Origin of the sequence: Burkholderia anthinoferrum, assembly GCF_002925705.1 — a bacterium.
GTDB classification, from domain to species: domain Bacteria; phylum Pseudomonadota; class Gammaproteobacteria; order Burkholderiales; family Burkholderiaceae; genus Burkholderia; species Burkholderia semiarida.
In genome coordinates this window covers 109,839-165,676 of record NZ_LFZP01000041.1, presented here as the reverse complement: position 1 = coordinate 165,676, position 55,838 = coordinate 109,839, and the positions used below count along the sequence as shown (strand labels likewise).

53 protein-coding genes and 1 other RNA gene (1 of these 54 only partly in view) are annotated in these 55,838 nt (G+C 66.6%); 36 read left to right on the top strand and 18 right to left on the bottom strand.

Translation table 11 applies throughout. From position 1 onward, the window contains the following. The first annotated feature begins 114 nt into the window (after window positions 1-114). Window positions 115-801, top strand: coding sequence for a DUF2968 domain-containing protein (locus C5F75_RS14025; RefSeq protein ID WP_059574084.1), 687 nt, complete (start codon window positions 115-117; stop codon window positions 799-801). Between the two features lie 78 nt (window positions 802-879). Here the strand turns inward: C5F75_RS14025 and C5F75_RS14020 are convergent, their stop codons facing one another. Beyond that, window positions 880-1,896 (bottom strand): hypothetical protein, encoded by a 1,017-nt coding sequence (locus C5F75_RS14020; RefSeq protein ID WP_316252115.1) that lies wholly within the window; start codon window positions 1,894-1,896, stop codon window positions 880-882. A 291-nt stretch (window positions 1,897-2,187) separates the two neighbouring features. Between C5F75_RS14020 and tcuC the strand changes: the two genes are divergently transcribed. Further along, on the top strand, window positions 2,188-3,483 hold the full coding sequence (gene tcuC / locus C5F75_RS14010) for an MFS transporter (protein ID WP_059574081.1): 1,296 nt from the start codon (window positions 2,188-2,190) through the stop codon (window positions 3,481-3,483). Between the two features lie 82 nt (window positions 3,484-3,565). On the opposite strand, the gene C5F75_RS14005 is transcribed toward tcuC, so the two are convergent. Then, window positions 3,566-5,401, bottom strand: a complete 1,836-nt coding sequence (locus C5F75_RS14005) for a tetratricopeptide repeat protein (RefSeq protein WP_407641349.1) — start codon at window positions 5,399-5,401, stop codon at window positions 3,566-3,568. Between the two features lie 130 nt (window positions 5,402-5,531). Here C5F75_RS14005 and C5F75_RS14000 point away from each other — a divergent pair, with 130 nt between their 5' ends. After that, window positions 5,532-7,178 (top strand): FAD-dependent monooxygenase, encoded by a 1,647-nt coding sequence (locus C5F75_RS14000; protein ID WP_059574079.1) that lies wholly within the window; start codon window positions 5,532-5,534, stop codon window positions 7,176-7,178. Window positions 7,179-7,186: 8 nt separating this feature from the next. Here the strand turns inward: C5F75_RS14000 and C5F75_RS13995 are convergent, their stop codons facing one another. The 4 genes from C5F75_RS13995 to C5F75_RS13980 are packed head-to-tail and all read right to left on the bottom strand — an operon-like array spanning window position 7,187 to window position 12,489. Further along, window positions 7,187-7,438: a formate dehydrogenase subunit delta gene (locus tag C5F75_RS13995; RefSeq protein WP_059574078.1), complete on the bottom strand. Its 252-nt coding sequence runs from the start codon at window positions 7,436-7,438 to the stop codon at window positions 7,187-7,189. A 7-nt stretch (window positions 7,439-7,445) separates the two neighbouring features. Then, a complete protein-coding gene (gene fdhF, locus C5F75_RS13990; RefSeq protein ID WP_059574077.1) occupies window positions 7,446-10,397 on the bottom strand; it encodes a formate dehydrogenase subunit alpha in 2,952 nt (983 codons plus the stop codon). Window positions 10,398-10,414: 17 nt separating this feature from the next. Continuing rightward, window positions 10,415-11,992, bottom strand: coding sequence for a formate dehydrogenase beta subunit (locus C5F75_RS13985; protein WP_059574076.1), 1,578 nt, complete (start codon window positions 11,990-11,992; stop codon window positions 10,415-10,417). Then, entirely contained in the window at window positions 11,989-12,489 is a 501-nt protein-coding gene (locus C5F75_RS13980) for an NAD(P)H-dependent oxidoreductase subunit E (protein WP_059574075.1), read from the bottom strand. Before C5F75_RS13980 ends, C5F75_RS13985 begins: the two co-directional genes overlap by 4 nt. A 131-nt stretch (window positions 12,490-12,620) precedes the next feature. Between C5F75_RS13980 and C5F75_RS13975 the strand changes: the two genes are divergently transcribed. The 3 genes from C5F75_RS13975 to C5F75_RS13965 all read left to right on the top strand — a co-directional run bounded on the left by C5F75_RS13975 (window position 12,621) and on the right by C5F75_RS13965 (window position 14,805). After that, window positions 12,621-13,727 (top strand): substrate-binding domain-containing protein, encoded by a 1,107-nt coding sequence (locus tag C5F75_RS13975; protein ID WP_059574074.1) that lies wholly within the window; start codon window positions 12,621-12,623, stop codon window positions 13,725-13,727. Window positions 13,728-13,828: 101 nt separating this feature from the next. Beyond that, on the top strand, window positions 13,829-14,098 hold the full coding sequence (locus C5F75_RS13970; protein ID WP_059574073.1) for a hypothetical protein: 270 nt from the start codon (window positions 13,829-13,831) through the stop codon (window positions 14,096-14,098). 353 nt (window positions 14,099-14,451) lie between these two features. Further along, a complete protein-coding gene (locus C5F75_RS13965) occupies window positions 14,452-14,805 on the top strand; it encodes a DUF4148 domain-containing protein (protein WP_059574072.1) in 354 nt (117 codons plus the stop codon). A 259-nt stretch (window positions 14,806-15,064) separates the two neighbouring features. Here C5F75_RS13965 and ssrA read toward each other — a convergent pair. The 4 genes from ssrA to ompA all read right to left on the bottom strand — a co-directional run bounded on the left by ssrA (window position 15,065) and on the right by ompA (window position 17,698). After that, window positions 15,065-15,434: a transfer-messenger RNA gene (gene ssrA, locus C5F75_RS13960) on the bottom strand. Between the two features lie 17 nt (window positions 15,435-15,451). Then, window positions 15,452-16,165, bottom strand: coding sequence for a phosphoglycolate phosphatase (gene gph / locus C5F75_RS13955; protein WP_059574071.1), 714 nt, complete (start codon window positions 16,163-16,165; stop codon window positions 15,452-15,454). A gap of 13 nt (window positions 16,166-16,178) precedes the next feature. Next, complete coding sequence (gene ubiG / locus C5F75_RS13950) at window positions 16,179-16,877, bottom strand: bifunctional 2-polyprenyl-6-hydroxyphenol methylase/3-demethylubiquinol 3-O-methyltransferase UbiG (protein WP_023475819.1); 699 nt, start codon at window positions 16,875-16,877, stop codon at window positions 16,179-16,181. A 152-nt stretch (window positions 16,878-17,029) separates the two neighbouring features. Next, window positions 17,030-17,698, bottom strand: a complete 669-nt coding sequence (gene ompA, locus C5F75_RS13945; protein ID WP_059574070.1) for an outer membrane protein OmpA — start codon at window positions 17,696-17,698, stop codon at window positions 17,030-17,032. Between the two features lie 534 nt (window positions 17,699-18,232). Here ompA and gyrA point away from each other — a divergent pair. The 16 genes from gyrA (at window position 18,233) to cysM (ending at window position 35,977) form a co-directional block, all read left to right on the top strand. Then, window positions 18,233-20,836, top strand: a complete 2,604-nt coding sequence (gene gyrA, locus C5F75_RS13940; RefSeq protein ID WP_059574069.1) for a DNA gyrase subunit A — start codon at window positions 18,233-18,235, stop codon at window positions 20,834-20,836. Between the two features lie 83 nt (window positions 20,837-20,919). Beyond that, on the top strand, window positions 20,920-21,519 hold the full coding sequence (locus C5F75_RS13935) for a DUF2059 domain-containing protein (protein WP_006486966.1): 600 nt from the start codon (window positions 20,920-20,922) through the stop codon (window positions 21,517-21,519). 155 nt (window positions 21,520-21,674) lie between these two features. Beyond that, window positions 21,675-22,757, top strand: a complete 1,083-nt coding sequence (gene serC / locus C5F75_RS13930) for a 3-phosphoserine/phosphohydroxythreonine transaminase (protein WP_059574068.1) — start codon at window positions 21,675-21,677, stop codon at window positions 22,755-22,757. Between the two features lie 33 nt (window positions 22,758-22,790). Continuing rightward, complete coding sequence (pheA, locus tag C5F75_RS13925; protein ID WP_034206715.1) at window positions 22,791-23,873, top strand: prephenate dehydratase; 1,083 nt, start codon at window positions 22,791-22,793, stop codon at window positions 23,871-23,873. Between the two features lie 186 nt (window positions 23,874-24,059). Further along, window positions 24,060-24,986, top strand: a complete 927-nt coding sequence (locus C5F75_RS13920; protein WP_059574067.1) for a prephenate dehydrogenase — start codon at window positions 24,060-24,062, stop codon at window positions 24,984-24,986. Between the two features lie 13 nt (window positions 24,987-24,999). Continuing rightward, window positions 25,000-26,304 carry a 3-phosphoshikimate 1-carboxyvinyltransferase gene (gene aroA / locus C5F75_RS13915; protein WP_059574066.1) on the top strand — a complete coding sequence of 435 codons (1,305 nt, stop codon included), beginning with the start codon at window positions 25,000-25,002 and terminating at the stop codon, window positions 26,302-26,304. Window positions 26,305-26,317: 13 nt separating this feature from the next. Further along, window positions 26,318-27,004, top strand: coding sequence for a (d)CMP kinase (gene cmk / locus C5F75_RS13910; protein WP_059574065.1), 687 nt, complete (start codon window positions 26,318-26,320; stop codon window positions 27,002-27,004). Between the two features lie 142 nt (window positions 27,005-27,146). Continuing rightward, window positions 27,147-28,859 (top strand): 30S ribosomal protein S1, encoded by a 1,713-nt coding sequence (gene rpsA / locus C5F75_RS13905; protein WP_059574327.1) that lies wholly within the window; start codon window positions 27,147-27,149, stop codon window positions 28,857-28,859. 22 nt (window positions 28,860-28,881) lie between these two features. Further along, window positions 28,882-29,205: an integration host factor subunit beta gene (locus tag C5F75_RS13900; protein WP_006486894.1), complete on the top strand. Its 324-nt coding sequence runs from the start codon at window positions 28,882-28,884 to the stop codon at window positions 29,203-29,205. Window positions 29,206-29,415: 210 nt separating this feature from the next. Then, window positions 29,416-29,709, top strand: coding sequence for a lipopolysaccharide assembly protein LapA domain-containing protein (locus C5F75_RS13895; RefSeq protein ID WP_034183038.1), 294 nt, complete (start codon window positions 29,416-29,418; stop codon window positions 29,707-29,709). A gap of 54 nt (window positions 29,710-29,763) precedes the next feature. Beyond that, window positions 29,764-30,936: a lipopolysaccharide assembly protein LapB gene (lapB, locus tag C5F75_RS13890; RefSeq protein WP_059574064.1), complete on the top strand. Its 1,173-nt coding sequence runs from the start codon at window positions 29,764-29,766 to the stop codon at window positions 30,934-30,936. Between the two features lie 90 nt (window positions 30,937-31,026). Next, entirely contained in the window at window positions 31,027-32,427 is a 1,401-nt protein-coding gene (locus tag C5F75_RS13885) for a UDP-glucose dehydrogenase family protein (protein ID WP_059574063.1), read from the top strand. 7 nt (window positions 32,428-32,434) lie between these two features. Then, complete coding sequence (rfaE1, locus tag C5F75_RS13880) at window positions 32,435-33,385, top strand: D-glycero-beta-D-manno-heptose-7-phosphate kinase (protein ID WP_059574062.1); 951 nt, start codon at window positions 32,435-32,437, stop codon at window positions 33,383-33,385. Window positions 33,386-33,448: 63 nt separating this feature from the next. Beyond that, window positions 33,449-34,441 (top strand): ADP-glyceromanno-heptose 6-epimerase, encoded by a 993-nt coding sequence (rfaD, locus tag C5F75_RS13875; RefSeq protein WP_006496538.1) that lies wholly within the window; start codon window positions 33,449-33,451, stop codon window positions 34,439-34,441. A 74-nt stretch (window positions 34,442-34,515) separates the two neighbouring features. Beyond that, on the top strand, window positions 34,516-34,860 hold the full coding sequence (locus tag C5F75_RS13870) for a ComEA family DNA-binding protein (RefSeq protein WP_059574061.1): 345 nt from the start codon (window positions 34,516-34,518) through the stop codon (window positions 34,858-34,860). Between the two features lie 214 nt (window positions 34,861-35,074). After that, a complete protein-coding gene (gene cysM / locus C5F75_RS13865; protein WP_059574060.1) occupies window positions 35,075-35,977 on the top strand; it encodes a cysteine synthase CysM in 903 nt (300 codons plus the stop codon). Window positions 35,978-36,062: 85 nt separating this feature from the next. Here the strand turns inward: cysM and mltB are convergent, their stop codons facing one another. Continuing rightward, on the bottom strand, window positions 36,063-37,406 hold the full coding sequence (mltB, locus tag C5F75_RS13860; RefSeq protein WP_081066588.1) for a lytic murein transglycosylase B: 1,344 nt from the start codon (window positions 37,404-37,406) through the stop codon (window positions 36,063-36,065). A gap of 43 nt (window positions 37,407-37,449) precedes the next feature. Between mltB and C5F75_RS13855 the strand changes: the two genes are divergently transcribed. Continuing rightward, a complete protein-coding gene (locus C5F75_RS13855) occupies window positions 37,450-38,373 on the top strand; it encodes a histone deacetylase family protein (protein WP_059574058.1) in 924 nt (307 codons plus the stop codon). Between the two features lie 33 nt (window positions 38,374-38,406). Here C5F75_RS13855 and C5F75_RS13850 read toward each other — a convergent pair whose 3' ends face one another. Next, complete coding sequence (locus tag C5F75_RS13850) at window positions 38,407-39,315, bottom strand: alpha/beta hydrolase (RefSeq protein ID WP_104012366.1); 909 nt, start codon at window positions 39,313-39,315, stop codon at window positions 38,407-38,409. A gap of 216 nt (window positions 39,316-39,531) precedes the next feature. On the opposite strand from C5F75_RS13850, the gene C5F75_RS13845 reads away from it, so the two are divergent. The 5 genes from C5F75_RS13845 to C5F75_RS13825 all read left to right on the top strand — a co-directional run bounded on the left by C5F75_RS13845 (window position 39,532) and on the right by C5F75_RS13825 (window position 43,962). Further along, entirely contained in the window at window positions 39,532-40,566 is a 1,035-nt protein-coding gene (locus C5F75_RS13845; RefSeq protein WP_059574056.1) for a methionine ABC transporter ATP-binding protein, read from the top strand. Next, complete coding sequence (locus C5F75_RS13840) at window positions 40,556-41,209, top strand: methionine ABC transporter permease (RefSeq protein ID WP_059574055.1); 654 nt, start codon at window positions 40,556-40,558, stop codon at window positions 41,207-41,209. The genes C5F75_RS13845 and C5F75_RS13840 overlap by 11 nt, the downstream gene beginning before the upstream one ends. 29 nt (window positions 41,210-41,238) lie before the next feature. Next, a complete protein-coding gene (locus C5F75_RS13835; RefSeq protein WP_059574054.1) occupies window positions 41,239-42,033 on the top strand; it encodes a MetQ/NlpA family ABC transporter substrate-binding protein in 795 nt (264 codons plus the stop codon). Window positions 42,034-42,260: 227 nt separating this feature from the next. Beyond that, window positions 42,261-43,010: an electron transfer flavoprotein subunit beta/FixA family protein gene (locus C5F75_RS13830; RefSeq protein ID WP_021157446.1), complete on the top strand. Its 750-nt coding sequence runs from the start codon at window positions 42,261-42,263 to the stop codon at window positions 43,008-43,010. Window positions 43,011-43,026: 16 nt separating this feature from the next. Beyond that, window positions 43,027-43,962 (top strand): electron transfer flavoprotein subunit alpha/FixB family protein, encoded by a 936-nt coding sequence (locus tag C5F75_RS13825; protein WP_059574053.1) that lies wholly within the window; start codon window positions 43,027-43,029, stop codon window positions 43,960-43,962. Between the two features lie 326 nt (window positions 43,963-44,288). Here C5F75_RS13825 and C5F75_RS13820 read toward each other — a convergent pair whose 3' ends face one another. After that, window positions 44,289-45,575 (bottom strand): D-amino acid dehydrogenase, encoded by a 1,287-nt coding sequence (locus C5F75_RS13820; protein WP_059574052.1) that lies wholly within the window; start codon window positions 45,573-45,575, stop codon window positions 44,289-44,291. A 145-nt stretch (window positions 45,576-45,720) separates the two neighbouring features. On the opposite strand from C5F75_RS13820, the gene C5F75_RS13815 reads away from it, so the two are divergent. Continuing rightward, window positions 45,721-46,209 (top strand): Lrp/AsnC ligand binding domain-containing protein, encoded by a 489-nt coding sequence (locus C5F75_RS13815; protein ID WP_012492860.1) that lies wholly within the window; start codon window positions 45,721-45,723, stop codon window positions 46,207-46,209. A 90-nt stretch (window positions 46,210-46,299) separates the two neighbouring features. Continuing rightward, a complete protein-coding gene (locus tag C5F75_RS13810; protein WP_059574051.1) occupies window positions 46,300-47,478 on the top strand; it encodes a PA0069 family radical SAM protein in 1,179 nt (392 codons plus the stop codon). A gap of 52 nt (window positions 47,479-47,530) precedes the next feature. Here C5F75_RS13810 and C5F75_RS13805 read toward each other — a convergent pair whose 3' ends face one another. Then, complete coding sequence (locus tag C5F75_RS13805) at window positions 47,531-47,998, bottom strand: NINE protein (RefSeq protein ID WP_059574326.1); 468 nt, start codon at window positions 47,996-47,998, stop codon at window positions 47,531-47,533. A 108-nt stretch (window positions 47,999-48,106) separates the two neighbouring features. Beyond that, window positions 48,107-49,246 carry a PQQ-dependent sugar dehydrogenase gene (locus C5F75_RS13800; protein WP_059574050.1) on the bottom strand — a complete coding sequence of 380 codons (1,140 nt, stop codon included), beginning with the start codon at window positions 49,244-49,246 and terminating at the stop codon, window positions 48,107-48,109. 152 nt (window positions 49,247-49,398) lie between these two features. On the opposite strand from C5F75_RS13800, the gene rpsP reads away from it, so the two are divergent. The 6 genes from rpsP to C5F75_RS13770 all read left to right on the top strand — a co-directional run bounded on the left by rpsP (window position 49,399) and on the right by C5F75_RS13770 (window position 53,528). Further along, window positions 49,399-49,653 (top strand): 30S ribosomal protein S16, encoded by a 255-nt coding sequence (gene rpsP / locus C5F75_RS13795; RefSeq protein ID WP_006476550.1) that lies wholly within the window; start codon window positions 49,399-49,401, stop codon window positions 49,651-49,653. Between the two features lie 42 nt (window positions 49,654-49,695). Continuing rightward, on the top strand, window positions 49,696-50,373 hold the full coding sequence (gene rimM / locus C5F75_RS13790; RefSeq protein WP_059638229.1) for a ribosome maturation factor RimM: 678 nt from the start codon (window positions 49,696-49,698) through the stop codon (window positions 50,371-50,373). A 1-nt stretch (window position 50,374) separates the two neighbouring features. Continuing rightward, window positions 50,375-51,169, top strand: a complete 795-nt coding sequence (gene trmD / locus C5F75_RS13785; protein ID WP_059574048.1) for a tRNA (guanosine(37)-N1)-methyltransferase TrmD — start codon at window positions 50,375-50,377, stop codon at window positions 51,167-51,169. A gap of 133 nt (window positions 51,170-51,302) precedes the next feature. Beyond that, window positions 51,303-51,695, top strand: a complete 393-nt coding sequence (gene rplS / locus C5F75_RS13780; protein ID WP_059574047.1) for a 50S ribosomal protein L19 — start codon at window positions 51,303-51,305, stop codon at window positions 51,693-51,695. Between the two features lie 87 nt (window positions 51,696-51,782). Beyond that, window positions 51,783-52,469, top strand: coding sequence for a CoA pyrophosphatase (locus tag C5F75_RS13775; protein ID WP_059574046.1), 687 nt, complete (start codon window positions 51,783-51,785; stop codon window positions 52,467-52,469). A gap of 120 nt (window positions 52,470-52,589) precedes the next feature. Further along, window positions 52,590-53,528, top strand: a complete 939-nt coding sequence (locus C5F75_RS13770; protein WP_059574045.1) for a CobD/CbiB family protein — start codon at window positions 52,590-52,592, stop codon at window positions 53,526-53,528. A 77-nt stretch (window positions 53,529-53,605) separates the two neighbouring features. Here the strand turns inward: C5F75_RS13770 and C5F75_RS13765 are convergent, their stop codons facing one another. The 3 genes in view from C5F75_RS13765 to C5F75_RS13755 are tightly spaced (at most 60 nt apart) and all read right to left on the bottom strand, a layout consistent with a single transcriptional unit that may run on beyond the window. Continuing rightward, entirely contained in the window at window positions 53,606-53,923 is a 318-nt protein-coding gene (locus tag C5F75_RS13765) for a putative signal transducing protein (protein ID WP_011351362.1), read from the bottom strand. A gap of 60 nt (window positions 53,924-53,983) precedes the next feature. Next, entirely contained in the window at window positions 53,984-54,925 is a 942-nt protein-coding gene (gene rsgA / locus C5F75_RS13760; protein ID WP_059574044.1) for a ribosome small subunit-dependent GTPase A, read from the bottom strand. Beyond that, window positions 54,922-55,838: the 3' portion of a M48 family metallopeptidase gene (locus C5F75_RS13755; RefSeq protein WP_059574043.1), read on the bottom strand. Its footprint extends 343 nt past the window's final position; the window shows 917 of its 1,260 coding nt (coding positions 344-1,260); its start codon lies beyond the right edge, outside the window; the stop codon is at window positions 54,922-54,924. The genes rsgA and C5F75_RS13755 overlap by 4 nt, the downstream gene beginning before the upstream one ends.

Below are 55,838 nucleotides of genomic sequence, written 5' to 3'. Positions count from 1 at the left end.
CCGCCGTATTTTTCGTGTTGAACTCAGGCCGGCCGCATCCCGATAAATTCGAGATGCGGCCGTTTCGTTTTGAACGATAATCGCGAGTTCCGATTCGTTCGCCGGAGTCTGACGTTGGCTTTCCGAAACTTTTCCCCTGCACGATGCGCAACGTGGATCGTTGCACTGGCTGCCTGCGCGCAAGCGGGCGCGGCCTGGTCCGCCGACGCGACCGCCCCCGCTGCCGGTACGCGTCCGGCGGTCACGAGCCTGAGCGGCGGCGCGTCGCCCGCGGCCGCGACGGACGTCGCCGCGCAAGGCAACGTTGCCGAGCTGACGCAGATGCTGCACGACGGCCGGATCGTCGAGATGCGTACGACGTACAACGGCAGCTACGGCGCGAGCCTGATGTTCGATCCGCGCGAGATGACGTATTACGTCGCGCTGTTCCAGGACAAGAATCTGTGGCGCGTGATCCGTTCGCAGGACAAGAATCGCGCGGAGATGGTGTATGCGAACTTCGTCCAGCAGACGGCGCAACTCGCCGATATCGAGATCCGCCGGACCGAGCTGCAGGCGCAGAAGGCATTTCTTGAACGCGTGATTGCGCTGCAGGCGAATCGTGCGCAGCAACTGCAGGCCGACCTGAGCGTCGCGCGCAGCCAGCAGGCCGAAGTCGCGCAACGGCAGAAGTCGGCGCAGGAGCAGGCGCAGGCGCTGCAGGTCGAGAAGCGGGCGGCGCAGTTGCAGTTGCGCGATCTGCAGGAGCAGGTGCGGCAACTCGAGAAGCAGACCGAGATGGGGTTGCCCGTGCACAAATAACGATCCGTCGAGCGGACGGAGCGAGACGAGCGAAAACCCGGCGAAGCGATCTTCGCCGGGTTTTTTATTGCGCGGGCATCAATGCGCGAACGCGTCCGGCACGTCGGTCACGCGGCGGTGCGACAGTTGCGACGTCCAGTCGAAACCGGCCGCGCGCGGGTGCGTGGGGCCGGCCGGCTGCGTGGCGCGCAGCGCGTTCGCCATGGCGATCAACGTGGCAGGATCGTCGAGCGCGTCGCGCGTGACACGCGTGTCTGCCTCGTGCGGCGGTGGGGCGCGCCGAACGCGCGTGCCGGTGTTGGTGGCGTCGTGCTGAATCGGCCGATGCGCAGCCAGCCGTGGCACGGCCGGTGTGCGGGGCGGCGCTTCCGTCGTGCGCTGGCCGGCTGCCGGACGTGGCGAGGCAGGAGCGGCATGCCGCACGTCGGGCGTTGCTTGCGGGTGAAGCGATGCGGGGCCGCGCGCGACGCGGTGCGTGGCTGGCGGCGAGACCATCGTATGCGCGCCAGCCGTCGCTACCTTGGGTTGAGGCATGGCGTTCGTCGACGTGACCGGTGCAGCCGCGGCGACATGTGTGGTGTCGGTCGATGTCGCGATGTGAGCGGGTGCGCCGCCGGCGGCTTGAATCGCGTATGCGGGAACGGAATCCGCAGGTGGCTCGTGCGCGCCGATCAGCCAGGCGATGATGCCGAGCGCGCCGATGCTCCAGCAGACGGCGTATCGCGCGCGCCGATCGCGAGGCGGGCGCACGGAACGGCGCAAGTACCGACCGGCGCCAGCCGCCGGCGTGACGGGCAATCCGGCCGAAGCGGGCAGTGCCGCCGCCACCGGCAGCGGCTGCCATCGGCACGCGCTGTGCGGCCGGTCGATATCGATGCAGGATGTCGTCAGTGTCGCGAGGCAGTGGCTGCCGGGCCGTGCGCCGGACGCACCGAGGAACCGCCATTCGCGGCCGAACGGCGGGACGTGATCGAGCGGAGTGGCGCGAGGGCGGGCGAGCGCGCCTTCGACCGGGACGAGGGGCGATGGGGTCATGAGAGCGGTACGCCGTGCGACACAGGCCCGTGCCGACGCGGCGCGGAAACGTCGTCGCAAATCTTGCCATTGTGGTCAGCCGGCGCGGGTCGGTCGATCAGATCGATCTGATTCTTGTGCCCGTTTCGGGGCGACTTGTACGAGGCGGACGCCGTGACGGCCGTGATGGGGCACCACAAGGCAAATGTCGGCTTGACGTGGCATGATGCGCGAATCTTGCTGGCGGCGCGCCGTTACGCGCCGCGCCGCCGGCGGGCAGCGATGCCCGTGTGCGCGTGCCAACGCTACGCGCCGCGCATCGTCGGTTTCATGCGGCGCGGAATTCGCGCCATCCGAGCTTAGCGAGAAAACATGTCCACAGCATCGCCTGCCATTGCGCAGGAATCGAAAGTCCGCACCGTCTTCCGCGTCGTCAGCGGCAACTTCCTCGAAATGTACGACTTCATGGTCTACGGGTATTACGCGTCGGCCATCGCGAAAACGTACTTTCCGAGCGGCAACGCGTTCGCGTCGCTGATGCTGTCGCTGTCGGTATTCGGCGCTGGCTTCCTGATGCGGCCGGTCGGCGCGATCGTGCTCGGCGCATACATCGACCATCACGGCCGCCGCAAGGGGTTGATCCTGACGCTCGGGCTGATGGCGATCGGCACGCTCACGGTGGCCGCGATACCCGGCTATGCGACGATCGGCGTGCTCGCGCCGGTGCTCGTGCTGCTCGGCCGGCTGTTGCAGGGCTTCTCGGCGGGCGTCGAGCTGGGCGGCGTGTCGGTGTATCTGTCGGAGATCGCGACGAAGGGCCACAAGGGGTTCTATACGTCGTGGCAGTCGGGTAGCCAGCAGGTGGCCGTCGTGTTCGCCGCGTTCGTCGGCGTCGTGCTGAACCGCGCGCTGCCGGTCGAGGAAATGACCGCGTGGGGCTGGCGCATTCCGTTCCTGATCGGCTGCCTGATCGTGCCGTTCCTGTTCCTGATCCGCCGCTCGCTGAAGGAAACCGACGAATTCCTGGCGAAGCGTCACCGCCCGACGATGGGCGAGATCATGCGCTCGATGCTCGACAACTGGGGTATCGTGGTAGCCGGCATGGGGATGGTGATCATGACGACGGTGTCGTTCTACATGATCACCGCCTACACGCCGACCTTCGGCAAGGAAGTGCTGCACCTGTCGTCGCTCGATGCGCTCGTCGTGACAGTCTGCATCGGTATCTCGAACCTCGTGTGGCTGCCATTGTCCGGCGCGCTGTCCGACCGCGTCGGCCGCCGTCCGGTATTGATCGCGTTCACCGTGCTGACGCTGCTGACGGCTTATCCGGCGGTGCTGTGGCTCGTCGGCGATCCGTCGTTCCTGCGGCTGCTCGCGGTCGAGCTGTGGCTGTCGTTCCTGTATGCGTCGTACAACGGGGCGATGGTTGTCGCGTTGACCGAAGTGATGCCGGCCGACGTGCGCACGGCCGGCTTCTCGCTCGCGTACAGCCTCGCCACGACGATCGGCGGCTTCACGCCGGCGATCTCGACGCTGCTGATCCACGAGACGGGCAACAAGGCGGCGCCGGGGCTGTGGTTGAGCGTGGCCGCGATCTGCGGCTTGATCGCGACGCTCGTGCTGTACCGCACACCCGACGCGCGCGATCAGTACAAGTCGGCCTGACGGCCACCCGCATGTCGCGCGGCGTCGGGCCGCGCATCTCATCGAAACAGGGAGCGCGATGCGCTCCCTGTTTCGTTTGCGATCATGCCTCGCGCAGCATGTCGGCCACCGTGGCCGCCACGTCGAGCCATGCGCCCGGCGCAGGCTGGCGGGCGATCCGGGCCTGCGGATACCACGGGCAATCGTCGCCGGTGAACCAGCGCCAGTCGGCCGCGAACGGCAGCATGATCCAGAGCGGCTTGCCGAGCGCGCCCGCGAGGTGCGCGACCGCCGTGTCGATCGTGACGACGCCGTCGAGGCGCTCGATCAGCGCGGCCGTATCGCCGAAGTCGTTCAGCCGGCCGTCGAGACGATGCATGCGCGGATGCGCGTCGATGCGCGTCCGCTCGTCGTCGTCGAGCGCGGGCTGCAGCACGATCCAGTCGATGTCCGGCAGTGCGAGCAGCGGCGCGAGCGCGTCGAACGGCATCGAGCGGTTTTCCTGTGCCTGTCGGCGCCCCGACCATGCCAGCCCGAACTTGCGCTTCGACTGCCCGCCGAGCGAGCCGCGAAAGCGCCGGCGGGCGCCGTCGGGCGCGTGCAGATAGCGCGAGCCGACGATGTCCTCGGGCTGAAGCCCGAGCACGAACGGCAGGCTCATCAGCGTGCACGCGACATCCGCGGCAGGCGGCTTCGCGGCGCCCTGGGCGACGAGCGTCACGCGCCAGCGCGACGCGGCCGGTGTCAGCAGCGCGACGAGTTCCGGCTGGACTTCGAGTACGACGCGCGCGCAGCGTGCGCGGGCGAGCGGCACGAAGCGGACGAACTGCAGCGTGTCGCCGAACCCCTGTTCCGCGCGGATCAGCAGCGTGCGCGACGCAATCGGCTCGCCCTGCCAGCGCGGCAGCGCGCCGAGCGGCGTCGCGCCGGGCGTCTCGTGGCGCGCTTCGTAGGCGGGCAGGCCGCGCGTGAAGTCGCGCAGCGTCAGCAGCGTGACCGCGCGATGCAGCCGCGCGAGCGTGAGATCGGGCGCGACACGCAGCGCCTGGTCGAATGCGCGCAGCGCCATCTCGTGCGCGCCGAGCGCGTGATGCGCGTTGCCGAGATTCAGCCACGCGAGCCCGAACGACGGATCGAGCCCGACGGCGCGCTCGTAGTAGGGCAGTGCGTCGCGGTGGCGCGCCTGCGCGCAGAGCGCGTTCGCGAGCCCGAACAGCGCGAGCGGAAACGGCGGGTGCAGTGCGAGCGCGGCTTCGAACGCGGCCGCCGCCTCGGCATGCCGGCCGAGTGCATCGAACGTGTTGCCGAGATTGAAATGCGCGGCGACGAAACGCGGCTGCACGGCGATCGCGGCCTGGAAGTGCGCGATCGCATCGTCGGCGCGCCCCATCGCGTTCAGCGCCATCCCGAGATTGTTGTGCGCGCCCGCATGCCCGGGCCGGAGCTCGAGCGCACGACCGAACGCGGCGAGCGCGTCGTCGTGGCGGCCGAGCGCGTTCAGCGCGTTGCCGAGATTGTTGTGGATCGACGCGTCGTCCGGCGTGAGCCGCAGCGCGCGGCCGAAGGCGTCGATCGCATCGTCGTGACGCTGCAGCGCCGCATACGCGTTGCCGAGGTTGTAGTGTGCGAGCGGAAATTCGGGCGCGAGCGTCAGCGCATTGCGAAAGCGGTCGATCGCTTCGTCGAGCCGGCCGAGCGCTTTCAGCGCGTTGCCGAGATTGAGCTGCAGTGCGGCATCGTTGGGGCGCAGCGCGACGGCCCGGCCGACGAGATCGGCGGCCTCGGCGTGCTGGCCCTGCTGGTGCCGCAGCACGCCGAACAGGTGCAGCGCGTCGGCGTCGGCGGGGTTGGAGGCGAGCGCGTGGCGATAGCCGTGCTCGGCCTCGGCGAGGCGGCCCGCGCGGTGTGCGGCGTACGCCCGGTCGAATGCGGAATCCATGACGCGAAAACTGGCGGAAAGCGCGTATTTTCCCACACCGCGGGGTAGGGCCGCGTATCGGCCGGTCGGCATATGGCCCCGTCACGCGGAGCGGCGTAGACTTGCAGAGTCGCGTGTCATCGAGGTTTCCATGGCTGACACACTGTCCGATATCCCACCCGTGCTGATCGTCGGCGCGGGGCCGACCGGCCTTGCCGCGGCGATGAGCCTGGCGCGGGCCCGCGTGCCGGTGCGCATCATCGATCGCCTGGCCGCGCCCGCGCCGTTTTCGCGCGCGATCGGCATCCAGGCGCGCACGCTCGAGCTGCTGGAGCAGCATCGCGCGGTCGAGCCGTTTCTCGCGCTCGGCCATCGCGCGCATGCGGCCGAGCTGCATGCCGACGGCCGCTTGATCGCGCGGCTCGATTTCGATCCGCTGCAAACGCGCTATCCGTATCTGATGTTTCTCGACCAGAGCATCACCGAGCGGCTGCTCGCCGAGCATCTGGCCGGGATGGGCGTGACCGTCGAACGCGGTACCGCGCTGACCGCGTGCGACGCGGGCGGCACGTCGCTCGACGTGACGCTGCGCCGCGCAGATGGCCGCGACGAGTCGTTCGCGCCGTCGTACCTGATCGCGGCCGACGGCGCGCACAGCACGGTCAGGCATCTGCTCGGCCTGGGCTTTGCCGGGCATGCATTCGAACAGACTTTCCTGCTGGCCGATTTCGCGGCGATACCCGAGTGGCCGGACGAAGAGATCCGCCTGTTCACGACGCCCGAAGGTATTGCGGGCCTGTTTCCGATGGGGAGCGGCCGTTACCGGCTCGTCGCGGACCGGCCGCTCGGCAGCGACGCGTCGCCCGGCGCGCCGGCGCCGTCGCTCGAGGAATGCGACGCGATCATCCGCGCGCGCGTCGGCGCCTCGATCTCGCCGAGCGATCTCGCGTGGTCGTCCTATTTCCACCTGCACAGCCGGATGGTCGACCGGCTGCGTCATGGCCGCGTGTTCTTCGCGGGCGACGCCGCGCACGTCCACAGCCCGGCCGGCGCGCAGGGCATGAACACCGGCATCCAGGAGGCGTTCAACCTGGGCTGGAAGCTCGCGCGCGTCCTTGGCGCAGGCGCACCCGAGCGGTTGCTCGACACGTATCACGCGGAGCGCTATCCGATCGAGCGCGACGTGCTGCGGCAGACCGGTTTCGTCACGCAGGTCGTCGAAGCCGAGCGCGGCGCGATGAAGCTGCTGCGCGATCACGTCGTGCCGCTGCTGGCGTCGTTCGGGCCGATGCGCGACGCGCTGCGGCGCACGGTGAGCGAGCTCGGCGTGCAGTACCGGAAGAGTCCGCTCACGCTCGAGCGCGTGCTCGACGGCGGCCCGCGCGCGGGCGAGCGCGCGCCCGATGCGCTCGTGCACGTGCTCGACGGGCCGCTCGGTCGTGCGCCCGGCACGGCGCGGCTATACGATCTTCACGATCCGGCGAGCTTCACGCTGTTGCTGCTGGAGGAGCCGGTGGACACCGACGCCGGCGAGGTGCCGCCGATCCCGGCCGATGCGCGGGGGCTCGTGCAGGGGCTCGAGCGCATCATGCCGGAAGCGGTGCGCGTGTGGCGTGTCGCCGATGCCGAAGGCGACGGGGCGGCGGGGCTCGCGCAGGAATACGGCCGCTCGCGGCCGTCGTTCTATCTGCTGCGGCCGGACGGCTATGTTGCCGCGCGCGGGCGCACGGCGACCGACGCCAATGCGCTGCTGCGCCATTGCGAAAACTGGTTCGCGGGCATGTCGGTGTCCGCGTAGCCGCGCGGTCAGGCGGGCGCCGCGGCAGGGACGAGCGACGCGCGGTGCGCGGCGATCGCGTCGCGCACGATCGGCGTCGCGCGTTGCCCGGCGGCGTTCGACGGATCGTCGAGCGCGGCGAGCAGCGCTCGGCGCATGCGCGGCTCCCAGAAGCGCCGGATATGCTCGGCGATGCCGGCCAGCGCTTCGTCGCGATCGGGCATCGATTCGAAGAATGCGCCGATCTGGTTGGCCATGTCGATCAGGTGGTCGTTGTCCATTGCTGCCTCACTTGCCTGTCGTCACGGCGGCCGGCGCGGCCGCGCGGCGCTCGAGCAGGTCGAGCTGCTCCGAGTTGAAGCGCGCATAGGCACGCTGCCAGTCGGACGGTTGCGCAACCGGCAACACCTGCACGGCCGTCACCTTGTATTCGGGGCAGTTCGTCGCCCAGTCGGAGCTGTCCGTCGTGATCACGTTCGCGCCCGATTCGGGGAAGTGGAACGTGGTGTACACGACGCCCGGCTGCATGCGCTCCGTCACGAGCGCGCGCAGCACCGTCTGCCCCGCGCGCGACTCGATGCCGACCCAGTCGCCGGTGCGGATCCCGCGATCCTGCGCATCGTGCGGATGGATCTCGAGGCGATCCTCTTCATGCCACCGGACGTTTTCGGTACGGCGCGTCTGCGCGCCCACGTTGTATTGCGACAGGATGCGGCCCGTCGTCAGGATCAGCGGATAGCGCTGCGTGACCTTCTCCGGCGTCGGAATGAACTTGGTGATCACGAACCGGCCCTTGCCGCGCACGAACGTGTCGATGTGCATCGTCGGCGTGCCTTCCGGCGCGTGTTCGTTGCACGGCCACTGGATGCTGCCGAGTGCGTCGAGCTTCTCGTACGATACCCCCGAGAAAGTCGGCGTGAGCCGCGCGATCTCGTCCATGATTTCCGACGGATGCGCGTAGTGCATGTCGTAGCCGAGCGCCTGCGACAGCAGCAGCGTGACTTCCCAGTCCGCGTAGCCCGCGAGCGGCGGCATCACCTTGCGCACGCGCGAGATCCGGCGCTCCGCGTTCGTGAACGTGCCGTCCTTCTCGAGGAACGTCGAGCCCGGCAGCAGCACGTGCGCGTATTTCGCGGTTTCGTTCAGGAAGATGTCCTGCACGACGATGCATTCCATCGCCGACAGCGCGGCCGCCACGTGCTGCGTGTTCGGATCCGACTGGACGATGTCCTCGCCCTGGCAGTAGAGCCCCTTGAAGCTGCCGTCGAGCGCCGCGTCGAACATGTTCGGGATGCGCAGCCCAGGCTCCGGCTGCAGCGTGGCCGACCACGCCTGTTCGAACTGCGTGCGCACGACCTCGTCGCTGATGTGCCGGTAGCCGGGCAGCTCGTGCGGGAACGAGCCCATGTCGCATGAACCCTGCACGTTGTTCTGGCCGCGCAGCGGATTGACGCCGACGCCTTCGCGGCCGACGTTGCCGGTCGCCATCGCGAGGTTCGCGATGCCCATCACCGTCGTCGAGCCCTGCGCGTGTTCGGTCACGCCCAGGCCGTAATAGATCGCAGCGTTGCCGCCCGTCGCGTAGAGGCGTGCGGCCTCGCGCACCCGCTCGGCCGGCACGCCCGTCACGTCCGCGGTCGCCTCGGGCGAATTGTCGGGCTGCGCGACGAAGTCGCGCCATTGCTCGAACGCGCGCGTGTCGCAGCGCTCGGCGACGAAGGCCTCGGCCACCAGCCCTTCGGTGACGATCACGTGCGCCAGCGCATTGACGATCGCGACGTTGGTGCCGGGGCGCAACTGCAGGTGGTGCGTGGCCTTCACGTGCGGGCCGTCGACGACGTCGATGCGGCGCGGATCGATCACGATCAGCTTCGCGCCTTCGCGCACGCGCCGCTTCAGCCGCGAGCCGAACACCGGATGGCCGTCGGTCGGGTTCGCGCCCATCACGACGATCACGTCGGCCTGGCCGACCGAGGCGAACGTCTGCGTGCCGGCCGATTCGCCGAGCGTCGTCTTGAGGCCATAGCCGGTCGGCGAGTGGCACACGCGTGCGCAGGTATCGACGTTGTTGTTGCCGAACGCGGCGCGCACGAGTTTCTGCACGAGATAGGTTTCCTCGTTCGTGCAGCGCGACGACGTGATGCCGCCGATCGAATCGCGGCCGTACTTCTGCTGCAGCTTGCGGAATTGCGTCGCCGCGTACGTGAGCGCCTCTTCCCAACTCACTTCGCGCCACGGGTCGGTGATCTTCTCGCGGATCATCGGCTTCGTGATGCGGTCCTTGTGCGTCGCATAGCCCCACGCGAAGCGTCCCTTCACGCACGCGTGGCCTTCGTTCGCGAGACCGTTCTTGTGCGGCGTCATGCGCACGACCTGCGTGCCCTTCATCTCGGCCTTGAACGAGCAGCCGACGCCGCAATACGCACAGGTCGTGACGACCGAGTGTTCGGCCTGCCCCAGCTGCACGACGGATTTTTCCTGCAGCGTGGCCGTCGGGCAGGCGGCGACGCACGCGCCGCACGACACGCATTCCGACGCCATGAACGATTCGCTTTCGCCCGCGGCGACGCGCGACTCGAAGCCGCGCGCGGCGATCGTCAGTGCGAACGTGCCCTGCGTTTCCTCGCACGCGCGCACGCAGCGGTTGCAGACGATGCACTTCGACGGGTCGTACGTGAAGTACGGATTCGACTCGTCCTTCGTGTCCTTCAGGTGATTCGCGCCGTCGAAGCCGTAGCGCACCTCGCGCAGGCCGACCACGCCCGCCATGTCCTGCAGCTCGCAGTCGCCGTTGGCCGGGCACGTGAGGCAGTCGAGCGGGTGGTCGGAGATGTACAGCTCCATCACGTTGCGGCGCAGCGACTGCAGCCGGTCCGACTGCGTGCGCACCTTCATGCCGGCTTCGGCGGGCGTCGTGCACGACGCCGGATAGCCGCGCCGGCCCTCGATCTCGACGAGGCACAGCCGGCACGAGCCGAACGGTTCGAGCGAATCGGTCGCGCAGAGCTTCGGGACGTTGACGCCGGCTTCGATCGCCGCGCGCATCACCGACGTGCCGGCCGGCACCGTGACCGGCTGGCCGTCGATTTCGAGCGTGACGTCGGTGTCGGCATGCCGTTGCGGCGTGCCGTAATCGGTATCGTCGAACGGGTCGCGGGCGCGCGCCTGTGCCGCGCTCTTGCACGCGCATTGGCCCGAGCCGCAGCCGCCTTGGCGGACGTTGTTCGTGTCGAGTGACATGCAGGGCTCCTTCTGGGTCAGGCCGCGGCCTTGACCGGGCCCGACGCGGCATCCTTGCCGGCAGCGAGCCCGAAATCTTCGGGGAAATGGTCGAGTGCGGACAGCACCGGGTACGGCGTCATGCCGCCCATCGCGCATAGCGAACCGGCCAGCATCGTGTCGCACAGGTCGCGCAACAGCGTGACCTGCCGCTCCGACGTATCGCCGTGGCGGATCCGCGCGATCGTCTCGACACCGCGCGTCGAGCCGATCCGGCACGGCGTGCACTTGCCGCACGATTCGATCGCGCAGAACTTCATCGCATACTCGGCCAGCTCGGCGAGATTCGACGTGTCGTCGTGCAGCACGATGCCGCCGTGGCCGACGACCGCGCCGATCGCCGCGTACGCCTCGTAGTCGAGCGGCACGTCCCACTGGTGGTCGGGCAGGTAGGTGCCGAGCGGGCCGCCGACCTGCGCGGCGCGTGCCGGCCGGCCGCTGGCCGTGCCGCCGCCGAAGTCGAACAGCAGTTCGCGCAGCGTGACGCCGAACGCGAGCTCGACGAGACCGCCGTGACGGATGTTGCCTGCGAGCTGGAACGGCAGCGTGCCGCGCGAGCGGCCCATCCCGTAGTCGCGATAGAACGCGGCGCCGCGCGCGAAGATCACGGGCGCCGTCGCGAGCGTGATCACGTTGTTGATGACCGTCGGCTGGCCGAACAGGCCGGCGAGCGCGGGCAGCGGCGGCTTCGCGCGCACGACGCCGCGCTTGCCCTCGAGCGATTCGAGCAGCGCCGTTTCCTCGCCGCATACGTACGAGCCCGCGCCTTTCGCGACGTGCAGCTCGAACGCGTGCGCGGAGCCGAGCACGTGCTCGCCGAGCCAGCCGGCTTCACGCGCGCGGACGATTGCCGCTTCGAGCGTGGCGATCGCGTGCGGGTATTCGCTGCGCACGTAGATGTAGCCGACCGTCGCGCCGGTGGCGACGCCCGCGATGATCATCCCTTCGATCAGGCAGTACGGGTCGCATTCCATCAGCAGGCGGTCGGAGAACGTGCCCGAATCGCCTTCGTCCGCGTTGCAGACGATGTATTTCTGCGCGGCGCGCGCCTGCCGCACGGTACGCCACTTGATGCCGGCCGGGAACGCCGCGCCGCCGCGGCCGCGCAGCCCCGACTCGATCAGCGTTTCGCATGCGGTGTCGCCGTCGAGCGCCAGCGCGTTCTTCAGGCCGGCAAGCCCCTCGTGTTGCAGATAGTCGTCGATCGACAGCGGATCGGTCAGGCCGATCCGTGCGAACGTGAGCCGCTGCTGGCGGGCGAGGTAGGGCAGCGCGTCGACGAGGCCGACGCCGCTCGGGTGCGCGCCGCCGTCGAGCCAGCCGGCGTCGAACAGGGCGGGCACGTCGGCGGCCGACAGGTTGGCATAGCCGACGCGACCTGCGGCCGTCCCGACCTCGACGAGCGGTTCGAGCCACAGCAGCCCGCGTGACCCGTTGCGGACCACCTCGATGGCGACCCCGCGCCGTTCGGCCTCGGCCGAGATCGCGGCGGCGAGCGCGTCGGCGCCGAGCGCCAGCGCGGACGAATCGCGCGGAACGTAGATGCGGGTCGTCATGCCGCCTCCTGCGCGTGGGCCACCGCGTCGGCCAGCAGCGCGTCGAACTTCTCCGGCGTGACCTTGGCGTGGAGCACCCCGTTGACCGTCATCGACGGCGATTGCGCGCACAGTCCGAGGCAGTAGACCGACTCGAGCGCGACGTCGTCCGGCGTACGGGCCGCGGCGGCATCGCCGTGCTTGGCGTCGAACCGGCAGCCCGTGCGGGCTTGCGCGTGGGCGGCGAGCGCCTCGCAGCCCATGCTGCGGCACGCTTCGGCGCGGCACATCTGGATCGTCACGCGGGCGGGCGGCGCGGTGCGGAAATGGTGGTAGTAGGTCAGGACGCCATGCACTTCCGCGCGCGACAGGTTCAGCACCTTGGCCAGCGGCGCGACGCAGCCCGCCGGCACGTAGCCCGCGTCGTCCTGGATCGCATGCAGGATCGCGACGAGCGAGCGGCCGGCGCGCGCATGGCGCTCGACGAGCACGTCGGGCGCAGGGGAATTCGGGGACATCGGTTTTGCTCCTCCAAAGCCTCATATGCGCTCGAAATTCATATAGTGCGCATCGCGACTTCGTTCTGATTGATTTTCACCCACGATAAGCGGAAGATTTCGCGGTCGCAATAGGAAATCGGAGTGCATAATTGATTCGGGTCGAATGCGACGCGTATCTGACCGTACGCGACACGGAAGGCCGGTCGGCCAGTCTGTCGGACGTCGCTCCGCTGCTGGAACTCGTGGCCGATACGGGCAGCATCGCGCAGGCCGCGCAAGCCAAGGGACTGTCGTACCGGCACGCGTGGGGCATGCTGCGCGCGCTGGAATCGTGCATCGGCGGGGAATTGATCGAAACCGCGCGCGGCAAGGGTTCGACGTTGTCGGCGCTCGGCCGGGCGGTCGTCGATGCGCAGCGTCTGGCGCATAGTCGCCTCGACGGGAACCTGCGCACGCTGGCGGCCGAGGTGGCCAGCGACCTGAACCGGCGGCTCGCGCAGCGCGACGGCGCCGTGCGCATCCATGCGTCGCACGGTTATGCGGTCGCGACGCTCGTTTCCGCACTCGTCGATGCGCAGGCGGCCGTCGACATCAAGTATCGCGAGAGCGTCGAGGCCGTGCAGGCGCTCGCCCGCGGCGAATGCGACCTCGCCGGTTTCCATTTGCCGCGCGGCGCGTTTCGCGCGCAGTGCGCGCAGATCTACCGGCCGTGGCTCGACGACACGCGCCACGTGTTGATCCACCTGACACGCCGCCAGCAGGGGCTGTTCGTGCCGCGCGGCAACCCGAAGCAGGTGCGCGGGCTGGTGGATCTCGCGCGTGACGACATCCGCTTCGTCAACCGCCAGCCGGGGTCGGGCACGCGCATGCTGCTGGATCTCGCGCTGCGCGCGATCGGCATCGATCCGGAGCGCATCGACGGCTATGCGTCGGCCGAACTCACGCATTCGGCGATCGCGGCGTTCGTCGCGAGCGGCATGGCCGATCTCGGCTTCGGCGTCGAGCCGGCCGCCCGTCACTTCGGGCTCGACTTCATCCCGATCGTCGACGAAGACTATTACTTCGCATGCGAACGCGCGCGGCTCGATGTGCGGCCGCTCGCCGATGTGCTGGCGCTGCTGCGCGACGCACGCTTCGTCGAACGCGTCGCGCATCTCGACGGCTACGATCCGGCTGCGTGCGGCGCGCTGGAGCGCATCGCGACCGGGCTGGCCGGCGGCGACGGCACGAGCGTGCCGGACGGCAATTCCCGGTAACGAGGACGCGATCGAACCGCGCTGCAGCAGCGGGGGATTTGCGCTACGCTTGCCGCTTGATCAACGTTCCAACAAGCACGCCGTTCAGGCGTCATCCCGCCATGAAATTTCCCGTTCCCCTTGCCGCGGCAGCGTTGACCGCGGGGTTGCTGGTCGTCGCTTCGCCGTTTGCGTTCGCGCAGAATTCCCCGGGCGTGCCCGGCGGCATCCTGAGCGAACAGTTCCGACTGAACGAACATCCGCAGATGCCGTTCGCGGCATCTGCGCCGTCGGACAAATACCAGACCGGCAAGAAGTCGGCGTTGCGCCGCAAGGGCGACCTGGGCGACCCGAACGGCTGCAACCTGAAGTGCCCGATGGATGCCCGGTAGCGCGCAGGCAGTTGGCCTGTGCCCAAGTGGGGTGCTGTCTTCTGCGTCACGGATCGATCAACCGACAGACCTGCTACCCGCGCTCCACCCAATCTTGCTTTGTTCGAGCCCCGCAAAGCCTGCGCTTTTCGGGGCTCGTGCTTTTCCGCGGCCCTTCATGCAACGCGGGAGACGAAACGGCGATTTGCCCGCATCACCTTTCGGACAGGAGCCTAGGGTTAACCCGTAAATCAGGAAGGATGTCTTCCTGAAACCTGCCTTATTCTTAAGCATCCACCTACATAAACTTCGGTTTGTCGGCGCTGATCAAGGGTGTTCACCGCCGAATCAGACAAATCTGGAGGTAGGTCATCATGAAGTCGTTCGTTCAAGCCGTTGTCGTTGCTGCCGCTCTCGTTGCCCCGGTTGCGTCGTTCGCCCAGTCGGGCTCGACGATCACCCGTGCGCAGGTCCGTGCCGAACTGGTTCAACTGCAGCAGGCCGGTTACAACTCCGCCCGCGGCGAAGATCCGCATTATCCGGAAGCGATCCAGGCCGCAACCGCGCGTGTCGCGGAGCAGCAGCGCAGCGCCCTGGCTCAAGCTCAAGGCGCCGACGCCAGCGGCTACGGTGCGCAGGCACAGGGCGCATCGGCGTCGGGTTCGCGCGCAATGGGCGTGCGCCCGGCCAGCGCGGACGAAATGAAGTCGCTGTATCGCGGCAGTTGAGCCCCGCGTCGCCGGTCACGGTCGGGGCCCGAGTCGTGCCCAAACCCTGACCAGCGGGCCGGCCGCTGCGCGGCGCAATCGCTGATGGGGCGACCGCGCCAGAACATCCGTCGCCTCCTGCCGCCGGAGCACCGGTGGCATTCCGCGCGGCCCGTCCGGGGCTGGGCGCTTTTTCGGAAGGAGTCGGCGTGCGTGTCGCCGGCAACAAAAAACCCCGCAGACTGGCGTCATGCGGGGTTCGTGCGACGAGCGCGGAATTTGGTGGAGGCGGCGGGAATCGAACCCGCGTCCAGAAGCGCTCCACGACTAGTTCTACATGTTTAGTTCGGTCTTTTGATTTAACCGCAGCGACGCGGACGAACACGCTGCACTACGGCGATTCGCTAAGTTTTCGACCCTGGCGTCGCGACGCCGACAGGGCTTAACTGACGTAAATGACCTCTGGCGGTATTGCTACCGGTCTTGCGACACTAGCCCGTCAGTGAACTAGGCAGAGGACGGCGGCCCTTAGGCTGCCAGTGCGAACGTATCGTCGTTTGCAGTTACGATTTTCCCATTGATTAACGAGGTGACGGGTCCTCGACATGCCCTAGCCGCTTCACAACCCCTGTCGAAACCAGGTCGCCCCCGCGGATAAGATCGATCATTATAGCCCAACATCGCGCAGCAGGTGCCGCAGTTCCTGCGTCGAACCGACGAGATGCTGCGCTTGCCAGTCAGCCGGCGCCGCGCCGTCGCCGCAGTAGCCGTACGCGGCGGCGACCGTCGCCATGCCGGCGGCGCTTCCGGCCTGAATGTCGCGAAGATCGTCGCCGACATAGACGATGCGCTCGGGCGCGAGCGCCATCTGCGCTGCCGCATGCAGCAGCGGAGCCGGGTGCGGCTTCGAGTGCGGCGTTGTGTCGCCCCCGACGATGCAGGCCGCGCGCGACGACAGGCCGAGCAGGTCGGCGAGCGGCGCCGTGAGGCGCATCGCCTTGTTCGTGACGATGCCCCAGCGCACGCCGCGCGCATCGAGTTCGTCGAGCACGTCGCCGATGCCGGGAAACAGCGTGGTATGTACGCAGATATCCGTTGCGTAATTGATCAGGAACTCGTCGCGCATCGCTTCGTAGCCGGGCGTGTGCGGATCGATGCCGAACGCGCCGCCCAACAGGCCCCGCGCGCCGGCGGACGCCAGCGGCCGCAACACGTCGAGCGGCGTTTCGGGCAGGCCGCGCGCGCGCTGCATCATGTTGACGGCTGCCGCGAGATCGGGCGCCGTGTCGGCGAGCGTGCCGTCCAGGTCGAACAGGACCGCATCGCAGTGCAGCAGGCGCGGTTCGTCTGCGATCCGCGCGGTCGAAAGGGGAGTCGTCATGCCGTTCGGAGGGTCACGCGCCGCGGCGGCACGCGACGAGGTAGTTGATGTCGGTGTCGTTCGACAGCGCGAAGCGCTTGCCGATCGGGTGATAGGTGATGCCCTTGATCTCGACGATGTGCAGATCCGTCGCGCGCACGAAGCCGGCCAGTTCCGACGGGCGGATGAAGCGCGCATAGTCGTGCGTGCCCTTCGGCAGCATTTGCGCGATGTACTCCGCGCCGATCACGGCGAACAGGTAGGACTTCAGGTTGCGGTTGAGCGTCGAGAAGAACACCCAGCCGCCCGGCTTCACGAGCGTCGCGCACGCGGCCACGATGTCGCCGGGCGACGGCACGTGCTCGAGCATCTCCATGCACGTGACGACGTCGTAGGTGCCGGGTTCGCGCGCGGCGATCGCTTCGGCGGCGATCGCCTCGTATTCGACCGAAATGCCGCTTTCGAGGCTGTGCAGGTCGGCCACGCCCAGCGCTTCGGTCGACAGATCGATGCCTTTCACCTGGGCGCCGAGCCCGGCCATCGATTCGGACAGGATGCCGCCGCCGCAGCCGATGTCGAGCGCGCGCTTGCCGGCCAGATGCGCATGGGCATCGATCCAGCCGAGCCGGACCGGGTTCAGGTCGTGCAGCGGTTTGAATTCGGCATTCGGATCCCACCACCGATGGGCGAGGTCGCTGAATTTCTGGAGTTCGTGCGGATCGGCGTTGGTCATGTCGGCAAACGGGCTACGAGAGGAGGGCGGTGCTTCGGTGCGTCAGCCCCGAGTATATAAGCGGGCGAACGACGAGGCCAGCGAGCGCCTGGACGGGCGTCAATGAAAAAGCCCCGCCGGAGCGGGGCTTTGAAGCAGTCGAGAGCCGCGGCTTAGTTTGCCGGAACGGTCGTCTTTTCCACTTGCTGCGTACCAACCACTTCGACTTCCACGCGGCGGTCCGGTGCGAGGCAGGCGATGAGTTGCTTGCGGTTCTTCTGGTTGCAGCCAGTCGTAACCGGGTTGCGCTTGCCCTTGCCTTCCGTGTAGATCTTGTTGGCCGGCACACCCTTGCTGACCAGGTACGACTTCACGGCTTGAGCACGGCGCAGCGACAGGCGGTCGTTGTACTTGTCCGAACCGATGCGGTCCGTGTAGCCCGTTGCAACGACCACTTCCGTGTTCATGCCTTGGATCTTCGAAGCCAGTTCGTCCAGCTTCTGCTTGCCCAGCGGCTTCAGCGTTGCCTTGTCGAAGTCGAACAGTGCGTCGGCTTGATACGTGATCTTCTGGCTCGAGATGACCGGAGCGACCGGAGCGACCGGCGGCTGCGGTGCCTGGGCGACCAGTGCGCCATCGCACTTGGCGTTGGCGGTGGCCGGCGTCCAGAACGCATCGCGCCAGCAGAGCTCGTTCGTGCCGTTCATCCACACCCATTCGCCCGTGCCGTTCACCCAGTTGTCATTGACGGCCTGACGCGACGCCGGCACCGATTGTGCCGAAGCGGATGCAGCCATAACTGCGGTAGCTGCAATGAACGCGAGCTTTGAAAGTTTATTCATATTTCTCCTCTCGAAATTGAGATTACCGCAGGTTTACTGCGAGCCTGTTGACGGTGACAAGTCATACATTGCTCGAAGTATAACATTGGTGCGGCACAAAAATGCGGCGCCGCTCCTTGTAGGTAGACTTCGAGCAGCGTCTAACTTTCAGTGCGTTGGCATTTTGCCATATCGTTCCCTTCCTACGAAAAAAAATCCTCCCCACCCCAAGATCGCTTCAACTTTGTGGTGCATGCGCAACACCGGCCTGCCGCAACTTTTAGAAATTGTCAAGAGCGCGTGAGGTTGCGCGCCGGCGTGCGGTTGTTTACGCGTGCGCATGAAACGCGCGCCGCGCAGTCGTCCGCGATGTCGGGTCCGAGCCGGGCGCGCGGTTGCGTCCGGCTTGCCGCCGCCGCGATTTTCGCTATCTATATATAGAGGGGGAGGCGAATTGGCGGCTGATGGGCGCATGTTAGAATCTCGCGTTGCGTTGCGCATGCAGCGCCCACGCGAAAGGCGTTCGCCGTCTTCGCTCCGAAACGATACGGATACATGGATCAATTCGCCAAAGAGACCCTGCCCACCTCCCTAGAGGAGGAAATGCGCCGTTCGTATCTCGATTACGCGATGAGCGTGATCGTCGGACGTGCCCTCCCGGATGTCCGCGATGGCCTGAAGCCCGTGCATCGGCGCGTGCTGTTCGCGATGCACGAACTGAACAACGACTGGAACCGCGCGTACAAGAAGTCGGCGCGTATCGTCGGTGACGTGATCGGTAAATACCACCCTCACGGCGATACCGCGGTCTACGACACGATCGTGCGGATGGCGCAGGATTTCTCGCTGCGCTACATGCTGATCGACGGGCAGGGCAACTTCGGCTCGATCGACGGCGACAATGCCGCGGCGATGCGCTACACCGAAATTCGCATGGCGAAGATCGGTCACGAGCTGCTCGCCGACATCGACAAGGAAACGGTCGATTTCGAGCCGAACTACGACGGCAACGAAATGCAGCCGTCGGTCCTGCCGTCGCGCATCCCGAACCTGCTGATCAACGGCTCGTCGGGCATCGCGGTCGGCATGGCGACCAACATCCCGCCGCACAACCTGAACGAAGTCGTCGACGCGTGCCAGCACCTGCTGGGCAACCCGGACGCGACGATCGACGAGCTGATCGAGATCATCCCGGCGCCGGACTTCCCGACGGCCGGCATCATCTACGGCGTCGCCGGCGTGCGCGACGGCTACCGCACCGGGCGCGGCCGCGTCGTGATGCGCGCGGCCACGCACTTCGAGGAGATCGACCGCGGCCAGCGGATGGCGATCATCGTCGACGAGCTGCCGTACCAGGTGAACAAGCGCTCGCTGCTTGAGCGGATCGCCGAGCTCGTCAACGAGAAGAAGCTCGAGGGCATCTCCGACATCCGCGACGAGTCCGACAAGAGCGGCATGCGCGTCGTGATCGAGCTCAAGCGCGGCGAAGTGCCCGAAGTGGTGCTGAACAACCTGTACAAGGCGACGCAGCTGCAGGACACGTTCGGCATGAACATGGTCGCGCTCGTCGACGGCCAGCCGAAGCTGCTGAACCTGAAGGAAATCCTGCAGTGCTTCCTGTCGCACCGGCGCGAAGTGCTGACGCGCCGCACGATCTACGAACTGCGCAAGGCCCGCGAACGCGGCCACGTGCTCGAAGGTCTCGCGGTCGCGCTCGCGAACATCGACGAATTCATCGCGATCATCAAGGCCGCGCCGACGCCGCCGATCGCGAAGCAGGAGCTGATGGCGAAGCCGTGGGATTCGTCGCTCGTGCGCGAGATGCTGACGCGCGCCGAGAGCGAGAACGCGGCGGCCGGCGGCCGTTCCGCGTACCGTCCGGAAGGCCTGAACCCGGCGTTCGGGATGCAGGGCGACGGGCTGTACCGCCTGTCCGACACGCAGGCGCAGGAAATCCTGCAGATGCGTCTGCAGCGCCTGACCGGCCTCGAGCAGGACAAGATCATCGGCGAGTACCGCGACGTGATGGCGCAGATCGCCGACCTGCTGGACATCCTCGCGCGCCCCGAGCGGATCACGACGATGATCGGCGACGAGCTGACCTCGGTGAAGGCCGAATTCGGCGACGCGCGCCGCTCGAGGATCGAGCTGAACGCGACCGAGCTGAACACCGAGGATCTGATCACGCCGCAGGACATGGTCGTCACGATGTCGCACGCGGGCTACGTGAAGTCGCAGCCGCTGTCCGAGTACCGCGCGCAGAAGCGCGGCGGTCGCGGCAAGCAGGCGACGCAGATGAAGGAAGACGACTGGATCGAGACGCTGTTCATCGCGAACACGCACGATTACATCCTGTGCTTCTCGAACCGCGGCCGCGTGTACTGGGTCAAGGTCTATGAAGTGCCGCAGGGCTCGCGCAACTCGCGCGGCCGTCCGATCGTCAACATGTTCCCGCTGCAGGAAGGCGAGAAGATCAATGTCGTGCTGCCGGTCAAGGAATTCTCGGCCGACAAGTTCATCTTCATGGCGACGTCGCTCGGCACCGTGAAGAAGACGCCGCTCGAGGCATTCAGCCGCCCGATGAAGAAGGGCATCATCGCGGTCGGCCTCGACGACGGCGACTACCTGATCGGTGCGTCGATCACCGACGGCGCGCACGACGTGATGCTGTTCTCCGACGCCGGCAAGGCCGTGCGTTTCGACGAGAACGACGTGCGTCCGATGGGGCGCGAGGCGCGCGGCGTGCGCGGCATGCAGCTCGAGGACGGGCAGCAGGTCATCGCGATGCTGGTTGCCGGCAGCGAGGAGCAGACCGTGCTCACCGCGACCGAAAACGGCTACGGCAAGCGCACGCCGATCACCGAGTACACGCGCCATGGCCGCGGCACGAAGGGTATGATCGCGATCCAGACGTCCGAGCGCAACGGCAAGGTCGTGGCCGCGACGCTCGTCGACGCCGAGGATCAGATCATGCTGATCACGACGGCCGGCGTGTTGATTCGCACCCGTGTTTCCGAGATACGCGAGATGGGGCGCGCCACGCAAGGTGTTACACTCATCAGTCTCGATGAGGGTACCAAGCTCTCTGGCCTGCAGCAGATCGCGGAGGCCGAAGAGGGAGAGGGCGAAGCCGACGAGGCGTCGGACGGCGAAGCCTGAAGAACGGATGAGACTCTGGCCGCCGCGGGCGAAAAGCGCCGCGGCCGGCGAGCAACCATTCATATTTCCAAAAGGGAGTGATGATGCAAAAGCAATTCAAGCAACTGGTTCTGCTGGCTGCACTGGTGCCGACGTTCGCGATGGCGCAGGCGCTGTCGAATTCCGCACCGGCTGCTCCGGCGGCAGCTGCGCCGATCGACGCCGACAAGAAGGCTGCGATCAAGGATCTGCTCGACGCGATCGACGCGCCGAAGCTCGTGTCGGCAATCGGCAACAGCGCCGAAATGCAGGCGAAGCAGCTCGTACCGGCCATCCTGTCGGACGCGCTGTCGGAAAACAAGACGCTGAACGACAAGCAGAAGCAGGCTGCCGTTCCGACGCTGCAGAAGAACGCGGTGCCGAAGCTGGTCGACGGCGCAGGCAAGGTGTTCGGCACGCAGCAGTTCCAGAGCGATGCGATGTCGGCGCAGTACGACGCGTACGCGAAGTACTACAGCACGTCGGAGATCAAGGATCTGACGACGTTCTACAAGAGCCCGACGGGCCGCAAGTTCATCCAGGTTCAGGATCAGGTCGGTCGCGACGTGGTCAACGGCCTGATGCAGAAGTACATGCCGCAAGCGATCCAGGCAACGCGTACGCAGGCTGACAAGGAAGTCGCAGCAGTCAAGCCGGGCAAGTAAGCCGTCCGGGCGCGCCCCCGGCCGTTCGGCCGGGTTTGGCGGGAGCCTGACGACAGTGCGATAATGGCCGTTTGCGCGCGAGCGCAAGCGGCCATTTCTTTTCTGGCGCGTTTTGCCGGCGGCAAGCCGGTCGCGTCCTTCCCGAGGTTTTCACGATGCGCGTCTTTAATTTCTCCGCCGGCCCGGCGGCGATGCCCGAGGAAGTGCTGCGGCAAGCCGCCGACGAAATGCTCGACTGGCACGGCAGCGGCATGAGCGTGATGGAGATGAGCCATCGCGGCAAGGAATTCATGTCGATCCACGAGGCCGCGCTGACCGATCTGCGCGACCTGCTCGGCGTGCCGGCGAGCCACCGGATCCTGTTCCTGCAGGGCGGCGGCATCGCGGAAAACGCGATCGTGCCGATGAACCTTCTCGGCTCGCGCAAGACGGCCGATTTCGTCGTGACGGGTTCGTGGTCGCAGAAATCGTTCGGCGAGGCGAAGAAGTTCTGCACGCCGCATCTGGCCGCGACCGGCAAGACGGAGGACGGCTTCACGCGTGCGCCCGCGCGCGCCGAATGGCAGTTGTCGGACGATCCGGCCTACGTGCATCTGTGCACCAACGAGACGATCGACGGCGTCGAGACGTTCGAGATCCCCGATCTCGGCGACGTGCCGCTGGTCGCGGATGTCTCGTCGCACATCCTGTCGCGCCCGATGGACGTCGCGAAATACGGCGTGCTGTTCGGCGGCGCGCAGAAGAACATCGGGATGGCCGGCGTGACGGTCGTGATCGTGCGCGAGGATCTGCTCGATCGCGCGCTGTCGATCTGTCCGTCCGCGTTCGAATGGAAGACCATCGCCGCGAACAACTCGCTGTACAACACGCCGCCCACTTACGCGATCTACATCGCGGGCCTCGTGTTCCAGTGGCTGAAGCGGCAGGGCGGCCTCGAAGCGATCGAGGCCCGCAACACCGAAAAGGCGAAGCTGCTCTACGACACGATCGACGCGAGCAGTTTCTATCTGAACAAGGTCGAGCCGGCAGCACGTTCGCGCATGAACGTGCCGTTTTTCCTGGCCGACGAATCGCGCAACGAAGACTTCCTTGCCGGCGCAAAGGCGCGCGGGCTGCTGCAGCTGAAGGGCCACAAGTCCGTCGGCGGCATGCGGGCGTCGATCTACAACGCGGTGCCGCTCGAGGGCGTGAAGGCGCTCGTCGAGTACATGAAGGACTTCGAGCGGCGCGGCGCCTGACGGCGGCGCTGTTCAAACAGCACGGCAAAACGCATGGACGACGAACTGAATTCCCGCCTGAAACCGCTGCGCGACCGCATCGACGCGATCGACGCGCAGCTGATCGCGCTCCTGAACCAGCGCGCCGCGGTGGCGCTGGAGGTGGGCGAGGTCAAGAAGCATTTCAACGCGCCGGTGTTCCGGCCGGAGCGTGAGCTGCAGGTGATCGCGCGGCTGCAGGACATGAGCGCCGGGCCGCTCGCGAGCGAGCACATCAGCGCCATCTGGCGCGAGATCATGGCGGCGAGCCGCGCGCTCGAGCAGACGATCCACGTCGCGTTCCTCGGGCCGGTCGGCACGTATAGCGAGCAGGCGATGCTCGAGTATTTCGGCCAGTCGATCGAAGGGCTGCCGTGCCCGTCGATCGACGAGGTGTTCCGCTCGGTCGAGGCCGGTGCGTCCGCGTTCGGCATCGCGCCGGTCGAGAATTCGACCGAAGGCGCCGTCTCGCGCACGCTCGACCTGCTGCTGCAGACCCAGCTGGTGATCAGCGGCGAGCTCGCGCTGCCCATCCATCACAACCTGCTCACGCAGAGCGGCACGCTCGACGGCGTGAAACGTGTCTGCGCACATGCGCAGGCGCTCGCGCAATGCCAGCAGTGGCTCGCGGCGAATGCGCCGCAGCTCGAGCGGCAAGCCGTGGCGAGCAACGCGGAGGCCGCGCGCCTCGCCGCGGCCGATCCGACCGTCGCCGCGATCGCGGGCGACCGCGCGGCCGCGCACTACGGTTTGCAGATCGCGTTCTCGCTGATCCAGGACGACCCGCACAACCGCACGCGCTTCGTAATCGTCGGCAAGCAGCCGGCCGGCCAAAGCGGTCACGACCAGACGTCGCTGATCGTGTCGGTGAAGAACGAGCCGGGCGCCGTGTTCAAGCTGCTCGAACCGCTCGCGCGGCACGGCGTGTCGATGACGCGCTTCGAATCGCGTCCGGCCCGCGTCGGCACGTGGGAGTATTACTTCTACATCGACATCGAAGGGCACCGCGACGATGCGGCGGTGGCGGCCGCGCTCGCGGAACTCGGTCAGAAGGCCGCGTTCCTGAAGATACTCGGCTCGTATCCGCGCGCACGGTGACGCGCTGCGGCCCGGCGCCCGCTTGTGCAGGCGTGGTGGCCGGGCGGGCAGGGCAGGCCGGTCGGCGCTGCCGAAGGCGGGCTCGGGCGGTATCCGGTGCAGGTTGCGCCGGATGCGGGCCCGCTGCCCGGAATCTGGAATTCCGCGTGCGGGGCGTCGTTTCGCGCGCGTAACTTGGCTCTTGTCGTGTCAGGCTTTGCATTCAACAAACTGGTCATCTTCGGCGTCGGCCTGATCGGCGGGTCGCTCGCGCGCGCGTTGCGCGAGCGCGCGCCGGGCAGCGCGGGCGAGATCGTCGGCGTGGGTCGTTCGCAGGCGTCGGTCGAGCGCGCGCTGTCGCTCGGCGTGATCGACCGTGCGGCGGCGCTCGACGACGACGCGCAATTGCGCGACGCGCTGGCCGGCGCCGATCTCGTCCTGCTGGCCGCGCCCGTCGCGCAGACGGGCCCGTTGCTCGCGCGCGTCGCGCCGTGGCTCGACCGCGCGACGATCGTCACCGATGCGGGCAGCACCAAGTCCGATGTCGTCGCGGCGGCGCGCGAAGCGCTCGGCGCGCGCATCGCGCAGTTCGTGCCGGGTCATCCGATCGCGGGGCGCGAATCGAGCGGTGTCGAGGCCGCGTTGCCGGATCTCTACGTCGGCCGCAACGTCGTGCTCTGCCCGTTGCCGGAGAACGCGCCCGAAGCCGTGGCGCGGATCGATGCGATGTGGCGCGCGACCGGCGCCGACGTGCGCACGATGAGCACCGAGCAGCACGATCGCGTATTTGCGTCGATCAGCCATCTGCCGCACGTGCTGTCGTTCGCGCTCGTCGAGCAGATTCTCGGCGAAGCCGACGCGGAACTGAAATTCTCGTACGCGGCTGGCGGTTTCCGCGATTTCACGCGCATCGCGGCGTCGAACCCGGAAATGTGGCGCGACGTGTGCGTCGCGAATCGCGCGGCGCTGCTCGACGAGCTCGACGGCTATACGCGCGTGCTCACGCGGTTGCGCGCGGCGATCGACGCCGGCGACGGCGCGGCGCTCGAAGCCGTATTCACGCGCTCGCGCGCCGCACGCAAGGCATGGCAGGAACGCGGCGGCACGCCGGCTGCCGAACCGGTCAAGAAATAACAGGACGATTCCCATGGACTATCTCGATCTCGGCCCATACTCCAGCGCATCGGGCACCGTGCGCCTGCCCGGCTCGAAGAGCATTTCGAACCGCGTGCTGCTGCTCGCGGCGCTCGCCGAAGGCGAAACGACGATCACCAACCTGCTCGACTCCGACGACACGCGCGTGATGCTCGACGCGCTCGGCAAGCTCGGCGTGAAGGTCGCGCGCGACGGCGACACCTGTGTCGTCACCGGCACGCGCGGCGCGTTCACCGCGAAGACGGCCGACCTGTTCCTCGGCAACGCGGGCACGGCGGTGCGGCCGCTGACCGCCGCGCTCGCGGTGAACGGCGGCGACTATCGCGTGCACGGCGTGCCGCGCATGCACGAGCGGCCGATCGGCGATCTCGTCGACGGTTTGCGCCAGATCGGCGCGCAGATCGACTACGAGCTCAACGACGGCTACCCGCCGCTGCGGATCAAGCCGGCGACGATCTCGGTCGACGCGCCGATCCGCGTGCGCGGCGACGTGTCGAGCCAGTTCCTCACCGCGCTGCTGATGACGCTGCCGCTCGTGAAGGCGAAGGAGGGCAGGACCGTCGTCGAAGTCGACGGCGAGCTGATCTCGAAGCCGTACATCGACATCACGATCCGGCTCATGGCGCGTTTCGGCGTGACCGTCGAGCGCGACGGCTGGCAGCGCTTCGTCGTGCCGGCCGGCGTCCGCTACCGCTCGCCGGGGCGGATCATGGTCGAGGGCGACGCGTCGTCCGCGTCGTACTTTCTCGCGGCCGGCGCGTTGGGCGGCGGCCCGTTGCGGGTCGAGGGCGTGGGGCGCGCGAGCATCCAGGGCGACGTCGGTTTCGCGAACGCGCTGATGCAGATGGGCGCGAACGTGACGATGGGCGACGACTGGATCGACGTGCGCGGCATCGGCCACGATCACGGCAAGCTGGAGCCGATCGACATGGACTTCAACCTGATTCCCGACGCGGCGATGACCATCGCGGTCGCGGCGCTGTTCGCGAACGGCACGAGCACGCTGCGCAACATCGCGAGCTGGCGCGTGAAGGAGACGGACCGCATCGCCGCGATGGCGACCGAGCTCCGCAAGGTCGGCGCGATCGTCGAGGAAGGCCCCGACTATCTCGTCGTCACGCCGCCGGAAAAGCTCACGCCGAATGCGGCGATCGATACGTACGACGATCACCGGATGGCGATGTGCTTCTCGCTCGTCAGCCTGGGCGGCGTGCCCGTGCGGATCAACGATCCGAAGTGCGTCGGCAAGACGTTCCCCGACTATTTCGACCGCTTCGCCGCGCTCGCCAAGGCCTGACCCGACTGTTCCGATGAAATCCACCCGACCCTTTCACCCGACTCCCGTCATCACGATCGACGGCCCGACCGCTTCCGGCAAGGGCACCGTCGCGGCGCTCGTCGCCGCGCACCTGGGTTTTCACCTGCTCGACAGCGGCGCGCTGTACCGGCTCGCGGCGCTCGCGAGCGTGCGCTACGGCATCGCCGCGGAAGACGTCGACGCGCTGGTGAAGCTGATCGACGACCTGCACATCACGTTCCGTGAAGGTTGCGCGCAGCTCGACGGCGTCGACGTGTCGAACGACATCCGCGCCGAAGCGGTCGGCAACCGCGCGTCGGCCATCGCCGTGCACGGGCCCGTGCGCACCGCGCTCGTCGCGCGCCAGCGCGCGTTCCGCAAGACGCCTGGCCTCGTGGCGGACGGGCGCGACATGGGCACCGTGATCTTCCCGGACGCCGTGCTGAAGGTGTTCCTGACGGCCAGCGCCGAGGCACGCGCGACCAGGCGGCATAAGCAATTGATGCAAAAAGGTTTTTCTGCTAATATAGATGACTTGCTCCGGGATCTTCGTGAACGTGACGCGCGCGACAGCAATCGCGCGGCCGCGCCGCTGAAGCCTGCGGCAGATGCCAAGCTGCTCGATACGTCGGCACTTTCGGTCGATGAAGCCGTCGACCAGGTGCTGCAGTGGTACCGGGCACTCGGCCAGCCGGCCTGAGAAGGCAGGCAGCGGTAGGTGCTTCGCGTCGCAAGCGCGGAGCGTGTTTCGAACCCTTAACCCCGTGTGGTCCTCGATCTGGCCCTTTCAGCCTGCCATTCCGGCCGGCGTGGCATAGCGAGCCATGCACAATCAGATTTTTATGTCCGACCTGCAAACCTCCAACCCGAATACCGAATCCTTTGCGGCTCTGTTCGAAGAGTCGCTGACCCGCCAAGACATGCGCGCCGGCGAAGTGATCTCCGCCGAAGTCGTGCGCGTCGACCACAACTTCGTGGTCGTCAATGCAGGCCTGAAGTCCGAGGCTTACATTCCGATCGAGGAATTCCTGAACGATCAGGGCGAGGTTGAGGTGCAGTCGGGCGATTTCGTGTCCGTCGCGATCGACGCACTCGAAAACGGCTACGGCGACACGATCCTGTCGCGCGACAAGGCGAAGCGCCTTGCATCGTGGCTGTCGCTGGAAAAGGCGCTCGACAACAACGAGCTCGTCACCGGTACCATTACCGGCAAGGTGAAGGGCGGCATGACCGTGATGGTCAACGGCATCCGCGCGTTCCTGCCGGGTTCGCTGGTCGACACGCGTCCGGTCAAGGACACGACCCCGTACGAAGGCAAGACGCTCGAGTTCCGCGTGATCAAGCTCGATCGCAAGCGTAACAACGTCGTGCTGTCGCGTCGTGCAGTGATCGAAGCCACGCAAGGCGAAGAGCGCGCGAAGCTGCTCGAGACGCTGAAGGAAGGCGCGATCGTCAACGGCGTGGTCAAGAACATCACCGACTACGGCGCGTTCGTCGACCTCGGCGGCATCGACGGCCTGCTGCACATCACCGACATCGCATGGCGTCGCGTGCGTCACCCGAGCGAAGTCCTGTCGGTTGGCCAGGAAGTCACCGCGAAGATCCTCAAGTTCGACCAGGAGAAGAACCGCGTCTCGCTGGGCATCAAGCAACTGGGCGACGATCCGTGGGAAGGCATCTCGCGCCGCTACCCGTCGGGCACGCGCCTGTTCGGCAAGGTCACGAACATCACCGACTACGGCGCATTCGTCGAAGTGGAATCGGGCATCGAAGGCCTCGTCCACGTGTCGGAAATGGACTGGACCAACAAGAACGTTGCGCCGTCGAAGGTTGTCCAGCTGGGCGACGAAGTCGAAGTCATGGTCCTCGAGATCGACGAAGACCGCCGTCGTATCAGCCTCGGCATGAAGCAGTGCAAGCCGAATCCGTGGGATGACTTCAGCCGCAACTTCAAGAAGGGCGACAAGATCACGGGCGCGATCAAGTCGATCACCGACTTCGGCGTGTTCATCGGTCTGCCGGGCGGCATCGACGGCCTGGTCCACCTGTCGGACCTGTCGTGGAGCGAAGCCGGCGAAGAAGCCGTTCGCAAGTACAAGAAGGGCGACGAAGTCGAAGCAATCGTGCTCGGTATCGACGTCGAGAAGGAGCGCATTTCGCTCGGCATCAAGCAGCTCGAAGGCGACCCGTTCAGCAACTACGTTGCCATGAACGACAAGGGCTCGATCGTCGACGGCGTCGTGAAGACGGTCGATGCGAAGGGTGCGGTCGTCACGCTGACGGGCGACGTCGAAGGCTACCTGCGTGCGTCGGAAATCTCGCAGGATCGCGTCGAAGACGCACGCAACGTGCTGAAGGAAGGCGACAAGGTCAACGCGATGGTGATCAACATCGATCGCAAGTCGCGCGGCATCAACCTGTCGATCAAGGCGAAGGATTCGGCCGAGCAACAGGAAGCGATCCGCGGCCTGCAGTCGGACACGAGCGCTGCCGCGACCGGTACGACCAACCTCGGCGCGCTGCTGAAGGCGAAGCTCGACGGCCAGAACCAGTAAGCCTTACGAGGTCTGCTGAAGTATGACCAAATCCGAGTTGGTCGCGCAGCTGGCATCGCGATTTCCGCAACTTGTCCTCAAGGATGCGGATTTCGCGGTGAAAACGATGCTCGATGCGATGTCCGACGCCCTGGCGAAAGGGCATCGCATTGAAATTCGGGGTTTCGGCAGCTTTGGCCTCAACCGTCGCCCGGCGCGCGTCGGACGCAACCCGAAGTCGGGGGAGAAAGTGCAGGTGCCCGAGAAGTTCGTGCCGCACTTCAAACCTGGCAAGGAGTTGCGTGAACGCGTCGACGGCCGCGCCGGTGAACCGCTGAAGGCTGACGATCCGGACGACGAGCGTTGAGCGTCGTTCGGTGTGCCCGGAACCTGTCCGGCGAAGGCTGAAAAGAAAAGCGCCCCTTGCGGGCGCTTTTTTCATTTCGGGCCACGGGTGTGCAACGCGGGCGCACAGGATGTGCGCAGCCGCGGAAACGCTTCCTTTACAATACGGGTCGATTCGGTGCGACGAAGGGGAGTCGCGCGCCGCGGCAAACCTCAACAAAGAGAGGGCTTCATGAAGTTTATCGTCTGGCTGATCCGGGTATTGGTGTTCGTCCTGCTGCTGGTGCTCGCCCTGGCCAATACACAAACCGCGACGCTGAATTTCGTTGCCGGCTACGCATGGCAAGCGCCGCTGATCCTGATCGGCCTGGCATTCTTCGTCGTGGGGCTGCTGGCCGGCCTGCTGTCCGCGCTGCCTTCAATCTTCCGCCTGCGTCTCGAGAACGGGCGTTTGAAGCGCGATCTGCGTGCGGCGCGCGAAACGCCCGCCGTCATCGACCAGCCACCGATGCCGCCCGTCATTTAACACGGACGCCGCGCGATTCCTCGCGCGGTTTTCGTCTCTGCTTCGATATTTCGCATGGATCTGGATTTCTGGTGGTTGCTCGCGATTCCGGTCGCATTCGCGCTCGGTTGGGCGGCGTCACGCTATGACCTGAAGAATCTCCTGTCGGAGAGTGCCAACCTGCCGCGCTCGTATTTTCGCGGCCTGAATTTTCTGTTGAACGAACAACCGGACAAGGCGATCGATGCGTTCATCGAGGTGGCCAAGCTCGATCCCGAGACGGTCGAGCTGCACTTCGCGCTCGGCAACCTGTTTCGCCGTCGCGGCGAGACCGACCGCGCGATCCGCGTGCACCAGAACCTGCTGAGCCGCACCGATCTGCCGGTCAACGAGCGCGACCACGCGCTGTACGAACTGGGCCAGGACTTCCTGAAGGCCGGCCTGCTGGATCGCGCCGAAGAGGCGTTCCACAAGCTCGCGGACGGCGACTACGCGCTCGGCGCACAGCGGGCGTTGCTGACGATCTACGAGATCGAGAAGGACTGGAACAAGTCGATCGACACGGCCAAACGCATCGAATCGATGAGCGACAAGCCGCTCGGCATCGAAATTGCGCAGTTTCACTGCGAACTCGCGCAGGACGCGCTGCAGCGCAAGAATGCCGCAGCGGCGGCCGAGCAACTGCGCCTTGCGCTGACCGTGAATCCGCAGAACGTCCGTGCGACGGTTCTGTCCGGCGATGCGGCGGAAGCGGCGGGCGACCACGCGGCCGCGATCGAGTACTGGAAGCGCGTCGAAGCGCAGAATCCGGCGTATCTGCCGCTCGTCGCCGACAAACTGATGAAGGCGTACGTCGCACTCGGCAAGAACGTCGAAGGCGCGGAGCTGCTGATGGGGTACGTCGATCGTTATCCGTCGAACGACCTGCTCGACATCGCCTATCAGCATATCGCCGGGTTGCGCGGCCAGGATGCCGCGCACACGCTCGCGCGCACGCAGATGGAAAAGTCGCCGAACCTGTCGGGGATGCTGCACCTGCTCGATGCGCAGATCGCGGCGGCCGACGAACCGCGTCGTAAGGAACTTGAAATGATGCGTGCGCTGATCAAGCAGCGCACGAAAAATCTGCCACGGTATACGTGCCAGAATTGCGGTTTCCGGGCACGGCTCTTCTACTGGCAGTGCCCCGGCTGCAGCGGCTGGGAAACCTATGCGCCGCGCCGCGTCGAACCTGCGATGCCGGGCTGATCCCGGCGCGCGGAGCCAACGCGCAGCGGTTGCCGCCGGGCTCGTCCCGGCGGCCAAGTTAGTCAATTACCGGGAAGTACCGGAACATCTATGAAAATCACCATCATCGGCACCGGCTATGTCGGTCTCGTCACGGGCGCCTGCCTCGCGGAGATCGGTCACGACGTCTTCTGTCTCGACGTCGATCCGCGCAAGATCGACATCCTGAACAACGGCGGAATGCCGATTCACGAACCGGGGCTGCTGGACATCATCGCGCGCAACCGCACGGCGGGGCGCCTGCGCTTTTCGACCGACATCGAGGCGAGCGTCGCGCATGGCGAGATCCAGTTCATCGCGGTCGGCACGCCGCCCGACGAGGACGGCTCGGCCGACCTGCAATACGTGCTCGAGGCCGCGCGCAACATCGGCCGCCACATGACGGGCTTCAAGGTGATCGTCGACAAGTCGACGGTGCCGGTCGGCACCGCGCAGCGCGTGCGCGGCGTGGTCGACGAGGCGCTTGCCGCACGCGGGCTCGCGGGCAGCGTCGCGCATCGCTTCTCGGTCGTATCGAACCCGGAATTCCTGAAGGAAGGCGCCGCGGTCGAGGACTTCATGCGTCCGGACCGGATCATCATCGGCGTCGACGACGACGAAACCGGCACGACCGCGCGCGAGAAGATGAAGAAGCTCTACGCGCCGTTCAACCGCAATCACGAGCGCACGATCTACATGGACGTGCGTTCGGCCGAGTTCGCGAAGTATGCGGCGAACGCGATGCTCGCGACGCGCATCTCGTTCATGAACGAGATGTCGAATCTCGCCGACAAGGTCGGCGCGGACATCGAGGCCGTGCGACGCGGGATCGGCTCCGATCCGCGCATCGGCTATCACTTCCTGTACGCGGGCGTTGGCTACGGCGGCTCGTGCTTCCCGAAGGACGTGCAGGCACTGATCCGCACCGCGGGCGAGAACGGCCAGCCGCTGCGCATCCTGGAGGCCGTCGAGGCCGCCAACCATGCGCAGAAGGACGTGCTGATCGGCAAGATCGAGCAGCGCTTCGGCGCCGACCTGACGGGCCGCGAGTTCGCGGTCTGGGGCCTGGCGTTCAAGCCGAACACCGACGACATGCGCGAGGCGCCGAGCCGCCGCCTGATCGCCGCGCTGCTCGAGCGCGGAGCAACCGTGCGCGCGTACGATCCGGTCGCGGTCGACGAAGCGCGGCGCGTGTTCGCGCTGGATTTCGGCGACGATGCGCACGCACTGGCGCGGCTGCATCTCGTCGACACGCAGGATCTCGCCGTCACCGGCGCGGATGCGCTCGTGATCGTGACCGAGTGGAAGGAATTCCGCAGCCCCGATTTCACGCGCCTGAAGGCCGAACTGAAGGCGCCGGTGATCTTCGACGGGCGCAACCTGTACGAGCCGGACGCGATGGCCGAGCTGGGCATCGACTATTACGCGATCGGCCGGCCGTACGTCGATCCCCAGTCGTCCTCCCGTGGCTGAACGTACGATGAATACTCTTCGCGAAATCGTTCCGGTGCCGCGCGAGCAACTCGCGCGCTCGCGTGTGCTCGTCGTCGGCGACGTGATGCTCGACCGTTACTGGTTCGGCAACGTCGATCGCATTTCACCTGAAGCGCCGGTGCCGGTCGTGCACGTGCAGCGCCAGGAGGAGCGGCTCGGCGGCGCGGCCAACGTTGCGCGCAATGCCGTGACGCTCGGCGGTCAGGCCGGCCTGCTGTGCGTCGTCGGTTGCGACGAACCCGGCGAGCGGATCGTCGAGCTGCTCGGCAGCAGCGGCGTGACGCCGCATCTCGAGCGCGATCCCGCACTCCCGACCACGATCAAGCTGCGCGTGCTCGCGCGCCAGCAGCAACTGCTGCGCGTCGATTTCGAGGCGATGCCGACGCACGAGGTGCTGCTCGCGGGGCTCGCACGCTTCGACGTGCTGCTGCCGCAGCACGACGTCGTGCTGATGTCGGATTACGCCAAAGGCGGTCTCACGCACGTGACGACGATGATCGAGAAGGCGCGTGCGGCCGGCAAGGCGGTCCTGGTCGACCCGAAGGGCGACGACTGGGCACGCTATCGCGGCGCATCGCTGATCACGCCGAATCGCGCGGAACTGCGCGAGGTGGTCGGGCAGTGGAAATCGGAAGACGACCTGCGCGCGCGCGTCGCGAATCTGCGTGCGGAGCTCGGCATCGACGCGCTGCTGCTCACGCGTTCGGAGGAGGGCATGACGCTCTTTTCCGCGGGCGGCGAACTGCATGCGCCGGCGCTCGCGCGCGAGGTGTTCGACGTGTCGGGCGCGGGCGACACTGTGATCGCGACGGTCGCGACGATGCTCGGCGCCGGTGTGCCGCTCGTCGACGCCGTGGTGCTCGCGAATCGCGCGGCAGGCATCGTGGTCGGCAAGCTCGGCACGGCCACCGTGGATTACGACGAACTGTTTCACTGAGCGCATTCGGCGGCGCGACGAGCGCGCCGCACGCATGGCTCGCACTTTTCAGGCAGGACGATCATGACCCTCATCGTCACCGGCGCAGCCGGTTTTATCGGCGCGAACATCGTCAAGGCGCTCAACGAGCGCGGCGAGACGCGCATCATCGCGGTCGACAACCTGACGCGCGCGGACAAGTTCCGCAATCTCGTCGACTGCGAGATCGACGACTATCTCGACAAGACCGAATTCGTCGAACGCTTCGCGCGCGGCGATTTCGGCAAGGTACGCGCGGTATTTCATGAAGGCGCCTGTTCGGACACGATGGAAACCGACGGCCGCTACATGATGGACAACAACTTCCGCTACAGCCGCGCGGTGCTCGATACCTGCCTCGCGCAGGGCACGCAGTTCCTGTATGCATCGTCGGCCGCGATCTACGGCGGCTCGACGCGTTTCGTCGAGGAGCGCGACGTCGAGGCGCCGCTGAACGTGTACGGCTATTCGAAGTTCCTGTTCGATCAGGTGATCCGTCGCGTGCTGCCGAGCGCGAAGAGCCAGATCGCGGGCTTCCGCTATTTCAACGTGTACGGCCCGCGCGAGACCCACAAGGGCCGCATGGCGTCGGTCGCGTTCCACAACTTCAACCAGTTCCGCGCGGAAGGCAAGGTGAAGCTGTTCGGCGAGTACAACGGCTATGCACCGGGCGAGCAGACGCGCGATTTCGTGTCGGTCGAGGACGTGACCAAGGTGAACCTGTTCTTCTTCGATCATCCGGAGAAGTCGGGCATCTTCAATCTCGGCACGGGCCGCGCCCAGCCGTTCAACGATATCGCATCGACGGTCGTGAACACGCTGCGCGCGCTCGACAACCAGCCGCCGCTGACGCTCGCGCAGCAGGTCGAGCAGGGCTTGATCGAATACGTGCCGTTCCCCGATGCGCTGCGCGGCAAGTATCAGTGCTTCACGCAGGCCGACCAGACGAAACTGCGCGCGGCCGGCTACGACGCACCGTTCCTGACCGTGCAGGAAGGCGTCGATCGCTACGTCCGTTGGCTATCCGGCCAGGTTTAAACCGGCGCGTCACATCGATAGACTGGGTCTCACGGTCGGCAGCCGCCGGCCGTTTTTCTTCGGAGATCCAGCACATGATCAGGAAATGGTTTGCCGCGGCGGTCATGCTCGGTGCGGTGGCGTCGGCCTGGGCGGCCGTCGACGTCAACACCGCGAACGAGGATGCGCTCGTCGGCATCAAGGGCATTGGCCCGGCGCGGGCGAAGGCGATTCTCGACGAGCGCGGCGCACACGGTCCGTTCAGGAATGCGGACGATCTCGCCACGCGCGTGAAGGGCATGGGCGGGCATACCGTCGAGCGGCTTCAGCAGGAAGGGCTGACGATCGGTGCGGCGGCCGGTACGGGTACGACGCCGCCGGCCGCGGGCAAGCCGGCGGCGGCAAAGCCCGCCGCACCGGCCCGCACGGCGCAGAAATAACGGGTCGCACATAACCCGACACAGGGCTCCTTCAGCCGCCGTCGTTGCGACGGCTTCCCGCGGCATGCCGCGGGTTTTTTGCGTGCGGCGGGCTGCGCGACGATCGCGAACCGCGCGGCGCGCGTATTCCATCGTCGTAATGGGGTTGCCGGCGCGCGTGCCGGTGCTGGTTTACAATCGATCGATTGATCGGCCTCGCACTCACGGTATATCCATGGCTTACAAAACTATCGAAGACACGATCGGCAATACGCCGCTCGTGCAACTGGTCCGCCTGCCGGACGACGAGATTCGCGCGCGCAACAACGTGCTGCTCGCGAAGCTCGAGGGTAACAATCCGGCCGGTTCCGTGAAGGATCGCCCGGCGCTGTCGATGATCAGCAAGGCCGAGGCGCGCGGGCGCATCAAGCCGGGCGATACGCTGATCGAGGCGACGAGCGGCAACACGGGCATCGCGCTCGCGATGGCCGCGGCGATCCGCGGCTACAAGATGGTGCTGATCATGCCGGAGGATCTGTCGGTCGAGCGCCGCCAGAGCATGGCCGCTTATGGCGCCGAAATCATCCTGACGCCGGTGAAGGGCGGGATGGAGCTGGCGCGCGATCTCGCAGAGCAGATGCAGCGCGAAGGCAAGGGCGTGATCCTCGACCAGTTCGGCAATCCCGACAATCCCGTCGCGCACTACGAAGGAACGGGGCCGGAGATCTGGCGCGATACCGAAGGGCGCATCACGCACTTCGTGTCCGCGATGGGCACGACGGGCACGATCATGGGCACGTCGCGCTACCTGAAGGAACAGAATCCGGCGATCGAAATTATCGGCGCGCAGCCGGAAGACGGCTCGCGTATTCCCGGCATCCGCAAGTGGCCGGAAGCGTACATGCCGACCATCTTCGATCGCAGCCGTGTCGATCGCGTCGAAAGCGTGAGCCAGGCGGCGTCGGAAACGATGACGCGCCGCCTTGCGGCGGTCGAAGGCATCTTCGCGGGCATTTCGTCGGGCGGCGCATGCGAAGTCGCGATGCGCATCGCACGGCAGGTCGAGAACGCGACGATCGTGTTCATCGTCTGCGATCGCGGCGACCGCTACCTGTCCACGGGCGTGTTTCCCGCCTGAGCGAGAGCGGGGCGCGATTCGCGCGTCGATAAAAAAAGCGCCGCGTTCCGTGAACCGCGGCGCTTTTTCTTTGGGCGACCAGCGCTTACTGCGGCTGCGCGTCGTCGGCGGCCGGTTGCAGCGCGCCATTGGCTTCCATCTGCGCCTTCACGGCCTCGCCGAGCTGGTACACGGCGAGCGCGTAGAAGAAGCTGCGGTTGTAGCGCGTCAGCACGTAGAAGTTCTTCAGGCCGAGCATGTATTCGGTCGCGCGCCCCGGCGTCGGCAGGTCGACCACGGTCACCGGCGTGCCGGCTTCGGCCGTGATGTTGACCGTCGGCTCGTTCAACGTCATGCCCGCGCGCAGCAGTTGCGACAGTGCCCAGTGCGGTTCGGGCTGGCCGTCCGCGGCGGCCTGCGCGATGCCCAGGCTGCCCGTGTCGGGCGTGATCTGCCAGACCACCGGGCGGTCGGTTTCCCAGCCGTGCTGCTTCAGGTAGTTCGCGACGCTGCCGATCGCATCGACAGGACTGCTGCGCAGATCGACGTGGCCCGTACCGTCGAAGTCGACCGCGTATTCGCGGATGCTGCTCGGCAGGAACTGAGGAATCCCGATCGCGCCGGTGTACGAGCCGAGCACGGTGGTCGGGTCGAGCTGGTTGTCGCGGGTCCAGACCAGGAAGTCTTCGAGGTTCTTGCGGAACGTGGCCTGGCGGCTGTCGCGATTCGGCGTGTCCGGGTAGTCGAACGTCAGTGTGGTCAGCGCGTCGAGCACGCGGAAATTGCCCATGTAGCGGCCATAGATGGTCTCGACGCCGATGATGCCGACGATCACCTCGGGCGGCACGCCGAACTGCTCGGACGCGCGCTGCAGCGTCGCCTGGTTCGCCTTCCAGAACTTCACGCCGGCGTTGATGCGGATCGGTTCGATGAAGCGCGAGCGATAGACGCGCCAGTTCTTGACCGAAGGCGTGGGCGCGGGCCGCACGAGCTTGACGGCCGTCGCCGAGTAGCTGATGCGCGAGAACAGCGCATGCAGGCTCGCCGAATCGAAGCCGTTGCGGCTCACCATCTCGTCGATGAACGCGTCGACCTTCGCGTTGTTCGCGTACCGCTGCGGAACGATTTCCTCTTCGAAAGTCTGGCCTTGCGGCGTCGGCTGCTGCGGCTGGGCCTGCGCGACGAGCGTGCCGGCGGGCTTCGCCGGCTGCGTCTGCGCGACGGCAGGCGCGGTGCCGAGGGCCGTGGCGATGGCAGCGGCGACGAGCGGAGCGCGAACGCGGAACAGCGCGGGGAGAAGGGCGGCAGGCTTGCTGGAATTCATGTCGAAGCGGGCGGACAGGGCGATGGTGTTCGGCGCAGTATACCCGACGCATCCGGCGCGCCGGGCCGAAGCGGGCCCCCGTTGTGGTAAGTTAGCGGCGAATTCGCGGCAGACGATGGACATCATTGAGGGAGACCTGCGGCGCACCCTGCGCCACGGATGACAGCTTATGGCAACCGCTTTCTATACGCACCCCGACTGCATGCTGCACGAGATGGGGGAGTGGCATCCGGAATGCCCGGCCCGCCTGTCGGCGATCCAGGATCAACTGATTGCGAGCCGCATCGACGACCTGATCGTGCACGAAACCGCGCCGTTCGCGAGCGAGGTCGCGCTGGGCCGCGTGCATACGCAGGCGCACATCGACTACATCCGCAGCATGACGCCGGTCGACGGTTACGTCGAGATCGATCCCGATACGCTGATGAATCCCGACACATGGCGCGCGGCGCTGCGCGCGGCCGGCGCCGCGATCGCGGCGACCGACGCGGTGATCGAGGGCCGCTATGCGAATGCGTTCTGCGGCGTCCGCCCGCCCGGCCATCATGCGGAGCCTGCCCGAGCGATGGGCTTCTGCTTCTTCAACAACGTCGCGATCGCCGCGCGGCACGCACTGGACGTACACGGCATCGAACGGGTCGCGATCATCGATTTCGACGTGCACCACGGCAACGGCACCGAGGCGGCGTTCGCGAACGACGAGCGCGTGCTGATGTGCAGCTTCTTCCAGCATCCGCTGTATCCGTTCTCGGGCGTCGATCATCAGGCGCCGAACATGGTCAACCTGCCGATGCCCGCGCGCAGCAACGGGATGGCGATCCGCGAAGCCGTCGACATGTTCTGGCTGCCGCGCCTCGACGCGTTCAAGCCGCAAATGCTGTTCGTGTCGGCCGGCTTCGACGCGCATCGCGAGGACGACATCGGCAATCTCGGTCTCGTCGAGGCCGACTTCGAATGGCTGACCGCGCAGATCGTCGAGGTGGCGCGCCGGCATGCGCAGGGCCGCATCGTCAGCTGCCTCGAAGGCGGCTACAACCTGTCCGCGCTGGGGCGCAGCGTCGTCGCGCACCTGCGCGTGCTGGCCGGGATCTGAATCCCGGCCGACCGGCCAACCGGCCGGCCGCGCTCAGCGCGCCGGCACGCGCGCGTGAATCCACGCGATCAACGCGTCGATCACGCGATCGCGTTCGAGGTCGTTCATCGTTTCGTGGAAGCCGCCTTCGTACAGCGTCAGCGTACGGTCGGGCGAGCCGACGCGCGCGCCGAACGCGCGGCTGCCGTCGGGTTCGGTCAGCTTGTCGTCGGTGCCGTGATAGACGAGCACCGGCACGCGGAGCGTGTCGCGACCGTTTTCGATGCGCGCCATCGCGTCGAGAATCTCCGCACCGGTGCGTGCGGGCACGGCGCCGTGATGCACGAGCGGGTCGGCGCGATTGGCCGCGACGATGGCCGGATCGCGCGACAGCAGCGCCGCATCGATCCTGATCGCGGGGAAAGTGGGCCACACGCGGCTGATGACGCGGCTGACCGCGAGCATCCTGCGCGGCACGTCGCGCCCGGGCGCAAGCGCCGGACTCGACAGCACGAGGCCCGTCAGCGCGTGGCCGCGTACCGGTGCACGTTCGATCGCGTAGAGCGCCGCGATCGCGCCGCCCATGCTGTGTCCCATCAGGAACAGCGGCGCTTCGCCGCGCGCGGCTTCGGCCACCAGCGCGTCCGCATCGTTCAGGTAGTCGTCGAAACGTTCGACCCAGGCTCGCTTGCCGGGCGACTGGCCATGCCCGCGCAGATCGATCGCCAGCACGTCGATGCCGGCCGCGTTCAGCCGGCCGGCGAGCGCGGCATGGCGGCCCGCGTGTTCGGCGAGGCCGTGCACCAGCGCGATCGTCGCGCGCGGCGGCGCGGCGCCGTCGCCGGCCGGCCAGCGGTACGACGCCAGTTCGAGCCCGTCGGCGGTACCCAGCCGACCCATCCGCGGCGCGGGCGCCGATCCGGCGGTGGCGGGTGCGGCGGCCGGCGTGGTGGTCGTGCTCATCTGGCGTGTCCCCTGTTCGTTGGTCGGTGTTCCGGATCATAGTCGCGGGATTCTCGCGAGCCCCCAGCGGCGCCCCTCTAATTTCATTTGGTTATGAAAAGATCGAAATCGATTATTAAGGGGAATGAGGGGTTTGCGGTAAAATCGCGGGTTATTCCAGATGCATCGGCGGCCGACTGGCGGGCCAACTCGCCGGCCGGCCGCCGTTTTGTTTACATGATCGAATTGCGCAATCTTTCGCAGCGTTTCCCCGGCCCGGGCGGCTGGGTCGAAGCGTTGCACAACGTCAATCTGACGATCCCGCAGGGCGAGGTGTTCGGCATCATCGGCCGAAGCGGCGCCGGCAAGAGCACGCTCGTGCGCACCATCAACCTGCTCACGCGGCCGACCGAAGGCAATGTCGTCGTCGGCGGGCGCGATCTCACGCTGCTGTCGGCCGGCGCGCTGCGCGAAGCGCGCCGCGAAATCGGCATGATCTTCCAGCACTTCAACCTGCTGTCGTCGCGCACGGTGTTCGACAACGTCGCGCTACCGCTCGAGCTGGCCGGCGCGAGCCGTGCCGACATCGAAGCCGCGGTGCTGCCGCTGCTCGACCTGGTCGGGCTGTCCGCGCAGAAGGATCGCTATCCGGCGCAGATCAGCGGCGGGCAGAAGCAGCGCGTCGGCATCGCCCGCGCGCTGGCGAGCCAGCCGAAGGTGCTGCTGTCGGACGAGGCGACGTCGGCGCTCGACCCCGAAACCACGCGTTCGATCCTCGACCTGCTGAAGCGCATCAACCGCGAGCTCGGCCTGACGATCGTGCTGATCACGCACCAGATGGAAGTGATCAAGCAGGTCTGCGATCGCGTGGCGGTGCTCGATGCGGGGCGCGTGGTCGAGGAAGGCCGCGTGATCGACGTGTTCCTGCAGCCGCATCACGAAGTGACGCGCGCGCTGATCGGCGACGTGATCGCGCAGGAGTTGCCGCCCGCGCTGAAGGCGCGCGTGGCCGAGCGGCTGAAGACGGGCAGCGGGCATCTGCTGCGGCTCGCGTTCACGGGCTCGGGGGTCGACCAGCCGATCCTGTCGGAGACGATCCGCCGGTACGAACTCGATTTCAACATCCTGCATGGCCAGATCGACGAGATCCAGGGGCAGGCATTCGGTTCGCTCGCGGTGCTCGCGGGCGGCGAGCCGGGCAAGGTCGGGCAGGCGCTCGCGTTCCTGCGCGAGCAAGGTGTGGTGGTAGAGGAGCTTTCGTATGTTGAGTGAGATGTTCGATATGTTCGTGCAGTCGTTCTGGGAGACGCTGATCATGGTCGGCATCTCCGGGGCGGTCGGCGCGCTCGTCGGCCTGCCGCTCGGCGTGCTGCTCTACCTGACCGATCGCCAGGGCGTGCTGCAGAATCTCGCGGTCAATCGCGTGCTCGGCGGCATCGTGAACGCGGTCCGCTCGACGCCGTTCATCATCCTGCTGGTCGCGGTGATTCCGTTCACGCGGCTCGTTACCGGTTCATCGATCGGCACGGCCGCGGCGGTCGTGCCGCTGACGCTCGCGGCCGCGCCGTTCATCGCGCGTCTCGTCGAAACCGCGCTGCGTGAAGTCGATCGCGGGCTGATCGAGGCCGCGCAATCGATGGGCGCGACCACGTCGCAGATCGTATTCAAGGTGCTGTTGCCCGAATCGCTGCCGGGCGTCGTCGCGGGCCTGACGATCACGTTCGTGTCGCTGGTCGGCTATTCGGCGATGGCGGGCGCGATCGGCGGCGGCGGGCTCGGCGATCTCGGGATCCGTTACGGTTACCAGCGCTATCTGCCGGAAGTGATGTGGACGGTCGTCGCGATCCTGATCGTGTTCGTGCAGATCGTGCAATCGCTCGGCGATTGGCTGGTGCGCCGGCTGAGCCACAAATAAGATCAGACCGTTTCGATAGGGGAGAGACGATGCAACGACGCTTCATGCTGAAATTCGCGGCGGCGCTGGGCGCGGCCGCACTGTTCGCGGGCGCGCAAGCCCGGGCCGAAACCATCAAGGTCGGCGTGACGGGCGGTCCGCACGCGCAGATCATGGAAGTGGTGAAGAAGGTCGCGGCGAAGGAGGGGCTCGAGATCCGCATCGTCGAATTTTCCGACTACGTGCAGCCGAACGCCGCGCTCGCGTCGGGCGACCTCGACGCGAACAGCTACCAGCACGATCCGTATCTGCAGGCGCAGGTGAAGGATCGCGGCTACAAGCTGATCAAGGTCGCGGATACCGTCACGTTTCCGATGGGCATTTACTCGAAGCGCGTGAAGTCGCTGGCCGAGCTGAAGCCGGGCGCGCGCGTCGCGGTGCCGAACGATCCGACCAACGGCGGCCGCGCGCTGCTGTTGCTGCAGAAGCAGGGGCTGCTGAAGCTGCGCGCGGATGCGGGGTTGAAGGCGACGCCGCTCGATATCGTCGACAATCCGCGCAAGCTGAAGATCGTCGAGCTCGATGCGGCGCAGATTCCGCGCTCGCTCGGCGACGTCGACGCGGCCGCGATCAATACCAACTACGCGATGGAAGCGGGGTTGAAACCGAAGCAGGACGCGATCGCGATCGAGGGCCCGAGCGGCCCGTACGCGAACATCCTCGCGATTCGCGACGCGGACCGGAACAAGCCGTGGGTCGCCAGGCTGATTGCGGCCTATCACTCGGCCGACGTGAAACAGTTCATCGAAGGCAAGTTCGGCGGCGCGGTCATTGCCGCCTGGTAACGGCCGCAGCACGGGACGCCCGGCGCGATTAGAGTCGATGATCGAAAACCCGGGCTTTGCGTCCGGGTTTTTTCTCTTTTAAAATAGAACGACCGTTCGCTATCATTGGCGCGTCGCCAAGAAGCGGTATCCTCGACAACCATCATGGTTGGGTCCGCCTGGCCGCGCAGTCATGAGGCCTCGCTTAAAATGGCCTCTGGTCGTATTCGTAACTTTGGAGCGTGTGCATGAAAATCCTGGTGCCAGTGAAAAGAGTGGTCGATTACAACGTGAAGGTCCGCGTGAAGTCGGACAACACGGGTGTCGACATCGCGAACGTGAAGATGTCGATGAACCCGTTCGACGAGATCGCCGTGGAAGAAGCCGTGCGCCTGAAGGAAGCGGGCGTGGCGACCGAAGTGATCGCGGTGTCGGTGGGTGTGACTCAAGCGCAGGAAACGCTGCGCACGGCGCTGGCGATCGGCGCGGATCGCGCGATCCTCGTCGAGTCGAACGACAGCGTCGAGCCGCTGGCCGTCGCGAAGATCCTGAAGGCACTGGTCGACAAGGAACAGCCGCAACTGGTGATCCTCGGCAAGCAGGCGATCGACGACGATTCGAACCAGACGGGCCAGATGCTGGCCGCGCTCGCAGGTCTGCCGCAGGCGACGTTCGCGTCGAAGGTGACGATCGCCGACGGCAAGGCAACCGTTGCGCGCGAAGTCGACGGCGGCGCGGAAACGCTGTCGCTGACGCTGCCGGCGGTCGTGACGACCGACCTGCGCCTGAACGAGCCGCGCTACGTGACGCTGCCGAACATCATGAAGGCGAAGAAGAAGCCGCTGGAAACCGTGAAGCCGGAAGACCTCGGCGTGGACGTCGCGCCGCGTCTGAAGACGCTGAAGGTGGCCGAGCCGCCGAAGCGCGCGGCCGGCGTGAAGGTGCCGGACGTGAAGACGCTGGTCGAGAAGCTGAAGACCGAAGCCAAGGTGCTGTAAGAGGGAGCGCAAGGAAATGACGATTCTGGTGATTGCAGAACACGACAACGCGTCGATCAAGGCCGCGACGTTGAACACGGTGGCGGCGGCAGCGAAGATCGGTGGCGACATCCACGTGCTGGTCGCGGGCCACAACGCGCAAGCGGCGGCCGACGCGGCAGCGAAGATCGCGGGCGTGTCGAAGGTGCTGCTGGCCGACGCGCCGCAACTGGCCGAAGGCCTGGCGGAAAACGTCGAGGCGACCGCGCTGAACATCGCGAAGGACTACTCGCACATCCTCGCGCCGGCGACGGCCTACGGCAAGAACGTCGCGCCGCGCATCGCCGCGAAGCTGGACGTCGCGCAGATCTCGGACATCACGGCGGTCGATTCGGCCGACACGTTCGAGCGCCCGATCTACGCGGGCAACGCGATCGCGACCGTGCAGTCGAGCGATCCGATCAAGGTCATCACGGTGCGTGCGACGGGTTTCGATCCGGTGGCGGCGGAAGGCGGCAGCGCAGCGGTCGAGAAGATCGACGCAGCGGCCGACGCAGGCAAGTCGCAGTTCGTGAGCCGTGAAGTGACGAAGCTGGACCGTCCGGAGCTGACGTCGGCGAGCATCATCGTGTCGGGCGGCCGCGGTCTGGGCAGCGGCGAGAACTACACGAAGGTGCTGGAGCCGCTGGCCGACAAGCTGTCGGCAGCGCTCGGCGCATCGCGCGCGGCAGTCGACGCCGGCTACGTGCCGAACGACTACCAGGTCGGCCAGACCGGCAAGATCGTCGCGCCGCAGTTGTACATCGCGGTCGGTATCTCGGGTGCGATCCAGCATCTGGCCGGGATGAAGGATTCGAAGGTGATCGTCGCGATCAACAAGGATCCCGAAGCGCCGATCTTCAGCGTGGCCGACTACGGCCTCGTCGGCGATCTGTTCTCGCTCGTGCCGGAGCTCGTGAACGAGCTCGGCTGACGCGGCGTGACGCTTCAGCGGTAAGCACACGAGAAAAGGGGCGCGATAAGCGCCCCTTTTTCGCTGTGTCGTCGGCTGAAGCGGCGCGAGCGTCGTTCGCCTGGAAGATCCGCGATCGTGCTGTGCCGTGCCGAACATATCGTCGCGTACACCCGACGGGCAGCGTCGGTTCGCTCGCCGTGCGACGGGAGCATGTGCACGTTGACTGAAGCGTCGCGCCGAGTCGGTACTCGCACTCGCACTCGCAGTCACGGAAACGGGAAAAGCGCCCAAGGGCGCTTTTCTCGTCGATGCAACGGGCCCGCCTCGCCGCGGGCCGTTCCGATTTACGCGTAGGCCGGGCGCGCTTGGCCGGGCGCGTCCTTCAGGTAACGATGCACCGACAGGTCGTCGGCCTGGATCGCCGGCATCTTGCCCGAGATCAGGTCCGCGAGCAGTTGGCCAGAGCCGCACGACATCGTCCAGCCGAGCGTGCCATGGCCGGTGTTCAGGAACAGGTTCGACACCGGCGTGCGGCCGACGATCGGCGTGCCGTCCGGCGTCATCGGGCGCAGACCCGTCCAGAACGTGGCCTTCGACGTGTCGCCGCCGCCCGGGAACAGGTCGTTCACGCACATCTCGAGCGTTTCGCGGCGTGCGGCGCGCAGCGTCTTGTCGAAGCCCACGATTTCCGCCATCCCGCCGACGCGGATGCGCTGGTCGAAGCGCGTGATCGCGATCTTGTAGGTTTCGTCGAGCACGGTCGACACCGGCGCGGCGGCTTCGTCGACGATCGGCGCGGTGATCGAATAGCCCTTGAGCGGATAGACGGGAATCTTCATCAGGTTCGAGATGAAGCGCGTCGAGTACGAGCCCAGCGCGACGACGTACGCGTCGGCACGCACCGTCTCGCTGCCGCATTGCACGCCGGCGATCTTGCCGCCCGCGATCGCGAGCGCATCGATCGGCGTGTTGTAGCGGAACTTCACGCCGAGCGATTCGGCGAGCGCGGCGAGGCGCGTCGTGAACAACTGGCAATCGCCGGTTTCGTCGCCCGGCAGGCGCAGGCCGCCCGTCAGCTTGTGCGAGACGGCGGCGAGCGCCGGCTCGGCTTTTTTCAGCTCGGCCGGCGACAGCAGTTCGAACGGCACGTTCGCTTCCTGCAGCACGGCGATGTCCTTCGCCGCGCCGTCGAGCTGCTGCTGCGTGCGGAACAGTTGCAGCGTGCCGCCCGTGCGGCCTTCGTACTGGATGCCGGTATCGGCGCGCAGCGCCTGCAGGCAATCGCGGCTGTATTCGGCGAGACGGACCATGCGGCTCTTGTTCACCGCATAGCGCTCGGCCGTGCAGTTGCGCAGCATCTGGACCATCCACTGGAGCTGGAAGCGCGTGCCGTCGAGGCGGATCGCGAGCGGCGCGTGCTTTTCGAACATCCACTTGACGGCCTTCAGCGGCACGCCGGGCGCGGCCCACGGCGCCGCATAGCCGGGCGAGATCTGGCCTGCATTCGCGAAGCTCGTCTCCAGCGCCGGGCCGGCTTCCCGGTCGATCACCGTGACTTCGTGGCCGGCGCGCGCGAGGTAATACGCGCTTGCCACGCCCACCACACCGCTGCCCAGAATGACGACTCGCATAGCTGCTCCAGATGGAAGGAATCAGGTCGAGGCCGGGCGCACCCGCGGCTCCGTGTTACCTCTAGCTGATCTAGTTTTTTGCGCTATGGTATTGTCGAATGTGCAGTTTTTGTTATTGTATTTTTCTGGTTTTCAGCATAAACAAATGAGAACGCAACGTCAGCCCGTACGCTCGCTCGACAAGCTCGACCGGCGCATCCTGAAACTGCTCCAGGACGACGGCCGGATGGCGATGAAAGACCTCGCGGAACAGGTCGGACTGACCGTCACGCCGTGCATCGAGCGCGTGCGGCGCATGGAGCGCGACGGCGTGATCACCGGCTATCACGCGCGGGTCGACCCGGGGCAATTGGGCGCCGCGCTGCTGGTGTTCGTCGAGATCACGCTCGGCCACAAGGGCGGCAACATGTTCGAGCAATTCCGCCGGGAAGTGATGAAGATCGACGAGGTGCTCGAATGTCATCTCGTCTCCGGCGATTTCGACTACCTGATCAAGGCGCGAATCGGCGAGATGGCCGACTACCGCAAGCTGCTCGGCGACATCCTGCTGCAGTTGCCGGGCGCCGTGCAGTCGAAGAGCTATGTCGTAATGGAGGAAATCAAGGAAACGCTGACGATCGCCGTCGGCGAGTGACGCACCGGCGGCCGGCCGTCGGGCCCTTTATCCCGCTCTTGGCATGCTGCGCCCAATACTGTATAAATGTACAGTATTGGGCGCAGGCGAATGGGTGGGCACATGGACGATCGGTCCGACAACGAATTTCCGGTAGCGCCGCCCGTGCCCCGCAAGGGGCGCGGTGCGGTCGACAACCTGCAGGGGCGGTATGAAATCGCGCAGCGCGAAGCGGTCGACGACGGCTGGACGCACGAGTCCGACGATGCCGATTTCCCCGTGCCGCTGCGCACGCAGGTCTTCGAGGAGCGGGCGAAGAGCATCCTCACGCACAACCAGTCGCCCGACATTCCGTTCAGCGTGTCGCTCAATCCGTATCGCGGCTGCGAGCACGGTTGCATCTACTGCTTCGCGCGGCCGACGCACAGCTATCTCGGGCTGTCGCCGGGGCTCGATTTCGAAAGCCGCATCTACGCGAAGGTGAACGCGGCCGAACTGCTCGAGCGCGAGATTTCGCGCAAGCGCTACGTGCCCGAGCCGATCGCGCTCGGCGTCAACACCGATGCGTACCAGCCGGTCGAACGCGACCTGCGCATCACGCGCAGCGTGATCCAGGTGATGCACGATCGCGGGCTGCCGTTCGCGGCGATCACGAAATCGTCGCTGATCGAGCGCGATCTCGACCTGCTCGCGCCGATGGCCGAACGCGGGCAGGTGATGGCGGCGGTCACGATCACGACGCTCGATGCCGAGCTCGCGCGCACGCTCGAGCCGCGCGCGGCCACCCCGGCGCGGCGGTTGCGCACGATCCGGGCGCTACGCGATGCGGGTGTGCCGGTCGGCGTGAGCATTGCACCGGTGATTCCGTTCGTCACCGAGCCAGACATGGAGCGCGTGCTCGAAGCCTGCGCGGAAGCCGGTGCGACGCATGCGAGCTACATCATCCTGAGATTGCCGTGGGAGGTCGCGCCGCTGTTCAAGCAGTGGCTTGCCGCGCATTTTCCCGATCGTGCGGAGCGCGTGATGAACCGCGTGCGCGACATGCGCGGCGGCAAGGATTACGATTCGGACTTCTCGAAACGGATGAAGGGCGAGGGGATCTGGGCCGACCTGTTGCGGCAACGCTTCCGTCAGGCCGTCAAGCGGCTCGGGCTGAACGAGCGCACGAACGGCATTCTGGATCTGTCGCGATTCCGCGGCGCGCCGGTCGCTGGGGTGTCGGCGCCGCCTGTCGCGGTTCGAGCAGCCGGCGCGAAGTCGCGCGACGACATCCAGTTGAGCCTGTTCTGACCGACGAGCAACGTAGTCGCCGGTGTCCCGTATCGATCGTGCTGGCCGGGCCTTACTGCGAAATCTGCTTGGCCGCTTGGACCTGCGATTCGAAGTACGTCTGGAACGACAGCGCGAGTGCGGTCATCAGCAGGAACGCGCCGATCAGCAGCGAGAAAATCACGACGAAGATCACGGTCCAGCCCGACTGGCTGTGCTTGCCGGTGTCCGCATTGAATTGCGCATCCCATTTTTCGTCGGGGCGCAGCCCGTAGACGAGGGCGGCGAGGAACGCCGCCAGCAGCGAGATTGCGCCGGGCACCGCGAGCCACCAGCCGAGGCCGGCGCTGCGCTGGGTTGCCGCGAGCAGCAGGAAGCCCGGGATGCCGACGATCGTCGCGAGCAGGTGGGCCCAGCCGTACACGTCGCGAAAGCCGTACAGATAGAAGCGGTGCGCACCGAGCGATCCGAGCAGGAACGCGAGGGCGGCGGTAAGCGTCTTGGAGCGGAAGCGGCGGGGCGATGCGGTGCTGCTGGACATGGATGGCGGCGTATTGTCGTTGGCTTGGGCGGCCGGCAAGCCGGCGCGGGCGCACGGCCCGGCACGCATTCTACGATGCCGGTCGGGCCCGGTCACCCCTCGGCTGCGTCAAGGTGCCGCATAAGTCACGCGATAGATCGCGCCCGCGTAATCGTCGCTGACGAGCAACGAACCGTCCGGCAGCGGCAGTACGTCGGCCGGGCGTCCCCATACCGTGCCGTCGGGCCGCAGCCAGCCGGCGATGAACGGCGTCTGACGTGCGTGGCTGCCGTCCGCGGGGGCGACCACGCGCATCACGCGGTAGCCGACCTTCGTGCTGCGGTTCCACGAGCCGTGTTCGGCGATGAAGACACTATTTCGATACGACGCCGGAAACATCGATCCGGTGTAGAAGCGCATGCCGAGCGCCGCCACGTGTGCGCCGAGTTTCAGGACGGGTGGTACATAACGGCGGCAGACGTCGGCGCTGCCGAATTCGGGGTCGGGCGTATCGCCGCCGTGGCAGTATGGAAAGCCGAAGTCGAGGCCGGCGCGCGGCGCACGGTTCAGCTCGTCGTCGGGTACGTCGTCGCCCATCATGTCGCGCCCGTTGTCGGTGAACCACAGCTCCCCCGAATCGGGGTGCCATGCAAAGCCGACCGTATTGCGTATGCCGCGGGCGAACACTTCGCGCCCACTGCCGTCGGCGTTCATTCGCGCAATGATCGCGTAGCGGCTGCGATCGGCGAGGCAGGCATTGCACGGCGCGCCGGTCGGTACGTAGAGCTTGCCATCGGGGCCGAACGCGATGAATTTCCAGCCGTGATGGTGGTCGGTCGGCAGCGCGTCGGTCACGACGACGGGGGCGGGCGGTCTGGCGAGCCGGTCGTCGATACGGTCGACGCGCAGGATACGCGACACGGCGGATATATAGAGAGCGCCATCGCGATAGGCGACGCCAACTGGCATATCGAGTCCGGACGCGATCACGTAGCGCGCGGTGATCCGACCCTCGTGCATCACGAAGGCATGGACTCGGCCTTCCCGCGTGCCGACATACAGAATGCCGCGTGGCGACCACGCCATTTCGCGCGCGGCCGGCACTGCGTCCGTCAGCACTTCCACGTGGAAGCCGGGCGGCACGACGAGTTCGTTCACCGGCAACGGCGCGGCAAACGCCGGTAGGGAGACGAGGCAGGCAAGGCCGGCAAGCAGCGCCGCGAATCGGTGCTGCGCGCGGCGCGCGGGGGCGGCGCGAAAGGGCGGCATGACGGTCGGGAGCGTCGTGGACACGCCGATTGTATGCCTGCTGGACGGGCCGTCCGCGGATTTTTACGCGTAAGTGTTTGTTGTACCTCTGCTTTCCGGCTATAATCGCGTGTTTCAGTAGTTTCGAACCCGGTTTTCCCGAAGGACATCATATGGTTATCATCCGTCTGGCTCGTGGCGGCTCGAAGAAGCGCCCGTTCTACAACATCGTTGCTACCGATTCGCGCAACCGTCGTGACGGCCGCTTCATCGAGCGCGTCGGCTTCTACAACCCGGTCGCCACGAAGGGCGAATCGCTGCGTATCGCTCAGGATCGCCTGACGTACTGGCAAGGCGTTGGCGCGCAACTGTCGCCGACCGTCCAGCGTCTCGTGAAGGAAGCGCAAAAGGCGCAACCGGCTGCCTGACATGGCACGGTGTGCCGGTCGTGCCGGCTGTGAGGTGCATTGATGGCGGGTCACGATTCCGGTAATGCAAGGCGCGGGCGTGCGTCATTTGGCGCATTCGTCCGCAAGCCGGTCGAGCGCGACACGGTCGCGAACGCCGGTCAGGCTGCCGAACAAGGCAGTCCCGAAGCGACGCAAGCCTGGCCTGACGATGCCGTCGAGGTCGGGGCGGTGGTCGACGCCTACGGCCTGAAAGGCTGGATCAAGGTGGCGACGCATGCCGATGCCGGTCGCGGTGGCGACGCGCTGCTCAACGCGCGTCGCTGGTGGCTGGAACGCGGTGCGGAGCGGCTTTCCGTCCGCATCATGCAGTCGAAGACGCACAGCGACACTGTCGTTGCGCAACCCGCGGGCGTCAGCGACCGCGATGCCGCGCTGTCCATGCGCGGCTTTCGCGTGTTCGTGCGCCGGGAAGATTTCCCGGCACTGGCCGCGGACGAATTCTATTGGGTCGACCTGATCGGTCTCGACGTCGTCAACGAGCAATCGGTGGCGCTCGGGAAGGTGAGCGGGATGATCGACAACGGCGTGCATTCGATCATGCGTGTCGAGTATCCGGCGACCGGCAAAGACGGTCAGCCGACCACCGACGAGCGGTTGATTCCGTTCGTCGGCGTCTACGTCAAAACGGTGGATCAGGCGGCGCGTCGCATCGTCGTCGACTGGGAAGCCGATTACTGAAATGAACCAGGTTACCGAGCGCGCGGTGCAGTTCGACGTCGTCACGCTCTTTCCCGAGATGTTCCGCGCGCTGACCGACTGGGGAATCACCAGCCGGGCCGTGAAGCAGGGGCGCTTCGGGTTGCGCACCTGGAACCCGCGTGATTTCACGACGGACAACTACCGCACGGTCGACGATCGTCCGTACGGCGGCGGTCCGGGCATGGTGATGCTGGCCAGGCCGCTCGAAGCCGCGATCGACGCCGCGAAAGCGGCGCAGGCGGAGCAGGGCATCGCGAGCACGCGCGTCGTGATGATGTCGCCGCAAGGCGCGCCGCTCACGCATGATCGTGCGGTGCGGATGGCGCAGGAACCCGGCGTCGTCGTGCTGTGTGGCCGCTACGAAGCGATCGACCAGCGCTTGCTGGATCGTTACGTCGACGAGGAAATCAGCCTCGGCGATTTCGTGCTGTCGGGCGGCGAACTGCCGGCGATGGCGCTGATGGATGCAGTCGTGCGGCTGCTGCCCGGCGTGCTGAACGATTCGCTGTCGGCCGTGCAGGACAGCTTCGCCGACGGCCTGCTCGATTGTCCGCACTACACGCGGCCCGAGGAATACGAGGGCGTGCGCGTGCCGGACGTGCTGCTCGGCGGGCATCATGCCGAGATCGAGAAGTGGCGGCGTCAGGAAGCATTGAGGAATACGTTGCGGAAGCGCCCGGACCTGATCGCCCGGGCGCGCCGCGAGAAGTTGTTGAGCCGGGCCGACGAGGCGTGGCTTGCGAACCTCGCACGCGAAGCGAAGGACGCCTCCTGAGGCGGCTGCGCGGGCGGGAATTGGCGGTGCCGTACATGCGTGTGCGGCGCCTGATGTGAATCCATCCTCTATCGGGGCCGAGCCTGGAAGCAGGCGGGTACGAACGCCGACACGATGGCATAAGGAGTCAGTAATGAATCTGATCGCAAAACTTGAGCAGGAAGAGATCGAGCGCGCGCTCGCCGGCAAGACGATCCCCGATTTCGCCCCGGGCGACACGGTGATCGTGAACGTGAACGTGGTTGAAGGTAACCGCAAGCGCGTTCAGGCTTACGAAGGCGTCGTCATCGCGAAGCGCAACCGTGGCCTGAACTCGAACTTCATCGTTCGCAAGATCTCGTCGGGTGAAGGCGTCGAGCGTACGTTCCAGACGTACTCGCCGCTGCTGGCAAGCATCGTCGTGAAGCGTCGCGGTGACGTGCGTCGTGCGAAGCTGTACTACCTGCGCGAGCGTTCGGGCAAGTCGGCTCGTATCAAGGAAAAGCTGGTGTCGAAGGATCGCGCCGCAGCAGCTTCCCAAGAGTAAGAGCTGTAAGGAAAAAGCACCCAACCGGGTGCTTTTTTCATTCTGGCGCGACAATATGCTCGATACGACACGAACCCGAGAGCTCCATTGAATCGGCGCCCCATCATCGATCCCGAAGTATTGCCGGTCGAAGGCACCGGCGCCGGCCTGCCTGTCATCGATTCCCGGCTGATGACGCCGTCCGGCCTGCGCGAACGTTTCGCACGCACGCTCGAATGGAGCGTCGAGCCCGGCGAGGCGAAGCTGCAGGAAGGCGTCGATCCGCGCAGTGCGGCCGTTCTCATGCCGCTCGTCGCACGCGAGACGGGCCTCACCGTACTGCTGACGCAGCGCGCCGATCACCTGAACGACCATGCCGGACAGATCAGCTTTCCGGGCGGCCGTCGCGAGCCGTTCGATCGAGACGCGACCGCCACCGCGTTGCGCGAGGCGAAAGAGGAGATCGGGCTGGCCGCCGAACGCGTCGAGATTCTCGGCGTGCTGCCCGACTACCTGACCGGCACGGGCTTCTGCGTGACACCGGTCGTCAGCCTCGTGCATCCGCCGTTCACCGTGCAGGCCGACACGTTCGAAGTCGCCGAGATTTTCGAAGTGCCGCTCGCGTTCTTGATGAATCCCGCGAACCATCAGGTCCGCGTGTTTCGGTGGGAAGGCGGCGAGCGTCGTTTTTTTGCCATGCCTTACCCGAACGGCGAAGCGGGCGGGCAATACTTCATCTGGGGCGCAACTGCCGCCATGTTTCGCAATCTGTATCGCTTCTTGGCCGCCGGCTAGGCGGGCGCGCCGGCCGGCGCGCGCGAGCGGCTGCCCGGCGACCGCGCCGGCAGCCATGCGCGGCTGACGCTGTGCTATCGTTATGCAAAAAATGACATAACTCCGAAGACGGCGCCACGCATGACTTTCTTTTCGGTTCTCCTCGCCCTCATCATCGAACAGGTCCGCGCGTTGTCGCCGAGCAATCCGGTGTTCGCGCTGTTCCAGTTTCATGCGGAAACCGTCGCGCATGGCCTCGACGCCGGCAAGCAGAAGCACGGGCTCCTCGCATGGCTCGCGGTCGTGCTGCCGTGGGTGCTGATCGTCGCGCTGGTCTATTTCCTGTTGTACAAGGTGAGCTTCGTGCTCGCGTTCATATGGAACGTCGTCGTCGTGTATTTCACGCTCGGCTTCCGTCAGTTCAGCCACTACTTCACCGATATCCATCTCGCGCTCAACAACGACGACGTGCCGCGCGCGCGCGAAATCCTGCATGAGTGGACGGGTATCGACACGGTCGACATGCCGGTCGGCGAAATCGTCCGCCATACGCTGATCCATGCGGTCGTCGCGTCGCATCGGCACGTCTTCGGCGTGTTCTTCTGGTACGTGCTGCCGATCGGTCCGGCCGGCGCCGTGTTGTACCGGATTTCCGAATACCTCGCGCGCAGCTGGTCGACGCCGGGCGACGATCGCACGGCCGCGTTCTCGACGTTCGCGCAGCGCGCGTTCTTCGTGATCGACTGGATTCCGTCCCGACTGACGGCGCTCGGCTTCGCGATCGTCGGCAATTTCGAGGATGCGATCTATGCATGGCGCAACCATACGCGCCAGTGGCCCGACCCGAACGACGGCGTGCTGCTGGCGGCCGGCAGCGGGGCGCTCGGTGCGCGTCTCGCCGGGCCGCTCGCGGAACCGTCGAGCCTCGATGCGCTGGCGGTCGGCGACAGCGGTCCGTTGACGGTTGGTGACGATTGCACGCCGCGCACGCTGCAGTCGGCAGTCGGCCTCGTGTGGCGCGCGGTGATCCTGTGGATGATCCTGCTGCTGATGCTGACGCTCGCCGTCTGGGTGTCGTGACGGCGCAGCGCAGTACCCGATGAAAGACAAAGGCCGGCTGGATGCCGGCCTTTTTGCTGTGGGTCGGCGCAGTGCGTTCAGTCGTCGAGCGGGTCGCGCACGGCGCCGCATTGCCAGCACGCGGTGAATTGCGCTTCGAGCGCTTCGCCGCACTGCCGGCAGCGCCACGGTGCCGCGCCGGCCGACGGGCCGTGCGACGCGGCATCGAGCAGCCGGCGGGCCAGTGCATCGTCGCGTTCGTCGTCGAGCCACAGCTCGGGCGTGCACGCGTCGGCGGGCAGGCCGCCGAGCGCGCCGGTCGCGTAGCAGTTGTGCAGCTCGCAACCGATGCCGGCCACCTGGAGCACGTTGGCCCAATGCTGCGCGGTCGCGAGGTCGGGTGCCTTGAAACGCATCGCGGCTCCTGTCGATGAAGGCCGGCGTGGCGCCGGCCGGCCGTCGTGCACGTCGCGCGATCAGCGGACGATCTGGCTCGCCTCGTGCACGAGTTGCGCGTACAGCGCGTGCCGCGACGGCGCGATACGGCCGTCGGCGACGGCTTCGAGGATCGCGCAGCCGGGCTCGTGCAGATGATGACAATTATAGAAACGGCAGTCCGCGAGCAACGGCCGGAATTCCGGAAACGCGCGCTCGAGACGGCCTTCGGTCAGGTGGTAGAGGCCGAATTCCTGGAAGCCCGGCGAATCGATCAGCGCACCGCCGCCTTCCAGCGGGTACAGGCGCGTGAACGTCGTCGTGTGACGGCCGCTGTTGAGCGCGGCCGAAATCTCGCGGGTCGCGGCTTCGGCGTCGGGCACGAGCAGGTTCACGAGCGTCGATTTGCCCATCCCGGACTGGCCGAGCAGGATCGTCGAATGCCCGGCGAGGTGCGGCATCAGTTGTGCACGTGCGTCGTCCGGCGCGCCCTTCACCGACAGCTCGAGCACGTCGTAGCCGAGCGCGCGGTACGGCGCGAGGCGCTCGCGCGCGACCGGCAGCGCGGCCTCGACGTCGATCTTGTTCAGCACGACGAGCGGCTTCAGTTCGTTCGCTTCGGCCGCGATCAGCGCGCGGCCGAGCAGATCCTCGCTGAAATAGGGCTCGGTCGCGAGCACGATCAGCAACTGGTCGAGGTTCGCCGCGAACAGCTTCGACTTGAACTGGTCGGAGCGGTACAGCAGGTTGCGCCGTTCGCCGATCTCGACGATCACGCCCTGGTCGGCCGACGCGAGTTCGTACGCGACGCGGTCGCCGACCGCGATGTCGCTCTTCTTGCCGCGCGGGAAGCATTGCAGCATCGGGCCGCCGTCGTCGGGGGCGACGATGTAGTGGCGGCCGTGCGCCGCGATCACGCGGCCTTCGGCCCGTTGCGCGCCCGACGCGCGCGCGGCCGGCTTGCGGGAGGTCGGCCGGCTCATGCGTGCTGCAGCAGGCGGTCGATCCGCTGCGACGCGGGCGGATGCGAGTAATAGAAAGCGGTGTAGACGGGGTCGGGCGTGAGCGTCGACGCGTTGTCTTCGTAGAGTTTCACGAGCGCGCTGACGAGATCCTGCGCGTCGGTCTGGCTGGCCGCGAACGCGTCGGCCTCGAATTCGTGCTTGCGCGACGTGAGGCTGCTGAACGGCGTCGCGAAGAACAGGAACACGGGAATCGCGAGGAAGAACAGGACGAGCGCGGCGCCCGCGTTGCTGGTGTCGAGCGACGGCGTGACGCCGAGCCCCGTATAGAACCACGTGCGTTGCGCGAGCCAGCCGAGCAGCGCGAGCAGCACGAGGCTCAGCACGAACGACACGAGCATCCGCTTCATCACGTGGCGGCGCTTGAAGTGGCCGAGTTCGTGCGCAAGCACGGCTTCGATCTCCTGGCCGGACAGGCGCGCGAGCAGCGTGTCGAAGAACACGATCCGCTTCGATGCGCCGAAACCCGTGAAGTACGCGTTGCCGTGCGCGGAGCGGCGGCTGCCATCCATCACGAACAGGCCCTTGGCCGCGAAGCCGCAGCGCTTCATCAGCGACTCGATACGCGCGCGCAGCGCATCGTCCTTCAGCGGCTCGAACTTGTTGAAGAGCGGCGCGATGAAGGTCGGGTAGATCAGCAGCACGAGCATCTGGAACGCGACCCACACGATCCAGGTCCACAGCCACCACAGGTGGCCGGCCTGGTTCATCAGCCACAGCACGACGAACAGCAGCGGCAGGCCGAGCACGGCGCCGAGCAACGTGTTTTTCAGCATGTCGGTGAAGAACAGCCGCTTCGTCATCCGGTTGAAGCCGAAACGCTGCTCGATGCCGAACTGGCGGTAGTACTCGAACGGGACGTCGATCACGCCCG

Bases quoted from the DNA above. Each gene is read 5' to 3' on its own strand.
- C5F75_RS14000 (WP_059574079.1), top strand. From the start codon at position 5,532: ATGGCTGACACACTGTCCGATATCCCACCCGTGCTGATCGTCGGCGCG.
- C5F75_RS13830 (WP_021157446.1), top strand. From the start codon at position 42,261: ATGAAAATCCTGGTGCCAGTGAAAAGAGTGGTCGATTACAACGTGAAG.
- cysM (WP_059574060.1), top strand. From the start codon at position 35,075: ATGGCTTACAAAACTATCGAAGACACGATCGGCAATACGCCGCTCGTG.
- C5F75_RS13810 (WP_059574051.1), top strand. From the start codon at position 46,300: ATGGGTGGGCACATGGACGATCGGTCCGACAACGAATTTCCGGTAGCG.
- C5F75_RS13895 (WP_034183038.1), top strand. From the start codon at position 29,416: ATGAAGTTTATCGTCTGGCTGATCCGGGTATTGGTGTTCGTCCTGCTG.
- rimM (WP_059638229.1), top strand. From the start codon at position 49,696: ATGGCGGGTCACGATTCCGGTAATGCAAGGCGCGGGCGTGCGTCATTT.
- C5F75_RS13815 (WP_012492860.1), top strand. From the start codon at position 45,721: ATGAGAACGCAACGTCAGCCCGTACGCTCGCTCGACAAGCTCGACCGG.
- aroA (WP_059574066.1), top strand. From the start codon at position 25,000: ATGGACTATCTCGATCTCGGCCCATACTCCAGCGCATCGGGCACCGTG.
- C5F75_RS13935 (WP_006486966.1), top strand. From the start codon at position 20,920: ATGCAAAAGCAATTCAAGCAACTGGTTCTGCTGGCTGCACTGGTGCCG.
- C5F75_RS13845 (WP_059574056.1), top strand. From the start codon at position 39,532: ATGATCGAATTGCGCAATCTTTCGCAGCGTTTCCCCGGCCCGGGCGGC.
- lapB (WP_059574064.1), top strand. From the start codon at position 29,764: ATGGATCTGGATTTCTGGTGGTTGCTCGCGATTCCGGTCGCATTCGCG.
- C5F75_RS13840 (WP_059574055.1), top strand. From the start codon at position 40,556: ATGTTGAGTGAGATGTTCGATATGTTCGTGCAGTCGTTCTGGGAGACG.
- C5F75_RS13835 (WP_059574054.1), top strand. From the start codon at position 41,239: ATGCAACGACGCTTCATGCTGAAATTCGCGGCGGCGCTGGGCGCGGCC.
- C5F75_RS13870 (WP_059574061.1), top strand. From the start codon at position 34,516: ATGATCAGGAAATGGTTTGCCGCGGCGGTCATGCTCGGTGCGGTGGCG.
- rfaD (WP_006496538.1), top strand. From the start codon at position 33,449: ATGACCCTCATCGTCACCGGCGCAGCCGGTTTTATCGGCGCGAACATC.
- C5F75_RS13995 (WP_059574078.1), bottom strand. From the start codon at position 7,438: ATGGACAACGACCACCTGATCGACATGGCCAACCAGATCGGCGCATTC.
- C5F75_RS13825 (WP_059574053.1), top strand. From the start codon at position 43,027: ATGACGATTCTGGTGATTGCAGAACACGACAACGCGTCGATCAAGGCC.
- gyrA (WP_059574069.1), top strand. From the start codon at position 18,233: ATGGATCAATTCGCCAAAGAGACCCTGCCCACCTCCCTAGAGGAGGAA.
- ubiG (WP_023475819.1), bottom strand. From the start codon at position 16,877: ATGACCAACGCCGATCCGCACGAACTCCAGAAATTCAGCGACCTCGCC.
- rsgA (WP_059574044.1), bottom strand. From the start codon at position 54,925: ATGAGCCGGCCGACCTCCCGCAAGCCGGCCGCGCGCGCGTCGGGCGCG.
- C5F75_RS13805 (WP_059574326.1), bottom strand. From the start codon at position 47,998: ATGTCCAGCAGCACCGCATCGCCCCGCCGCTTCCGCTCCAAGACGCTT.
- C5F75_RS13900 (WP_006486894.1), top strand. From the start codon at position 28,882: ATGACCAAATCCGAGTTGGTCGCGCAGCTGGCATCGCGATTTCCGCAA.
- C5F75_RS13970 (WP_059574073.1), top strand. From the start codon at position 13,829: ATGAAATTTCCCGTTCCCCTTGCCGCGGCAGCGTTGACCGCGGGGTTG.
- C5F75_RS13965 (WP_059574072.1), top strand. From the start codon at position 14,452: ATGAAGTCGTTCGTTCAAGCCGTTGTCGTTGCTGCCGCTCTCGTTGCC.
- C5F75_RS13820 (WP_059574052.1), bottom strand. From the start codon at position 45,575: ATGCGAGTCGTCATTCTGGGCAGCGGTGTGGTGGGCGTGGCAAGCGCG.
- fdhF (WP_059574077.1), bottom strand. From the start codon at position 10,397: ATGTCACTCGACACGAACAACGTCCGCCAAGGCGGCTGCGGCTCGGGC.
- gph (WP_059574071.1), bottom strand. From the start codon at position 16,165: ATGACGACTCCCCTTTCGACCGCGCGGATCGCAGACGAACCGCGCCTG.
- tcuC (WP_059574081.1), top strand. From the start codon at position 2,188: ATGTCCACAGCATCGCCTGCCATTGCGCAGGAATCGAAAGTCCGCACC.
- rplS (WP_059574047.1), top strand. From the start codon at position 51,303: ATGAATCTGATCGCAAAACTTGAGCAGGAAGAGATCGAGCGCGCGCTC.
- C5F75_RS13850 (WP_104012366.1), bottom strand. From the start codon at position 39,315: ATGAGCACGACCACCACGCCGGCCGCCGCACCCGCCACCGCCGGATCG.
- C5F75_RS13855 (WP_059574058.1), top strand. From the start codon at position 37,450: ATGGCAACCGCTTTCTATACGCACCCCGACTGCATGCTGCACGAGATG.
- C5F75_RS13765 (WP_011351362.1), bottom strand. From the start codon at position 53,923: ATGCGTTTCAAGGCACCCGACCTCGCGACCGCGCAGCATTGGGCCAAC.
- mltB (WP_081066588.1), bottom strand. From the start codon at position 37,406: ATGATGTCCATCGTCTGCCGCGAATTCGCCGCTAACTTACCACAACGG.
- cmk (WP_059574065.1), top strand. From the start codon at position 26,318: ATGAAATCCACCCGACCCTTTCACCCGACTCCCGTCATCACGATCGAC.
- C5F75_RS13885 (WP_059574063.1), top strand. From the start codon at position 31,027: ATGAAAATCACCATCATCGGCACCGGCTATGTCGGTCTCGTCACGGGC.
- ompA (WP_059574070.1), bottom strand. From the start codon at position 17,698: ATGAATAAACTTTCAAAGCTCGCGTTCATTGCAGCTACCGCAGTTATG.
- pheA (WP_034206715.1), top strand. From the start codon at position 22,791: ATGGACGACGAACTGAATTCCCGCCTGAAACCGCTGCGCGACCGCATC.
- trmD (WP_059574048.1), top strand. From the start codon at position 50,375: ATGAACCAGGTTACCGAGCGCGCGGTGCAGTTCGACGTCGTCACGCTC.
- serC (WP_059574068.1), top strand. From the start codon at position 21,675: ATGCGCGTCTTTAATTTCTCCGCCGGCCCGGCGGCGATGCCCGAGGAA.
- rfaE1 (WP_059574062.1), top strand. From the start codon at position 32,435: ATGAATACTCTTCGCGAAATCGTTCCGGTGCCGCGCGAGCAACTCGCG.
- C5F75_RS13770 (WP_059574045.1), top strand. From the start codon at position 52,590: ATGACTTTCTTTTCGGTTCTCCTCGCCCTCATCATCGAACAGGTCCGC.
- rpsP (WP_006476550.1), top strand. From the start codon at position 49,399: ATGGTTATCATCCGTCTGGCTCGTGGCGGCTCGAAGAAGCGCCCGTTC.
- rpsA (WP_059574327.1), top strand. From the start codon at position 27,147: ATGTCCGACCTGCAAACCTCCAACCCGAATACCGAATCCTTTGCGGCT.
- C5F75_RS13985 (WP_059574076.1), bottom strand. From the start codon at position 11,992: ATGACGACCCGCATCTACGTTCCGCGCGATTCGTCCGCGCTGGCGCTC.
- C5F75_RS13800 (WP_059574050.1), bottom strand. From the start codon at position 49,246: ATGCCGCCCTTTCGCGCCGCCCCCGCGCGCCGCGCGCAGCACCGATTC.
- C5F75_RS14005 (WP_407641349.1), bottom strand. From the start codon at position 5,401: ATGGATTCCGCATTCGACCGGGCGTACGCCGCACACCGCGCGGGCCGC.
- C5F75_RS13980 (WP_059574075.1), bottom strand. From the start codon at position 12,489: ATGTCCCCGAATTCCCCTGCGCCCGACGTGCTCGTCGAGCGCCATGCG.